Source organism: Cyanobium sp. ATX-6F1, from assembly GCF_047395825.1.
In the GTDB taxonomy this organism is placed as follows: domain Bacteria; phylum Cyanobacteriota; class Cyanobacteriia; order PCC-6307; family Cyanobiaceae; genus ATX-6F1.
The window spans coordinates 1-53,794 of record NZ_JBCEBF010000001.1 but is presented as its reverse complement, the minus strand read 5'-3'; the positions used below and the strand labels follow the sequence as shown (position 1 = coordinate 53,794).

The 53,794-nt window shown below is 65.3% G+C and carries 59 protein-coding genes, 1 tRNA gene and 8 pseudogenes (1 of these 68 cut by a window edge); 25 read left to right on the top strand and 43 right to left on the bottom strand.

All coding sequences use genetic code 11. The annotated features are described in order from the left end of the window. The 3 genes and pseudogenes from AAF143_RS00340 to AAF143_RS00330 all read right to left on the bottom strand — a co-directional run. On the bottom strand, positions 1 to 1,085 hold the 5' portion of the coding sequence (locus AAF143_RS00340) for a S41 family peptidase (RefSeq protein WP_414026341.1). It extends 250 nt beyond the left edge of the window; only the first 1,085 of its 1,335 coding nucleotides appear in the window; its start codon is at positions 1,083 to 1,085; the stop codon falls past the left edge of the window. Positions 1,086 to 1,243: 158 nt separating this feature from the next. After that, positions 1,244 to 2,490: pseudogene (gene ispG, locus AAF143_RS00335) on the bottom strand ((E)-4-hydroxy-3-methylbut-2-enyl-diphosphate synthase). Between the two features lie 30 nt (positions 2,491 to 2,520). After that, positions 2,521 to 3,135, bottom strand: coding sequence for a uracil-DNA glycosylase (locus tag AAF143_RS00330; RefSeq protein WP_255005776.1), 615 nt, complete (start codon positions 3,133 to 3,135; stop codon positions 2,521 to 2,523). Positions 3,136 to 3,263: 128 nt separating this feature from the next. On the opposite strand from AAF143_RS00330, the gene AAF143_RS00325 reads away from it, so the two are divergent. From AAF143_RS00325 to AAF143_RS00295, 7 genes and pseudogenes are all read left to right on the top strand, one after another. Beyond that, the gene (locus AAF143_RS00325; protein ID WP_255004948.1) at positions 3,264 to 4,442 is read left to right on the top strand and encodes a pyridoxal phosphate-dependent aminotransferase; all 1,179 of its coding nucleotides are present in this window, start codon (positions 3,264 to 3,266) and stop codon (positions 4,440 to 4,442) included. A gap of 18 nt (positions 4,443 to 4,460) precedes the next feature. After that, the gene (locus AAF143_RS00320) at positions 4,461 to 5,405 is read left to right on the top strand and encodes a putative selenate ABC transporter substrate-binding protein (protein WP_255004946.1); all 945 of its coding nucleotides are present in this window, start codon (positions 4,461 to 4,463) and stop codon (positions 5,403 to 5,405) included. Between the two features lie 223 nt (positions 5,406 to 5,628). Further along, positions 5,629 to 6,912 carry a hypothetical protein gene (locus AAF143_RS00315; RefSeq protein ID WP_414026340.1) on the top strand — a complete coding sequence of 428 codons (1,284 nt, stop codon included), beginning with the start codon at positions 5,629 to 5,631 and terminating at the stop codon, positions 6,910 to 6,912. An 86-nt stretch (positions 6,913 to 6,998) separates the two neighbouring features. Beyond that, complete coding sequence (locus AAF143_RS00310) at positions 6,999 to 7,769, top strand: ATP-binding cassette domain-containing protein (protein ID WP_255004940.1); 771 nt, start codon at positions 6,999 to 7,001, stop codon at positions 7,767 to 7,769. An 8-nt stretch (positions 7,770 to 7,777) separates the two neighbouring features. Then, a pseudogene (locus tag AAF143_RS00305) lies at positions 7,778 to 9,324 on the top strand (ABC transporter permease subunit). Further along, the gene (locus AAF143_RS00300) at positions 9,315 to 9,995 is read left to right on the top strand and encodes a GDSL-type esterase/lipase family protein (RefSeq protein WP_255004894.1); all 681 of its coding nucleotides are present in this window, start codon (positions 9,315 to 9,317) and stop codon (positions 9,993 to 9,995) included. The pseudogene AAF143_RS00305 and the gene AAF143_RS00300 overlap by 10 nt, the downstream one beginning before the upstream one ends. Before the next feature lie 180 nt (positions 9,996 to 10,175). Further along, positions 10,176 to 11,015 (top strand): sigma-70 family RNA polymerase sigma factor, encoded by an 840-nt coding sequence (locus tag AAF143_RS00295; protein WP_255004890.1) that lies wholly within the window; start codon positions 10,176 to 10,178, stop codon positions 11,013 to 11,015. A gap of 14 nt (positions 11,016 to 11,029) precedes the next feature. Here the strand turns inward: AAF143_RS00295 and AAF143_RS00290 are convergent, their stop codons facing one another. After that, positions 11,030 to 11,788, bottom strand: a complete 759-nt coding sequence (locus AAF143_RS00290) for a DUF92 domain-containing protein (protein ID WP_414026863.1) — start codon at positions 11,786 to 11,788, stop codon at positions 11,030 to 11,032. A 104-nt stretch (positions 11,789 to 11,892) separates the two neighbouring features. Between AAF143_RS00290 and AAF143_RS00285 the strand changes: the two genes are divergently transcribed. The 4 genes and pseudogenes from AAF143_RS00285 to AAF143_RS00270 all read left to right on the top strand — a co-directional run bounded on the left by AAF143_RS00285 (position 11,893) and on the right by AAF143_RS00270 (position 15,468). Continuing rightward, positions 11,893 to 12,342 (top strand): hypothetical protein, encoded by a 450-nt coding sequence (locus AAF143_RS00285; protein ID WP_255004886.1) that lies wholly within the window; start codon positions 11,893 to 11,895, stop codon positions 12,340 to 12,342. Between the two features lie 255 nt (positions 12,343 to 12,597). After that, positions 12,598 to 14,895 (top strand): annotated as a pseudogene (gene nrdJ, locus AAF143_RS00280) (ribonucleoside-triphosphate reductase, adenosylcobalamin-dependent). Between the two features lie 65 nt (positions 14,896 to 14,960). Further along, positions 14,961 to 15,045 (top strand) — tRNA-Ser (locus AAF143_RS00275). Positions 15,046 to 15,099: 54 nt separating this feature from the next. Further along, positions 15,100 to 15,468, top strand: a complete 369-nt coding sequence (locus AAF143_RS00270; protein ID WP_255004884.1) for a hypothetical protein — start codon at positions 15,100 to 15,102, stop codon at positions 15,466 to 15,468. Here the strand turns inward: AAF143_RS00270 and AAF143_RS00265 are convergent. Beyond that, positions 15,369 to 15,812: a hypothetical protein gene (locus AAF143_RS00265; RefSeq protein ID WP_414026339.1), complete on the bottom strand. Its 444-nt coding sequence runs from the start codon at positions 15,810 to 15,812 to the stop codon at positions 15,369 to 15,371. The genes AAF143_RS00270 and AAF143_RS00265 overlap by 100 nt on opposite strands. Before the next feature lie 155 nt (positions 15,813 to 15,967). Beyond that, positions 15,968 to 17,050, bottom strand: coding sequence for a fatty acid desaturase family protein (locus AAF143_RS00260; protein ID WP_414026338.1), 1,083 nt, complete (start codon positions 17,048 to 17,050; stop codon positions 15,968 to 15,970). Between the two features lie 214 nt (positions 17,051 to 17,264). Here AAF143_RS00260 and AAF143_RS00255 point away from each other — a divergent pair, with 214 nt between their 5' ends. Next, complete coding sequence (locus tag AAF143_RS00255; RefSeq protein ID WP_255004880.1) at positions 17,265 to 17,411, top strand: chlorophyll a/b-binding protein; 147 nt, start codon at positions 17,265 to 17,267, stop codon at positions 17,409 to 17,411. 128 nt (positions 17,412 to 17,539) lie between these two features. On the opposite strand, the gene gap is transcribed toward AAF143_RS00255, so the two are convergent. Continuing rightward, positions 17,540 to 18,541, bottom strand: coding sequence for a type I glyceraldehyde-3-phosphate dehydrogenase (gap, locus tag AAF143_RS00250; RefSeq protein WP_255004879.1), 1,002 nt, complete (start codon positions 18,539 to 18,541; stop codon positions 17,540 to 17,542). A 91-nt stretch (positions 18,542 to 18,632) separates the two neighbouring features. Here gap and AAF143_RS00245 point away from each other — a divergent pair, with 91 nt between their 5' ends. Continuing rightward, positions 18,633 to 18,764 carry a hypothetical protein gene (locus AAF143_RS00245; RefSeq protein WP_255004871.1) on the top strand — a complete coding sequence of 44 codons (132 nt, stop codon included), beginning with the start codon at positions 18,633 to 18,635 and terminating at the stop codon, positions 18,762 to 18,764. A gap of 68 nt (positions 18,765 to 18,832) precedes the next feature. Here AAF143_RS00245 and AAF143_RS00240 read toward each other — a convergent pair whose 3' ends face one another. The 4 genes from AAF143_RS00240 to AAF143_RS00225 all read right to left on the bottom strand — a co-directional run bounded on the left by AAF143_RS00240 (position 18,833) and on the right by AAF143_RS00225 (position 20,100). Next, complete coding sequence (locus AAF143_RS00240) at positions 18,833 to 19,159, bottom strand: HupE/UreJ family protein (RefSeq protein ID WP_414026337.1); 327 nt, start codon at positions 19,157 to 19,159, stop codon at positions 18,833 to 18,835. A gap of 63 nt (positions 19,160 to 19,222) precedes the next feature. Then, complete coding sequence (locus AAF143_RS00235; RefSeq protein ID WP_414026336.1) at positions 19,223 to 19,375, bottom strand: hypothetical protein; 153 nt, start codon at positions 19,373 to 19,375, stop codon at positions 19,223 to 19,225. 86 nt (positions 19,376 to 19,461) lie between these two features. Beyond that, positions 19,462 to 19,632, bottom strand: coding sequence for a hypothetical protein (locus AAF143_RS00230; RefSeq protein ID WP_255004868.1), 171 nt, complete (start codon positions 19,630 to 19,632; stop codon positions 19,462 to 19,464). 78 nt (positions 19,633 to 19,710) lie between these two features. After that, on the bottom strand, positions 19,711 to 20,100 hold the full coding sequence (locus AAF143_RS00225; protein ID WP_255004867.1) for an AbrB family transcriptional regulator: 390 nt from the start codon (positions 20,098 to 20,100) through the stop codon (positions 19,711 to 19,713). A 535-nt stretch (positions 20,101 to 20,635) separates the two neighbouring features. Between AAF143_RS00225 and AAF143_RS00220 the strand changes: the two genes are divergently transcribed. Further along, the gene (locus AAF143_RS00220) at positions 20,636 to 21,223 is read left to right on the top strand and encodes a thermonuclease family protein (RefSeq protein ID WP_255004866.1); all 588 of its coding nucleotides are present in this window, start codon (positions 20,636 to 20,638) and stop codon (positions 21,221 to 21,223) included. Positions 21,224 to 21,304: 81 nt separating this feature from the next. Beyond that, complete coding sequence (locus AAF143_RS00215) at positions 21,305 to 21,496, top strand: hypothetical protein (RefSeq protein ID WP_414026335.1); 192 nt, start codon at positions 21,305 to 21,307, stop codon at positions 21,494 to 21,496. Here AAF143_RS00215 and AAF143_RS00210 read toward each other — a convergent pair. The 3 genes from AAF143_RS00210 to AAF143_RS00200 are packed head-to-tail and all read right to left on the bottom strand — an operon-like array spanning position 21,454 to position 23,032. Beyond that, the gene (locus AAF143_RS00210; RefSeq protein ID WP_255004863.1) at positions 21,454 to 21,885 is read right to left on the bottom strand and encodes a hypothetical protein; all 432 of its coding nucleotides are present in this window, start codon (positions 21,883 to 21,885) and stop codon (positions 21,454 to 21,456) included. The two genes, AAF143_RS00215 and AAF143_RS00210, sit on opposite strands and share 43 nt — an antisense overlap. Before the next feature lie 41 nt (positions 21,886 to 21,926). Beyond that, the gene (locus AAF143_RS00205; RefSeq protein ID WP_414026334.1) at positions 21,927 to 22,757 is read right to left on the bottom strand and encodes an FAD-dependent oxidoreductase; all 831 of its coding nucleotides are present in this window, start codon (positions 22,755 to 22,757) and stop codon (positions 21,927 to 21,929) included. Beyond that, entirely contained in the window at positions 22,721 to 23,032 is a 312-nt protein-coding gene (locus AAF143_RS00200; protein ID WP_414026333.1) for an NAD(P)-binding protein, read from the bottom strand. The genes AAF143_RS00205 and AAF143_RS00200 overlap by 37 nt, the downstream gene beginning before the upstream one ends. Positions 23,033 to 23,148: 116 nt before the next feature. Between AAF143_RS00200 and AAF143_RS00195 the strand changes: the two genes are divergently transcribed. Together AAF143_RS00195 and AAF143_RS00190 are read left to right on the top strand one after the other, a co-directional pair. Further along, positions 23,149 to 23,991: an Nramp family divalent metal transporter gene (locus tag AAF143_RS00195; RefSeq protein ID WP_414026332.1), complete on the top strand. Its 843-nt coding sequence runs from the start codon at positions 23,149 to 23,151 to the stop codon at positions 23,989 to 23,991. Positions 23,992 to 24,017: 26 nt separating this feature from the next. Then, complete coding sequence (locus tag AAF143_RS00190; protein WP_414026331.1) at positions 24,018 to 24,434, top strand: divalent metal cation transporter; 417 nt, start codon at positions 24,018 to 24,020, stop codon at positions 24,432 to 24,434. Between the two features lie 156 nt (positions 24,435 to 24,590). On the opposite strand, the gene AAF143_RS00185 is transcribed toward AAF143_RS00190, so the two are convergent. The 6 genes and pseudogenes from AAF143_RS00185 to AAF143_RS00160 form a co-directional block, all read right to left on the bottom strand. After that, entirely contained in the window at positions 24,591 to 24,776 is a 186-nt protein-coding gene (locus tag AAF143_RS00185) for a hypothetical protein (protein ID WP_255004857.1), read from the bottom strand. Beyond that, positions 24,769 to 25,095: a hypothetical protein gene (locus AAF143_RS00180; protein ID WP_255004856.1), complete on the bottom strand. Its 327-nt coding sequence runs from the start codon at positions 25,093 to 25,095 to the stop codon at positions 24,769 to 24,771. Before AAF143_RS00180 ends, AAF143_RS00185 begins: the two co-directional genes overlap by 8 nt. 53 nt (positions 25,096 to 25,148) lie before the next feature. Continuing rightward, positions 25,149 to 25,972, bottom strand: a pseudogene (ppk2, locus tag AAF143_RS00175) (polyphosphate kinase 2). A 254-nt stretch (positions 25,973 to 26,226) separates the two neighbouring features. Further along, the gene (locus AAF143_RS00170; RefSeq protein ID WP_414026330.1) at positions 26,227 to 27,150 is read right to left on the bottom strand and encodes an ATP-binding protein; all 924 of its coding nucleotides are present in this window, start codon (positions 27,148 to 27,150) and stop codon (positions 26,227 to 26,229) included. After that, a complete protein-coding gene (locus tag AAF143_RS00165; protein WP_414026920.1) occupies positions 27,078 to 27,566 on the bottom strand; it encodes a hypothetical protein in 489 nt (162 codons plus the stop codon). Before AAF143_RS00165 ends, AAF143_RS00170 begins: the two co-directional genes overlap by 73 nt. A 13-nt stretch (positions 27,567 to 27,579) precedes the next feature. Beyond that, positions 27,580 to 28,291, bottom strand: a pseudogene (locus AAF143_RS00160) (response regulator); the annotation flags it as partial. A 144-nt stretch (positions 28,292 to 28,435) separates the two neighbouring features. Between AAF143_RS00160 and AAF143_RS00155 the strand changes: the two are divergent. Beyond that, complete coding sequence (locus AAF143_RS00155) at positions 28,436 to 28,972, top strand: EF-hand domain-containing protein (protein WP_255004844.1); 537 nt, start codon at positions 28,436 to 28,438, stop codon at positions 28,970 to 28,972. Here the strand turns inward: AAF143_RS00155 and AAF143_RS00150 are convergent. The 4 genes from AAF143_RS00150 to AAF143_RS00135 all read right to left on the bottom strand — a co-directional run bounded on the left by AAF143_RS00150 (position 28,957) and on the right by AAF143_RS00135 (position 30,836). After that, positions 28,957 to 29,325 (bottom strand): hypothetical protein, encoded by a 369-nt coding sequence (locus AAF143_RS00150; protein WP_255004840.1) that lies wholly within the window; start codon positions 29,323 to 29,325, stop codon positions 28,957 to 28,959. The genes AAF143_RS00155 and AAF143_RS00150 overlap by 16 nt on opposite strands. Further along, positions 29,325 to 29,567 (bottom strand): hypothetical protein, encoded by a 243-nt coding sequence (locus AAF143_RS00145; RefSeq protein WP_255004838.1) that lies wholly within the window; start codon positions 29,565 to 29,567, stop codon positions 29,325 to 29,327. The genes AAF143_RS00150 and AAF143_RS00145 overlap by 1 nt, the downstream gene beginning before the upstream one ends. Before the next feature lie 161 nt (positions 29,568 to 29,728). Further along, on the bottom strand, positions 29,729 to 30,256 hold the full coding sequence (locus tag AAF143_RS00140; protein ID WP_414026329.1) for a DUF4335 domain-containing protein: 528 nt from the start codon (positions 30,254 to 30,256) through the stop codon (positions 29,729 to 29,731). Between the two features lie 10 nt (positions 30,257 to 30,266). After that, positions 30,267 to 30,836, bottom strand: a complete 570-nt coding sequence (locus AAF143_RS00135) for a DUF3038 domain-containing protein (RefSeq protein WP_255004831.1) — start codon at positions 30,834 to 30,836, stop codon at positions 30,267 to 30,269. Positions 30,837 to 30,872: 36 nt separating this feature from the next. On the opposite strand from AAF143_RS00135, the gene AAF143_RS00130 reads away from it, so the two are divergent. Next, positions 30,873 to 31,400: an adenine phosphoribosyltransferase gene (locus AAF143_RS00130; RefSeq protein ID WP_255004830.1), complete on the top strand. Its 528-nt coding sequence runs from the start codon at positions 30,873 to 30,875 to the stop codon at positions 31,398 to 31,400. A 3-nt stretch (positions 31,401 to 31,403) separates the two neighbouring features. On the opposite strand, the gene AAF143_RS00125 is transcribed toward AAF143_RS00130, so the two are convergent. The 7 genes and pseudogenes from AAF143_RS00125 to dapB all read right to left on the bottom strand — a co-directional run bounded on the left by AAF143_RS00125 (position 31,404) and on the right by dapB (position 34,772). Then, complete coding sequence (locus AAF143_RS00125) at positions 31,404 to 31,478, bottom strand: DUF2949 domain-containing protein (protein ID WP_414026862.1); 75 nt, start codon at positions 31,476 to 31,478, stop codon at positions 31,404 to 31,406. Next, entirely contained in the window at positions 31,457 to 31,615 is a 159-nt protein-coding gene (locus tag AAF143_RS00120) for a hypothetical protein (RefSeq protein WP_414026328.1), read from the bottom strand. Before AAF143_RS00120 ends, AAF143_RS00125 begins: the two co-directional genes overlap by 22 nt. Positions 31,616 to 31,830: 215 nt before the next feature. After that, positions 31,831 to 32,370, bottom strand: coding sequence for an FAD-dependent monooxygenase (locus AAF143_RS00115; RefSeq protein ID WP_414026327.1), 540 nt, complete (start codon positions 32,368 to 32,370; stop codon positions 31,831 to 31,833). Beyond that, positions 32,289 to 32,804, bottom strand: a complete 516-nt coding sequence (locus tag AAF143_RS00110) for an FAD-dependent monooxygenase (RefSeq protein ID WP_414026326.1) — start codon at positions 32,802 to 32,804, stop codon at positions 32,289 to 32,291. The genes AAF143_RS00115 and AAF143_RS00110 overlap by 82 nt, the downstream gene beginning before the upstream one ends. A gap of 126 nt (positions 32,805 to 32,930) precedes the next feature. Next, entirely contained in the window at positions 32,931 to 33,194 is a 264-nt protein-coding gene (locus AAF143_RS00105; protein ID WP_255004821.1) for a high light inducible protein, read from the bottom strand. Positions 33,195 to 33,275: 81 nt separating this feature from the next. Further along, positions 33,276 to 33,923: a hypothetical protein gene (locus AAF143_RS00100; RefSeq protein WP_255004816.1), complete on the bottom strand. Its 648-nt coding sequence runs from the start codon at positions 33,921 to 33,923 to the stop codon at positions 33,276 to 33,278. Beyond that, positions 33,923 to 34,772 (bottom strand): annotated as a pseudogene (gene dapB / locus AAF143_RS00095) (4-hydroxy-tetrahydrodipicolinate reductase). Before dapB ends, AAF143_RS00100 begins: the two are co-directional and overlap by 1 nt. Positions 34,773 to 34,871: 99 nt before the next feature. On the opposite strand from dapB, the pseudogene AAF143_RS00090 reads away from it, so the two are divergent. Continuing rightward, positions 34,872 to 38,868 (top strand): annotated as a pseudogene (locus AAF143_RS00090) (magnesium chelatase subunit H). Positions 38,869 to 38,968: 100 nt separating this feature from the next. On the opposite strand, the gene AAF143_RS00085 reads toward AAF143_RS00090, so the two are convergent. Both AAF143_RS00085 and AAF143_RS00080 read right to left on the bottom strand, forming a co-directional pair. Further along, positions 38,969 to 39,268: a hypothetical protein gene (locus AAF143_RS00085; RefSeq protein ID WP_414026325.1), complete on the bottom strand. Its 300-nt coding sequence runs from the start codon at positions 39,266 to 39,268 to the stop codon at positions 38,969 to 38,971. A gap of 7 nt (positions 39,269 to 39,275) precedes the next feature. Beyond that, on the bottom strand, positions 39,276 to 39,650 hold the full coding sequence (locus AAF143_RS00080; protein WP_255004806.1) for a hypothetical protein: 375 nt from the start codon (positions 39,648 to 39,650) through the stop codon (positions 39,276 to 39,278). Positions 39,651 to 39,839: 189 nt separating this feature from the next. Between AAF143_RS00080 and AAF143_RS00075 the strand changes: the two genes are divergently transcribed. Beyond that, complete coding sequence (locus AAF143_RS00075) at positions 39,840 to 40,508, top strand: cation:proton antiporter (RefSeq protein ID WP_414026324.1); 669 nt, start codon at positions 39,840 to 39,842, stop codon at positions 40,506 to 40,508. Beyond that, positions 40,499 to 41,080: a cation:proton antiporter gene (locus tag AAF143_RS00070; protein ID WP_414026861.1), complete on the top strand. Its 582-nt coding sequence runs from the start codon at positions 40,499 to 40,501 to the stop codon at positions 41,078 to 41,080. Before AAF143_RS00075 ends, AAF143_RS00070 begins: the two co-directional genes overlap by 10 nt. Positions 41,081 to 41,252: 172 nt before the next feature. Here AAF143_RS00070 and AAF143_RS00065 read toward each other — a convergent pair whose 3' ends face one another. The 5 genes and pseudogenes from AAF143_RS00065 to AAF143_RS00045 form a co-directional block, all read right to left on the bottom strand. Then, positions 41,253 to 41,465, bottom strand: a complete 213-nt coding sequence (locus AAF143_RS00065) for a type II toxin-antitoxin system HicB family antitoxin (RefSeq protein WP_255004797.1) — start codon at positions 41,463 to 41,465, stop codon at positions 41,253 to 41,255. 89 nt (positions 41,466 to 41,554) lie between these two features. Further along, entirely contained in the window at positions 41,555 to 41,713 is a 159-nt protein-coding gene (locus AAF143_RS00060; protein ID WP_255004796.1) for a DUF5615 family PIN-like protein, read from the bottom strand. 119 nt (positions 41,714 to 41,832) lie between these two features. Next, complete coding sequence (locus tag AAF143_RS00055) at positions 41,833 to 42,066, bottom strand: DUF433 domain-containing protein (RefSeq protein ID WP_255004794.1); 234 nt, start codon at positions 42,064 to 42,066, stop codon at positions 41,833 to 41,835. A 224-nt stretch (positions 42,067 to 42,290) separates the two neighbouring features. Beyond that, entirely contained in the window at positions 42,291 to 42,572 is a 282-nt protein-coding gene (locus AAF143_RS00050) for an XRE family transcriptional regulator (protein WP_255004792.1), read from the bottom strand. Further along, positions 42,572 to 42,745: pseudogene (locus AAF143_RS00045) on the bottom strand (type II toxin-antitoxin system RelE/ParE family toxin); the annotation flags it as partial. The pseudogene AAF143_RS00045 and the gene AAF143_RS00050, both read right to left, overlap by 1 nt. A gap of 741 nt (positions 42,746 to 43,486) precedes the next feature. Here AAF143_RS00045 and AAF143_RS00040 point away from each other — a divergent pair. The 3 genes from AAF143_RS00040 to AAF143_RS00030 are packed head-to-tail and all read left to right on the top strand — an operon-like array spanning position 43,487 to position 44,314. Next, complete coding sequence (locus AAF143_RS00040; RefSeq protein ID WP_315859577.1) at positions 43,487 to 43,744, top strand: DUF4160 domain-containing protein; 258 nt, start codon at positions 43,487 to 43,489, stop codon at positions 43,742 to 43,744. A 20-nt stretch (positions 43,745 to 43,764) separates the two neighbouring features. Further along, positions 43,765 to 44,013, top strand: coding sequence for a DUF2442 domain-containing protein (locus AAF143_RS00035; protein WP_255004790.1), 249 nt, complete (start codon positions 43,765 to 43,767; stop codon positions 44,011 to 44,013). A 58-nt stretch (positions 44,014 to 44,071) separates the two neighbouring features. Next, positions 44,072 to 44,314, top strand: coding sequence for an AbrB/MazE/SpoVT family DNA-binding domain-containing protein (locus AAF143_RS00030; RefSeq protein ID WP_255004787.1), 243 nt, complete (start codon positions 44,072 to 44,074; stop codon positions 44,312 to 44,314). Between the two features lie 186 nt (positions 44,315 to 44,500). Here AAF143_RS00030 and AAF143_RS00025 read toward each other — a convergent pair whose 3' ends face one another. The 5 genes from AAF143_RS00025 to AAF143_RS00005 all read right to left on the bottom strand — a co-directional run. Continuing rightward, positions 44,501 to 44,782 carry a type II toxin-antitoxin system YafQ family toxin gene (locus tag AAF143_RS00025; RefSeq protein WP_255004786.1) on the bottom strand — a complete coding sequence of 94 codons (282 nt, stop codon included), beginning with the start codon at positions 44,780 to 44,782 and terminating at the stop codon, positions 44,501 to 44,503. Beyond that, positions 44,779 to 45,048, bottom strand: coding sequence for a hypothetical protein (locus tag AAF143_RS00020; protein WP_414026323.1), 270 nt, complete (start codon positions 45,046 to 45,048; stop codon positions 44,779 to 44,781). The genes AAF143_RS00025 and AAF143_RS00020 overlap by 4 nt, the downstream gene beginning before the upstream one ends. Positions 45,049 to 45,185: 137 nt before the next feature. Further along, positions 45,186 to 45,512, bottom strand: coding sequence for a HigA family addiction module antitoxin (locus tag AAF143_RS00015; RefSeq protein ID WP_414026860.1), 327 nt, complete (start codon positions 45,510 to 45,512; stop codon positions 45,186 to 45,188). 228 nt (positions 45,513 to 45,740) lie between these two features. Then, entirely contained in the window at positions 45,741 to 52,067 is a 6,327-nt protein-coding gene (locus AAF143_RS00010) for a beta strand repeat-containing protein (RefSeq protein WP_414026322.1), read from the bottom strand. A gap of 14 nt (positions 52,068 to 52,081) precedes the next feature. Next, positions 52,082 to 53,794, bottom strand: a 1,713-nt coding sequence (locus AAF143_RS00005; protein WP_414026321.1) for a VCBS domain-containing protein, incomplete at its 5' end; no start/stop codon positions are given.

Genomic DNA, 53,794 nt, shown 5'->3' with positions numbered 1-53,794 from the left:
GTGACGGTCATGCCGGAGCCATCGGAGAGCCCCCGCACCGACTGCACCAGCCCCTTGCCAAAGGTCTTCTGGCCCACCAGCACGGCGCGTTTGTTGTCCTGCAGGGCACCCGAGAGGATCTCGCTGGCGCTGGCGGAGCCCTCGTTGACCAGGATCACCAGGGGACGCTTGGTGAGGGCGCGACCGTTGGCGCGCTTGATGTCCTGGATGCCGTCACGGGTCTTGGTGGAGACGATGATTCCTTCATCGAGCCACTGACGGGCGATGGCGATGCTGGCCATCAGCAGCCCGCCGGGGTTGCTGCGCAGATCGAGCACGTAGCCCTGGACGTTCTTGGTCTCCAGATCCTTCACCGCCGCGGCCATGTCCTTGGCGGCGTTGGCGTTGAACTGCTTGAGGCGGATGTAGCCCACCTTGGAGCCATCGGGGGCGGTGTTGATCTGATGCTCCACCGCGTGCAGTTCGATGCGCTCGCGCATCAGTGGTGTGTCGAGCAACTGCCCCTTGCGACGCAGCTGGATCACCACCTTGGTGCCGGCCTGGCCACGGATCAGCTTGACCGCGTCCTCGGTGGTCATGCCCTTGGTGCTCTTGCCGTCGATCGAGACGATCACGTCCTTGGGCTGCACGCCGGCCCGCGAGGCCGGGGACCCATCGATCGGAGAGACCACCACCAGTTCCTTAGTGTCCTTGTCGAGGCTCAGCTGGATGCCCACCCCGGAGAGCTCGCCGGAGGTGTCGATCTGCATCTCCTTGAACTCCCGCGGATCCAAAAAGCGGGTGTAAGGGTCATCGAGGGTCTGAAGCATGCCCCGGATCGCCTCGTAGCTTTCCTTGGTGCTGCCGTAACTCTTGGCGAGAATCTCCTGGCGTAGTTTGCGCCATTGCTCGGGGGTGTATTTACCGGTGGTGTCGAGATAGTCGCGGAAGACGATCTGCCACGCCTGGTCCATCACCTCCTTGGGGCTGTCATTGATCAGGCTGGCCAGACTGGGTGGCACGAAGCTGCGGCCTCCCACCAGGGCGGTGGCGGCAAAGGTGCCCACTCCGGCCAGCACGATCAGGGTGGTGCGACCTTTGACCATCGTGAGCAGGCTCCGGAGCCTTGAGAGTGCCATCAAGCTAGTCCCCGCAGCGGGGGCCGCCGAGGTGGGGGAGCCGAAATTCGGTGCGGACTCCCCGACCGAATGTGACCGAGGAAACCTTCTGGTCGTGATTCGGGCTGCGATGGGCCCGGTTCAGGTCAGGGATCGACCCAGCGGCCGTCTTCCTTGATCAGGGCGATCAGGGCCTCCACCCCTTCGGCTTCCGGCACCCGGCGAATCTCCTCACGGCCGCGGTAGAGGGAGATGGTGCCGGGGGTCTTGCCGACGTAGCCGTAGTCGGCATCGGCCATCTCGCCGGGGCCGTTGACGATGCAGCCCATCACGGCGATGTCCAGGCCGGTGAGGTGGGCGGTGGCGTTGCGCACCACATGCAGCACCTCCTCCAGGTTGAACAGGGTGCGGCCGCAGCTGGGGCAGGCCACGTATTCGACCATCGTTTTGCGCAGGCCCAGGGCCTGCAGGATCGAGTAGCAGACCGGGATCTCCTTCTCGGGTGCCTCGGTGAGCGACACCCGGATCGTGTCGCCGAGGCCCTCGGCCAGCAGGGTGGCGATGCCGGCGGTGCTCTTGATGCGGCCGTAGTCGCCGTCGCCGGCTTCGGTGACGCCCAGGTGCAGCGGGTAGTGGAAGCCTTCGCTATCCATGCGGTCGGCCATCATCCGGTAGGCGGCCAGCATCACCGGCGCCCGCGAGGCCTTCATCGAAACCACGATGTTGTGGAAGTCGAGGCGATCGCAGATGTGAATGAACTCCATGGCGCTCTCCACCATCCCCAGGGGGTGTCGCCGTAGGTGAACAGCATGCGTTCGGCCAGCGATCCGTGGTTGACGCCGATGCGCAGGCCCTTGTCCTGCTCCTTGAGCAGGCTCACCAGCGGCTCGAGCGTGGACTGGATCCGTTCACCGATCGCCGCCACCTCCTCGGGTGTGAACTCGGTGCGGTTGGGGTCGGGTTTGTCGAACACATAGAGGCCAGGGTTGATGCGCACCTTGTCGACATGCTGGGCCACCTCCAGGGCGATCTTCATGCCGTTGTGGTGCACATCGGCCACCAGGGGCACGGGGCGGTAGCTGTCTTCGAGGCGCCTGCGGATCTCCCCCACGGCCCGGGCATGGCCGAGGCTCGGCACCGTGAGCCGCACGATCTCGCAGCCCGCCTCGTGCAGGCGACGAATGCCGGCGGTGGCCCCTTCGATGTCGAGGGTGTCCTCATTGATCATCGACTGCACCACCACCGGGTGCTCGCTGCCGACCCAGATGTCGCCCACCCGCACGCTGCGGGTCTTGCGGCGGGTGATCACCGTGGCGTAGCGGGGATCATTGGCCCAGTCCCGGGCTCCGCCCTCGGGGGAAGCGGTGTCGGGGCGGGCCAGGGTGCCGGTCATCGCAGGGGGGCCGGAGGTGGACCAAGCCTGTCACAAACGGGGCGGCAGCGGCTGCTCCTGGCCGCTGGTCGGTCCATCGAGGCGATCCAGCCGCCGCCTGACCTCCAGGAAATCTGCGGCGGTGTGCCAGCGGGGCGAGCCCGGTTCCATGGAGGAGAAGCGCAGCAGGTAGGAGGGATGGAACACCGGCATCAGCCAGCGCCCTTGCCAGCTCTGCCATTGCCCCCGCATCCGCGAGAGCCCACCTCGGACCCCCAGCAGTGCCTCCACGGCCGTGGCTCCGGCCAGCACCACCAGCGCCGGATTCACCTGCTCCAGCTGGCGATCCAGCCAGGGCCGGCAGGCCGCCAGCTCGGCCGCCGCGGGCTTTCGGTTGCCCGGCGGCCGGCACTTGATCGCGTTGCAGATGTAGGCCTCCCGCTCGCTGCTGATGCCGGCGCCGGCCAGCAACTGGTCCAGCAGCCGGCCGGAGCGGCCCACGAAGGGCCGCCCGCTGGCGTCCTCCTCGGCGCCGGGGGCCTCGCCGATCAGCATCAGCCGCGCGCCGCTCGGGCCCCGGCTCACCACGGCCCCATGGCGGCCCGCTGCCAAGGGACAGCGCACGCAGGCCTGGCAGGCCTCACGCAGCTGCTGCTCGGGATCCATGGGCCCGGCGGCGCTGGGGCGTTCCGCATCCTGACGCAACGAAGATGCAGGTTCGATCCCGTTTCGGCAGGAGCCATGGGGCAGGATGGCCCTCTTTCAGGCGTTCCTGCGGCGGAGCGCTGCTTGCGATGCAGCCCCCGTTGAGGCTCTCTGCAAGGGCCGAAGCTCTGCAGCCCTCCCTGACCCTGGCGATCGCCGCCCGCGCCAAGCAACTGCGGGCCGAGGGGCAGGACGTCTGCAGCCTCAGCGCCGGCGAACCCGACTTCGAGACCCCCGCCTTCATTCGTCAGGCCGCTACGGCGGCCTTGGAGAGCGGTCACACCCGCTATGGCCCGGCCGCCGGTGAGCCGGAACTGCGCGAAGCGATTGCCGTCAAGCTCAGCCGCGAGAACGGCATTCCCACCAGCTCCGCCCAGGTGCTGGTCACCAACGGTGGGAAGCAGGCCCTGTTCAACCTGTTTCAGGTGCTGCTCGGACCCGGAGATGAGCTGCTGCTGCCCTCCCCCTACTGGCTCAGCTACCCAGAGATGGCCCGCTTGGCCGGTGCCTCGGTGCGGCTGTTGCCCAGTGCCGCCGCCGAGGGGTTCCGCTTCGACGCCGAGCGTCTGGAGGCGGCGATCACCCCCGCCAGCAAGCTGCTGGTGCTCAACAGCCCCGGCAACCCCACCGGCGCCGTGCTCAGCCGCGCCGAGCTTGAGGCGATCGCTGCGGTGTTGCGCCGCCATCCCCAGGTGGCGGTGGTCTGCGATGAGATCTACGAATTCCTGCTGGCCCCTGGCCAGGAGCACCACAGCTTCGGGGCTGTGGCCCCAGACCTGCTCGATCGGGTGTTCGTGGTCAATGGCCTCGCCAAGGGCTGGGCGATGACCGGCTGGCGAATCGGTTATCTGGCCGGCCCCCTGCCGGTGATCGCCGCCGCCAGTGCGCTCCAGAGCCAGAGCACCAGCAACGTCTGCAGCTTTGCCCAGTACGGGGCCCTGGCCGCGATCAGCGGCCCGAGGGACTGCGTGCGGGCCATGGCCGAGCAGTTCAACCAACGCCGCGCCCTGCTCACAGCCGGGCTGCAGGCGATCGCCGGTCTCACGCTCACCCCACCCTCGGGGGCCTTCTACGCCTTCCCGGATGTGAGTGCCTATGGGCTCGATTCGATGAGCTTCTGCAACCGCCTGCTGGAGCAGGAGGGGCTGGCGGTGGTGCCGGGTGTGGCCTTCGGCGACGACCGCTGCATCCGCCTCTCCTGTGCCGCCTCCCCTGCCACGATCACCGACGGCCTGGAGCGACTCGAGCGTTTCCTGGCCAGCCTCTGAACTCTCCTCACTGAATCCATGCGCCTCCGACAACCCTGGGCCGCCGTCGTCAGCGGATTGGCCGTACTGACCGCAACGGCGGCCGTGCTTCCCCTCAGCAGTGGTCTTCTCAATGGGGCCCAGGCCCAAAGCCAGCCCGCCGCCACCAGGGTGCTGCGCATCGGCGCGATCCCCGACCAGAAGCCGGAGAAGCTGAACCGGCTCTACGGGCAGCTGGCCGATGAACTCAGCCGCCAGCTTGGTTTCAAGGTCAAATACGTGCCCGTCATCGACTACGCCGCCGCCGTCACGGCGTTCCGCACGGGCGATCTGGACCTGGTCTGGTTCGGCGGCCTCACCGGCGTGCAGGCCCGCCTCCAGAAGCCCGGCGCCCGGGTGCTGGCCCAGCGGGACATCGACGTGCAGTTCCACAGCGTCTTCATCGCCAACGCCCGCAGCGGCCTCAAGCCGGTGCTCAATGGGAAGGGGCTGAATCAACTGAAGGGCAAGCGCTTCACCTTCGGATCCGAGAGCTCCACCTCCGGCCGGCTGATGCCCCAGGTCTTCCTGGCCAAGGCGGGCGTGAAGCTCACGGATTTCAGCGGCGGTGCCCCGGGCTTCAGCGGCAGCCATGACGCCACCATCGCCCTGGTTCAGAGCGGCGCCTATGACGCCGGCGCCGTCAATGAACAGGTCTGGAAAACCAGCCTGCATGAGCGCAAGGTCGATCGCAGCAAGGTGATTGCGATCTGGCGCACCCCCGGCTATCCCGATTACCACTGGATCGCCCAAGGCGATCTGGACAAGCGCCTGGGCAAGGGCACGACCGATCGGATCACGGCGGCCCTGGTGTCCCTGCGGCGCACCAACCCCAGCCAGGCCTCGATCCTGGAGCTGTTCGGCGCCCAGCAGTTTGTGCCCGCCAAGGCCGATCAGTATGCGGCGATCGAGAAGATGGGCCGGGAAATCGGCAAGATCCGCTGAGATCAGCCCAGGGGCCAGGCCTTCCTCCCGTCCCGCCAACCCATCGTTGGGGGTGGTGGGGGAGTGCCTGGGGTGGACAACTTTTTCATTCTGGGCAGAGAGAAGTCATTCGTTGAAATCGTTCATCCTGGGCCCATGGAGATCACTCCAGAGTTGTGATCTTTTTGGGCGGATTGACCCTGCTGATTTGTACCTTACGATCCCTAAAATCTCCCATTGGCGTGTGTTCCAGCTCAACCGAACCAGACCTGTTGGCCTTGGGCTGGCCCTGTCCACCGTTCTGGTGGCCTCCTCATCGCTGGCCCTCGCCGCCGCCGGCCCGGTGAGCCGGCTTCAGTTCACCCAGTTCATTGAGGACCGACCCACCCCCGTGGTGGATGCAGCCGTCCACGTGGTTCCCTGTGCGCCGATCAATGCCACCTGCCGGGACCTGCTGAACGCCCTGGCGGCTCCGTTCCGGGTGAAGCAGGTCTGGACGGGGGCGTCGATCTCCCAGGCACTGACCAGGGCGGAAGGCCAGCTGGTGGTTCAAAAGGGTCATCGGCTCCTCCGCACCGATGCCGCGGGCAGCGCGCGCCTCTCTTGCCCCACCGCCAACTGCCTGGTGTTCGCGGCCTCCACGTCGGCGGGCCGCATAGCGGCGGGCCGCACGGTGGTCTGGAGCTTCCTGCAACCGCTCGGCCGCTCCCGTGAGCTGCTTCCCTCCGCCGGCCTCAGTGTGGTGACCGCCCCTCCGGCGGCTGACCCTGGAGCGCGCGAGCTGCGTTGGATCGCTGCTGCCGCCCTGGCCACGACGCTCTTGCTGGCGGTCTTGCTGCTGGTGGTTCTGCATGAACGCCGGCAGATGCGCCGCCGCTCCGAGGAACTGCTCAGCACGCTCAGGGCGGAAGCCAAGTTCGAAATCGCGACCCTCAACGTGGCCGTCGAGGCGATCCACAGCATCCTGGGGGTGATCAAGCAGGGCGGCGTTCACGGACCAGCCGTGCCGCCCATGCTCCATGGGACTGAAGGTGAGGCTTCCGATCAACTCCCATCCAATCAGCAGCAAACAGAGACAGATGCGGTCGTTACGCCGCTGGGCCCCGGTGAATCCCCCACGGTTGCCGCTGGAGAGATCACCACCCTGCTGGAGCTGGAGCAGGCCGCGATGGAGGCTCGCCGCCTGCGCTTGGCCCTGGATCAAAGCGCCGAGCTGTTTCAGCAGGCTCTCGCCATCCAACCCCAGGCCGAGCAGGTCGCCGATCGCCTCGAGATCGCCGTGGACGAAGCGACCTCGCTCCTGCCGATCTTCGAGAACCGGCTCATGGAGCTGCGCGCCGCACGGCGGAGCGAACCCTCGCCCCAGGTCGCGATGGAGCCGCTCCCCCCAGCGGTGACGGAGGGCCTGATGGGCAGCGAGCCACCCCGATCGGATCAGGCGGAGGCTCCGAAGGGCACCCGGCTGGGCCAGGTGCTGCCCATCGCTCAGCCCGAGCGGAACAGCTCCAGCGATCCGCCCCCGTCCTGAAGCTGGCCATCGGCCGCTGGGGGAGTGGGAGCATGAACCAATCCGTTTGACGAGCGCCCCTGAGCGGGCGTTGAGATGCACCAGCGATGAACCTGCCCCCCGTTCTCGAACTCCAGGGGATTCAGGTGCCCGGCCGCGGGCAGCCTCGGCTGCAGGACATTTCGCTGCAGATCCAAGTGGGTGAGCGCGTGGCGCTGCTCGGCTCCAGCGGCGCCGGCAAGAGCACCCTGCTGGCGGTGGCCAACGGCATGCTCCAGCCCAGCGCCGGTGTGGTGCGCTGGCAAGGGCAACCCCTGGCCCGCTCCCGCCGCCACAGGCGCCGCCAGCAGGCCCGCATCGGCACCCTCTGGCAGGACCTGCGCCTGATCGAGGAGCTGACGGTGCAGCAGAACCTCAACGCCGCCCGGCTGGCGGTCTGGGGCTGGCCCCGGGCCCTGCTCAATCTGTTGCTGCCCCTGGAGACGGCCGCCTGCGCCGCCGCCCTCGGGCGCGTTGAGCTGGAGCCGGCCCTGCTGGGCCAGCCGGTGACGGCCCTCTCCGGCGGCCAGCGCCAGCGCGTGGCCCTGGCGCGGCTGCTGCGCCAGGAACCGTTGCTGCTGCTGGCCGACGAACCCCTGGCCAGCCTTGATCCGCGGCTGGCCGCTGAACTGCTGGATCTGTTGCTGCGCCAGGCCAGGGCGCCCCGCGCCCTGCTGCTCAGCCTGCACCGCCCCGACCTGCTGGAGGGGTTCGACCGGGTGATCGGCCTGCGCCAGGGCCGCCTGCTGTTCGATCGCCCGGTGGTCGAGCTGAGGGCCGGGCTGGGGGCTGAACTGGCTGTGGAGACCCTGACCCAGCTCTACGCCGAGGGGCCGTGAGCGTTCGGCTGCGGCCCGCCCCGCCGCTGCTGCTGCTGCTGCCGGCCCTGGCCCTGGTGCCGGTGCTGCTGGCGCTGCCGTCCATGGCCCATGGGGGTGGCTGGGAGTTGATCGGCCAGTTCCTGGCGGCGGCCCTGCGGCCGTCGTTGGATCCGCAGGTGCTGGGCTCGGCCCTCTCGGGCCTGGTGGTCACCGTGGCGATCGCCCTGCTGGGCTGGTCTCTGAGCCTGGCCCTGGGGCTGCTGGGGGGCTGCTCAGCTCCCGCACCCTCTGGCAGAGCAGCTCGGGCCAGCGCTGGCCGGCGGAGCTGATTCGCCGGCTGCTGGCCGTGCCCCGCTCGATCCATGAGCTGCTTTGGGGTCTGCTGCTGCTGCAGGTGCTGGGGCTGGATCCAGCCGTGGCGGTGCTGGCGATTGCCCTGCCCTTCGGCGCCCTGGTGGCGCGGGTGGTGGGCGACCAGCTCGATGCCTTGCCCACCACGCAACTGGAGGCCCTGCGGGCGGCGGGGGCCCCGGCCGGGCCGGCGCTGCTCACGGCCCTGGGGCCGGCCCTGCTGCCGGGGGTGATCAGCTACGGGGGCTACCGGCTGGAGTGCGCCCTGCGCAGCGCCACCCTGCTGGGGGTGTTCGGCCTCGGTGGCCTGGGCACCGACCTGCGCCTCACCCTGCAGTCCCTGCAGTTCAATGAGCTCTGGAGCGGCCTGTGGCTGCTGCTGGCGGTGATGCTGTTGCTGGAGGCGCTGGTGCGGCTGCTGCGACGCCGCTGGTGCCTGCCCACCCGCTTTGGGGCTGGGACCGTGGTGGTCGGCCGGCGGGGCCGGGAGATCGCCCTGATGATTCTGCTGCTGCTGCCGCTCCTGCTGGTGCTGGCCCGAGCCCTGGAGGTCGATCCCCTCTCGCTCTTTCCTGGGAGCGCACTGCCCAACTGGGGCGCCAGCCTGCGGCCGGATGAGCTGCTGGCCCTGCCCTGGGCGGCCCTGGTGGCTCAGACCCTGGGACTGACCCTGCTGGCCGCCGCCCTGGCGGTGGGCCTGGCACCACTGCTGCTTTTGCTCGTGGCCCCCTGGCCCTGGGGACGGGCGCTGTTGCAGCTGGTCTGGGCCTTGGGGCGCCTGTGGCCGCCGCCGCTCACGGCCCTGCTGCTGTTGTTCGTGCTCAAGCCCGGCCTGGTGACGGCCGCCCTGGCCCTGGGTTTCCACAACCTGGGCATCCTCGGCCGCCTGCTGCTGGAGGCGGCCGAGGCCGCCCCATTGGGGGCCGAGCAGGCCCTGGCGGCGGCAGGCACCGGGCCGCGGCTGGCGTTGCTCTATGGCCGTTACAGCGCCCTGGCCCGCTCCTACCTGGCCTATGGCGCCTACCGCAGCGATGTGATCCTGCGCGAAACGGTGGTGGTGGGGCTGGTGGGAGCCGCCGGGCTGGGCACCGCTCTGCTGGAGGCGCTCAGCTCCTTCGCCTGGGACCAGGTGCTGGCCCTGATGGCGGCCTATGCCCTGCTCACCCTGGTGGGGGAAGATCTCTCCGACCGTGCCCGAAGGCGACTGCTCGCATGTCCTTGATCGCCGTGCCGCGCAAGCTGGTGGTGCTGGGGGACAGCGGCGTCTTCGGCTGGGGGGACCCGGAGGAGGGCGGCTGGTGCGAGCGCTTGCGGTGCCACTGGATGGCGCTGCCGGAGGCGCCCGTGCTCTACAACCTGGGGGTGCGCGGCGATGGCCTCGAGCGGCTGGCGGCGCGGCTGGGCCCGGAGGTGGGTCGGCGCGGTGAACTGCGGCGCCAGAGCCCCCAGGGGGTGTTGCTGTCGATCGGTCTCAACGACACCGCCCGGGTGGGCCGCCCGGATGGCCGCCACCAGCTGGCCCCCGAAGCCTTCCTGTTCGGCCTGCAGCAACTGCTGCGGGAGGCCAAAGCCCTGGCGCCGGTGCTGGTGCTGGGGCTCACCCCGGTGGATGGGGCGGTGATGCCCTTCGCCGACTGCCTCTGGTACGACCTGGAGACCGTGGCGCACTACGAGTGCCTGCTGGAGGAGGCCTGCCTGGAGGCGGACGTGCCCTTTCTGCCTCTGCTGGAGAGCTTCACCGGCGAGCGCCAGTGGCTGCAATGGCTGTGTGGCGATGGGGTGCACCTCAATGGCGAGGGCCACCGCCGCGTCTACGAGCGTGTCAAGACCTGGCCCGCCCTGTTGCGCTGGGCCGACCTCGAGCCGCTGCGGCTGCGCACCCCAGCCTTCTGAGCGCAGGGATCGCACTCCAGGAGAACAACGACCGGGCGCGCCAGCGGTTCAGTTGTGACCAGATCCTCCTCGATCTCCCCCATTTGGGGGAGGCGAATTCCATCGGCCGGGTGAGAACCGCAGGTGCGGGCCAGGGCGACCGTGAAAACACGGACGTTCCGACCCCTCACCGCCCCCGCCATGGCCAGTTCACAACCCCTGCATGCGCTCAACGCCAACCTGCTGCGGGCCTACGGCCGCCAGGGCGACATCAAGGCCCGCAACCGGCTCGTGGAGCTGAACCTGCCGCTGGTGCGCAAGGTGGCCCATCAGGAGAGCCAGCGCACCGATCTGCCCTACGACGATCTGCTCCAGCTGGGTTGCCTGGGGCTGATCCAGTCGATCGAGGCCTTCGATGCCTCCCGTCAGAGCGCCCTGAGCAGCTTTGCGGTCCCCTACATCCGTGGCTCGATCCGCCATTTTCTGCGTGATCGCCACCCGGCCCTGCGCTGCCCGCGGCGCCTGCGGGAACTGCACCAGCGTGGCCAGGCCCTGCAACAGCAGCGCCAACACCGTGGCGAACAGCCCCTGGGGGAGGCGGCCCTGGCGGAAGCGCTGGGATGCAGCGCTGCGCTGTGGCACGAGGCGGTGGCGGTGCACCGGGCCCTGCAGGTGCGCAGCCTCGATGCGCCCTCTGGCGGCGATGGCGGCAGCGGAAGTGGTAGAGGCCGTGGGCTTGGAAGCGGCGACGCGGGGCCGCTCACCGGCCTTGATCAGCTCGCCTCCCTGGGCGATCCAGGGCTTGCCGCCCTCGACGAACGCGCCGAGGAGCGGCCCTTGACTGATTCCCAGCGGGCCCTGCGCCAAAAGCTCGGGCAGATGGACCCCCTGCTGCGCCAGCTGCTGGAGGGGCGCTTGCTCTACGGGGCCAGCTGGCAGGAACTGGGGGAGACCCTGGGCCTGCATGCCCGCATGGCCCGCCGTCGCTTCGAGACTCTGATCGAGGAGCTGCGTCAGGAGCTCCAGCCCGTTCGCGTCTGAGCGCTGGCGAACGCTCAGGCGATCGCCCACGCCTGGGCCATGGTCATGGCCAGCACCGCAGCGATCAGGGTCTGAAGCGCATTCACCAGCTCGTTGCTGAGCCAGCGCAGGCGCGGCTGCAGCGTGGCGCCGATCAGGCTCTCGATCAAGGTGGCCGCCAGGGCCACGGCGCTCACCAGGGCGAAGGCCGCCGCGCCGCTGAGCAGACCCAGGCGCTCCATCACCAGCGCCATCAGCAGCGCTCCCACCAGGCTGGCGGCGGTGCCCTCCAGGCTGATCGCCCCTTCGGTGCCAGGGGGCACCGGGCGCAGGGTGGTGATCGCCACGGTGTGGCGGCCCCAGCGTTTGCCGATCTCACTGCCGAAGGTGTCGGCGAGCTTGGCGGCGAAGCTGGCGGAAAAACCAAGCAGCAGCAGGGGCACCGGCGCCGACGGCAGCACCGTGAGCAGGGCCAGGCTGGCCCCCGTGGCGGCCGACCCCCAGACGTTCTCTGGGCCGCGGCGGCCGCCCCGGGCTTCCGCCAGCCCGGCCGCCTGCTTCTGTTTCAGCCCCAGCCGGGTCACCAGCGAACCCAGGGCCAGGTAGAGCACCACCGCCCACCAGCCCGTCCAGCCCAGGGACCCCAGCAGCAGGGTGCCCAGCACCCCGGCATGGACCCAGCCCGATGGGGTGAGCAGCGGCAGGCGCTGGGCGACGGCGATCAGGGCACCGTTGAGGGCCAGGGCCCAGATCCAGCCCCAGAGGCTGCCGGGCAGGTCCTGGGGGAGTTCGATCAAGGCGCCGCTGCGACCCTCACATGTTGCATGGCCTTAAGGGCCCCGCCCCGGGGCCCTGGCGCGGCGGATAATCGAACCATTCGGCTTGTACGGCTGGCGCCATGGTGTTCGACGTGTTCAAGCGCAAGGGTTTCTTCCTCACCTTTGATGACACCGCGGCCAAGCAGCCAGCCACCGTGGCTCCGGTGGCAGCGGAGCCGGTGAAGCAGGCCCCGGACGCCAAGTCCCCGGCAGCCGTCGTTACCGTCATAACCAAGCCCGCAAAGCTGACCAAGCAGGACGCCCAACAAGGCGGCCCAGCGTCCACGGCTCCCGCCACAGCTGTGGCGGCCGCTGTACCCGCCGAACTCGCCGATGGCACGGTGCTCACCACCGCCGAGGCGATCGCCGCCCAACTGGCCGCCGAGCAGGCCAGCCGCCCGGCCCCCAGCCAGGCCACCTTCGCCCCCGCCAACCTTGCCCCTGGCGGTGCCCTGCCCCGGCGCCGCAAGCGCGGTGGCGCCAACCTGGCCCCCTTCCGCGCCGTCGCCGCCAGCCTGTTCCGTCAGTAGGCCCCTACGGGGAATTTTGACCTTGGGCTTGGGGCGAGGCCGGCCTGGCCCGCGGCAGCTTCTGGCGACCAGCGCCAAGGGAGGCATCCGGTATGGGCTCGGCGCATCCGGCGCTCCCGTCGCCGTTGACACCAACCACGCTGCCTCTGGTGCTTGCGTTCGCTTGCAGCCCCCACCGGTGGCGTTAAGGTGCCGCCACCCACCACGCCGCAGCCCTCCGTGACCCTGTCCGCCACGCCCCCCACCACGGCTGATCTGACCCGCCTGGCGGGCCTGGTGGACCCGGATTTCCCGGTCACCGCCCCGGCGGCGAACCCGGTGTTTTATCGCACCTACAGCCGCAAGACCCCCAGCGGCCGCGAGAGCTGGCACCAGGTGAGCGAGCGCAACCTTGAGGGCCTGCGCAGGCTTGGGGATCTCAACGCCGATGAGGTGGCGTTGCTGCGGCGCATGCAGCAGCGTCAGAAGGCCCTGCCCTCGGGCCGCTGGCTGTGGATCGGCGGCACCGAGTGGATCGAGCAGACCCAGAACTTCTCCGGCGCCTACAACTGCACCTCCACCAACCTGATCGACTGGGAAGCCTTCGCCCTGATGATGGATCTGGCGATGATGGGCTGCGGCACCGGCGCCATCATTGAGCCGCGCCTGATCGAGCGCCTGCCGGCGGTGCGCAACCAGCTGGTGATCTCCGGCGTCACCGACATCGGCGCCACCCCGGCCCAGCTGCGCCAGGAGGCCACCACCCACCGGATCGACGGCCAGCGCGTCGCCATCAAGGTGGGCGACACCCGCGGTGGCTGGGTGGAGAGCTACCGGCTGCTGCTGGAGCTGTGCAGCGACGAGCGCTTTGACGCCGGCGCGCCGATCGAGGTGAGTGTGGATCTCTCCGATGTGCGCCCGGTGGGGGAAACCCTCAAGGGCTTCGGCGGAATGGCCAACCCGGTGAAACTCAAAGACCTCTACGGCCGCGTCGCCAGCCTGCTCAACAAGGCGATCGGCCGTCAGCTCACCTCCGTGGAGTGCTGCCTGCTGATCGATGAGGCCGCGGTCACGATCGTGGCGGGCAACATCCGCCGCAGCGCCGGCATGCGCCAGTTCGCCGCCGATGACACCGCCGCCTCCACCGCCAAGGACAACCTCTGGCAGCAGGACAGCGAGGGCAACTGGCGCATCGACCCGGAGCGCGATGCGTTGCGCATGGCCAACCACACCCGCGTCTTCCACACCCGGCCGGACCGCGAGACGGTGCTGCAGGCGGTGATCAAGCAGTTCCAGTCGGGGGAAGGGGCGATCCAGTTCGCCCCCGAGGCGATCGCCCGCTCCAATGCCGATCTGCTCTCCACCGCCGAGCTGCGCAGTGAATTCATCGACCTCTACGTGGATCAGGGCCGGGAGGAGGCCGGCCGCTGGCTGCAGCTGAACCACCCGGAGATCGGCGCGGCCGAGCTGGAGCACCGGCTCAACCGCTACGGCCTCAACCCCTGCGGCGAGATCCTCGGCGCTGACTTCCACTGCAACCTGGCCGAAATCCACCTCAACCAGATCGACCCGGCCGATCTGCAGGCCCAGGAGGATGCCTTCCGCGCCGCCGGTCTGGCGGTGGCCTGCCTGCTCAACCACCGCTTCGAGGTGGAGCGCTACCGCCAGAGCCGCGCCTGGGATCCGATTGTGGGGGTGAGCTTCACCGGCCTGTTCGACTTCTTCGTGCATGCCTTCGGCACCCCTGGCTGAAGTGGTGGGAGGAGGGCCGCCCGGAAACCGCCGAAGGCCAGTCGTTCAAGGCCCAAGAAGCCGTCTTCCTCTCCCGTTGGAAGACCTTCGTGAACGAGGCGGTGTGGGACTACTGCGACCGCCACGGCCTGCGCCGTCCCAACCGCTGCACCACCGTGCAGCCCGCCGGCACCAAGAGCCTGCTCACCGGGGCCTCCCCGGCTGGCACCCCCCAAGGCCCAGCGCTTCATTCGCCGCATCACCTTCCGCAAGAACGATCCGGTGGCCCTGGCCTGCCTCGACTACGGCTATTCGATCGTGCCGTCGCAATCCGACAAAGACGAGAACGGCCGCCTGCTGGATGATCCCTTTGATCCCCGCTGCACCGAGTGGTTGGTGGAGATCCCGACGGAGGTGAGCTGGGCCAACATCCCCGGTGCCGATGCGGTGGAGATCAACAACTTCTCAGCCCTCGCCCAGTTCGATTTCTACATGCAGGTGCAGAAGCACTACACCGCCCACAACACCTCCGCCACCGTGGAGTTCCGCGAGAGCGAGATCGAGCCCCTGGCCGACGCCATCCACAGGGCGATCGATGACGGCGAGGGCTACATCTCCGCCGCCCTGCTGGCACGCTTCGATGCCAACGCCACCTTCCCCCGCCTGCCATTTGAGCCGATCGATCACACCACCTACCTGCGCCTGCTGGAGGAGGTCAAGGCCCGCCGTCAGGGTGACGACTTCTTTGAAGCCCTGCAGCGCTACGACGGCGCTGAACTGATGGAGGCCGGTCCCGCTGGCTGTGACTCCGATAAGTGCCTGTTGCCCCTGGCCAAGCCCTGACGGGCCAGGGGTCTCGCCAGAGGGGGTTCCGTGGGACCATGGTGAAGGCGCCCCATGGGCACCAGGGAGAGGTGGTCGAGTGGTTGATGGCTCTGGTCTTGAAAACCAGCGAAGTGAAAGCTTCCGTGGGTTCGAATCCCACCCTCTCCGTTCTCTCCATCACCGCAGAATCCATTTGATCCGAAGGCCTCGCAGGCTCTCGCCATGGTGAACACCCGCCGCCGACCCCGCTGGATCATTGCCTCGATCGCCCTTGGGGCTGTGCTGGTGGCGGCGCTGGTGCTGACGATCCAGCATCAGCAACAGGAACGCCGGCGCGCCCAGTGCTTAGAGCAGCGCAAGGCCCTGGGCAGCTTCAAGACCGGCGTGCTCGATGCCCGCATCGCCGAGATGCGCCAGATCCGCCTCAACCCCAGCCAGGCCCAGGCCCTGCGCGAGACGGACGTGAAGGCCTTCATCAACTATTCCGCTCTCTACGGCCAGAAGGTGGAGGCGGCGGCCGCCGCCAGCGAACGCTTGGCGGAACTGGCCAGCGCCTTCGGCGCCTCGGGCTGCCTGGAACTCAAGCGGTGAGATCGGCCCCAGGGCGGCCGGATCAGCGCGTCAAAGGCCTGGCGCCGTTGGTGCCGGTGGCAGCGGTTGGAGGGGGCGTCCATCACCGGATGCTCGATGGCCTCGCGCAGCAACTCCCGTTCCAGGGAGGTGACCCGCATGGCCTTGAGGCAGTACTTGCAGCCGCCGGTGGTCTGCAGATGCTTCTCCGGTGTGATCGAGATTTCTTTGACCGGATGGTTGCGGCAGCGGATCTTGATTGGTGATTTGTAACTGCGGTAGTTGATCGACGCGTAGTCGTAGGCGTCGCCGAAACGAATCCGTGCCCGATCGAGGAACAGCTCATGGCTGATTGGATTCCCCATGCCTGCGCTGCGTCGGGCGTGCCGTTCGAAGGCCAATCCTAGGGAGAGGGCGCCGGTCGAGGTCCCCTCGCGATCCATCCTTCAGAACTCTTTGCCCCATCTCAGGCTTGGCCCAGGTAGCCCTTCAACCCCAGGCCAGCTGTTCTGATGCGCCCTCAGGCCGGATCGCCAGAAGAGGCTGGTGACCGCCCTGAGCTGATGTGAAGGTCGGGGAGGGTCACCGCCCCACGGCCATCACTGCCCACCAGCGTTGTGGCATCGCGATAGAGACGGGGGGTTGCCATCAACAACGACCAGGCCCTCCTTCCGCCAACGAGTTGGTAGCTCTCGCCGTAGTTTTCGATCAGCAATTGACGCACCAAGGGGTAGTGGCTGGAGTCGAGATCTGGGAACAGATGGTGTTCGGTGTGGTGGGAGAAGTTCAGGTGCAGCAGGTCGAGCCATTGGGGCATCTGCAGCGAGAGGCTGTTGTCCAGCGGGTCGTTCACCTCCGAGAGCGGACAGAGCATGTGGTTGGTGAAGATGTAGGCGATCGCCACCCCATAGCCGATCCAGATCGGCAGGAAGTAGCCCAGCAGCAGCTTGAGGGGATTGAGATCCAGCCACAGCAGCACCCCCAGATGCAGCAGGGCGATCAGCGCCAATTCCAGACCGATGGCACGGCGCTCCCGGTGGCTGACTCGAAAACCTGCTGGGCCCTGACTGCTGCCGTCGTTGCGCAGCAGAACGGAAAGCAGCAGGCGCAGGTTGTGCACGCCCCAGGAGCTGGAGAGTCCCACCACCAACCAGGGCCAGCTCACCTGCTGGGAGGGCACGAAGAGATCCTGGATGCCCTTACCCCAGCTCTGAGGTTGGCTTTCCAGATAGCCACGGTCTGGATCCGCCAGGGCGTTGGTGTGGCCGTGGTGTTCCCGGTTGTGCACCGCCTGCCAGAGGCTGGGCGGCATCCAGAGCATGGCCAACCCCGCCAGGCCCACCAACCTCCTCCAGGCGCGACCCTTGAGGCTGCGGCCATGGAGCAGGTCGTGGGTGGAAAACAACAGCACCACCACGCTGTTGCCCATCACCAGGGCAAAGGGCAGGAACGCCAACCGGGCGAGGGCGGGCCACTGATCGAGCCGATCGGCCATCACCCAACCCAGGGCCAGGATCGCCAGGTTGATCGCCACCAGTCCCAGACGGTCGGGGTTGGTGCTAAAGGCGCTGGCGGGCAGTCGTGGACGCAGCGCCCTGGCCACGGCGGCCTGGGGGAAAGCGCTTCGGCTGGAGCGGTTTTGGGCGGAGAAACGTTGGGAGAGAGGGGTTGTGGGGCCAGGGACGGAGTGGTGATCGGGGGCGCTGCCATGCCTGACCACTGCAGCACAGCGGCGCCTGGAACCGCTTTGGGCGAGTTATGCGCCGATCGCTTCAAGATGCGTTACATTTAGTTGAGTTCCTTCACACTTGCCACCCATGACCACCTCCACCGAATCCCGCTTCGGCTTCGTCGCTTTCGCTGAAACCTGGAACGGCCGTCTGGCCATGCTCGGATTCGTGATTGGCCTAGGCACCGAGCTGCTCACCGGCCAGGGCATCCTGTCCCAGATCGGCCTCGGCTGATCCCTCGGCATAAGCCATTGGTCCCTGGCCTGGCCAGGGACTGTCAAGCTTGATCCACCAAGACCCGGCCGGTTCACCCAGCCGGTTTTTTGGTGGAAGCGCCTCGGGCCCCAAAGCTGCAGCTGGCCCTAGCTGTGGCTGGCCATGTGCTGGATCAGGTCGAGGCACTTGCTGGAGTAGCCCCACTCGTTGTCGTACCAGGACACCACCTTCACGAAGGTGTCGGTGAGGGCGATGCCGGCCTTGGCATCGAACACCGAGGTGCGCGGATCACCGAGGAAATCGGTGGAGACCACTTCGTCCTCGGTGTAGCCCAGCACTCCTTTCATCGGGCCTTCGGAAGCGGCCTTCATCGCCGCCTTGATCTGCTCGTAGCTGGCGGGTCGCTCCAGGTTCACGGTGAGATCCACCACCGAGACGGTGGGGGTGGGCACGCGGAAGGCCATGCCGGTGAGCTTACCGTTGAGCTCTGGGATCACCTTGCCCACCGCCTTGGCCGCGCCGGTGGAGGAGGGAATGATGTTCTGGGCGGCGCCGCGCCCGCCGCGCCAGTCCTTCACCGAAGGACCATCGACGGTCTTCTGGGTGGCGGTGGTGGCATGCACGGTCGTCATCAGCCCATCACGGATGCCGAAGCTGTCGTTGAGCACCTTGGCGATCGGCGCCAGGCAGTTGGTGGTGCAGGAGGCGTTCGAGACGATGTCCTGGCCGGCGTAGCTGCTGTGGTTGACCCCGACCACGAACATCGGCGTGTCGTCCTTGGAGGGGGCTGAGATCACCACGCGACGGGCACCGGCGTCGATGTGGGCCCGGGCCTTCTCATCGGTGAGGAAGAGGCCGGTGGCTTCGAGCACGTACTCGGCGCCGATCGCCCCCCAGTTGAGACTGCGGGGGTCGCGTTCGGAGCTCAGCCGGATCGTGCGGCCGTTCACCACCAGGTGTCCGTTCTCAACGGTCACCTCGCCCTGGAAGCGCCCATGGGTGGAGTCGTGGAGCAACAGGTAGGCGATGTAGTCGGGCTCAATCAGATCGTTGATGCCCACCACCTCGAAGCCCTCGAGCTGGCTGGCCCGGCGGAACACCAGACGGCCGATCCGTCCAAAGCCGTTGATGCCGATCTTGATGGTCAAGGCCGCTGCTCCCGTTCATTCAGGCATCGGGCGAACTTAGGACGCAGGCTCAGGTGAGGGCCTAATCTGCGCACCATTCAGCCCAGCGGCCATGCGCAACCTGCTCAGCCTTTCCCTGGCGTTGCTGGCCATGCTCCAGGCCGGTGCCGCTTTCTCCTGCGAGAAGCACCTGCACGGTCACCAGAACAACTCAGACACCAACAGCGAAGCCAGCCAGCGCTGAAGCGCTGGCTCAGGTCCCGGCGCCCCCGGCCAGCAGGCCCAGGGGTCCGAAGGCCAGCACGGCACCGATCAACAGGAAGGCCACGGCGGCCCAGCGGGTCCAGACCAGGGAAGCTTGCGCAGGATCAGATAGCTGGCACCACTCACCAGCACCGAGCTCACCAGGGCACCCGTCCACCAGAGCAGTGTGCTGCCGTCTTTCGGTGATTCACCGCCATGGAGCAGGCCGTGGATGCCCACCGCCGCGGCCACCACCACCCCCACCCAGGGGCTGGTGGGATCGATCAGACGGCCGGTGGCCAGGATCAGCAGCCCCACCGAGGAGATCGCCAGGGCCGCCAGCAGCTCGCCGGCGGGCAGCACCATGCCGGCCGCACCGAGGATCGCCCCCAGCACCGCCCCCCAGGGCCCAGATCAGCAGTCGCGCGGAGATGAACGAAGCGGCGGCTCCCACCGAGATCAACAGGAACAGATGGTCGAGGCCAAACAGGGGTGGCCCAGGCCGGCCAGCACACCGCCGTGGACACCACCGTGGGCCTGGGCCGGCAGGGTGCCCAGAAGAACCGCTGAAGCCGTCGCCACCGAGGCGAGGACCGCTGCACTGCGTTTCATCGGCGAAAACCCGTCAATTTCTGGCGTCATCCTGGCATCGACGGCCCTGGCTGGCACTGTTCAAGCTGAACTCCGGACCGGTCCGCCTACGTCTTCAGCGGGCCGTTCACGGCCAGCTCAAACGGCACCACTGCCTTTGGCAGCATCAACAGCGTGCTCACCAGGGCGGCGAGGTCGTCGCTCTGGGTCATCGCCTCGGGGGCGACCACCCGACCGATGCCACGGCTGGCCCCGCTGGTCAGCAGGGTGCGGCTCACTGGGATGGCTTGATGGGCATCAGCTTGCCCGTTCCGGGCTTAACGCCGCTGGACGGGCGACGCTTTGGACGCCTTCACTCAGCCCTCGTTTTCAGCCTCATGGACGCCATCACCCTCGACGACACCGAGGGGCACCAGAAGGATCTGATGCTTGCCGAGCTTGATCTCGAAATCATCCCCGGGCAGCAGACCCAGCAGGTTGGTGTAGGCCTTGCCCACCATCAGATTGCCGTTGAATTGCACTTTGGTCTGGTAGGTGAGCCGGCGCCTGCCGCCCTTGCGGGACCCGTTTCGGGCGCTCAGATCAAGGCCCTTGGCCTCCAGCAGGGCCTCGTAGAAGGCCGTGAAATGGAGCCGTTCACTGCCGTCCTTCAAGGTTGTGACGTAGCCGGAAGCACGTACAAGTTCGGACTTGCTGGCCTCTGAGAGGTCCTTGACAACACCTAAGAGTTCGTCACCAAAAAGCATCGCTCCATTCCAACTTATGTCCTCAATCTATGGGTCTGACGGCGGATGAAGCCCTTTGATTGCCGCAGATGCGCTGCAGGTAGAAGGGTTACATTTCTCCCTGATTTCGCTTCATTCGCTGCGATTGTTGACCTGATTTCACCCAACGCACGCTGCGATCCCGAGCACGATCGGCCCAGGCAGACACCACCGGCCGCCGCAGGAATCGAGCAGCCGTCCAGAGGGTGTCCTCTCCATCAAAGGCTCCTGGTCACGGCGTGAGCGCCTCAGGGTCGGTTGCTCCTGAGCCCCTGCAAGGGCGGGGGCCTGGCCTGCGCCCGGAGGCGTGCGGCGGGCGTGGGTTGAGCGCAGATTCAGATCGCTCGATGGTCCCAAGGGCCACCCCTACGCTCGGAGCGCTGCCCCGGGCTCCCTTGCGTCTGCTCCAACTGCATCGGCTCCACCCCCGTTGGGGCCACGGCGGTTGGCCCTAAAGCTTTTGCATGGTGATCTGTGGGCAGGCTGGCGGCGCTCCGGTCGGCGGATCACAGCACCGATGCTGCTCGCGCTGAGCCTGATCCAGCCCCTGGCGGTCGCCGCCCAACCGGCCTCGGCACCGACTGGCCCAGCGCCCACGGCTGCCCCAGCACCCACCGCTGGCCCGGTTCCCATAGGCGTTCCCCCGCTCAGCTCGCGGCCGGTGACCTACGGCGCCACGGTGCTGAAGGTGGAGAACGGCCAGGTGCTGCTGGTGCGGATCGGCGCCCAGGAGCGGCGGGTGCGCCTGGCTTGCGTGCAGGCCCCGCGCCCGGCGCAGGAGCCCTGGGCCACCCAGGCCGGGGAGGCTCTGCAACGCCGTGTGCCCCTGGGCAGCCCGGTGCAGATCAGCCTGCGCGCCCGTGACGTGTTCGGCCGCCTGGTGGCCGTGGTGCGGCTGAATGGCCGCGATGTTGCCCCGTCACTGCTGCGCCAGGGGGCGCTGTTCGCCTTCGACGGCTACCTGGGCCAGTGCGCCGACCTCGGCTATCCCCGCCTCGAGCGGGAGGCGCGCCAGTCGCGGCAGGGGGTTTGGAGCGTTGCCGGCGGCATCGAGCGCCCCTGGAACCTGTTGGCCCGCCAGGGCGACTCCGTCGAGGAGCCCTGAACCAGCGGGGCACAAACAGCAGCCGATCGGACAGACTCAGCACTCCGTAGACGGTTGGATGCCGTCACTTCCCACCACGCCATGGGCTACGAACCGGGTACGAACGAATGTCGGCTGCTGATCGACACCAAGGAGCAGATCGAAGGGGCCCTGATGAACCTGGCTCGGCTCGATGACACCGACGAACTGCGCCTGCAACTGGTGGCGATCTACAACCAGCTCGAAGCGCTTCACGACGAGCGCCGCGCCAAGGCCCAGGAGCTCACCGCCTGAGCCGCTTCGCCGCGGCGCATGGGCTGGAAGCGTGCGATGAACCGCTCCAGCTCCATCGGCCCGCAGCACCGCCGCCAGGCCGGTGGCTCGCCGCTGCAACGCCAGGCCGTGATCCTCAGGGGCCAGCGGCCACCGTGGCGGTGGACCACCAGGTAGCGGTAGTCCGCCTGGCGGCAGGCCTCTGGACTGCTGAGTGGATCGGCCCGCTGCTCCTGGCGCAGCAACTGGCTGAGCAGGGCTGTCGGGGGCGATCCAGCCTCCAGGGCGCTGCGCCGGGCCCGCTCCAGCCGGGCCGCCGTGCCCGACGGACTCCCCTGGTGGGGCACCACCAGATGCACCGGGCCCCAACCGGGAAAGCCAAGGAATGAATAGACGGCGGAGCTGAACACGGGCGGGTCAACGGGGGCCCCTTACCAGTGCCCCGGCCGTATCAGCGGCTGCGAATAGCTCGGCTGCGACCCGTGCGGTTGCTCACCTCGCGGCTGGCGGCCTGGTAGCGGTGCACCACCGGCAGGCGCTCGGCATCGAAGGCCGCCAGGGCGGCGCGCCAGGCCCCCGGGGCGGCGTTCAGCTGCCGGGCCAAGGCTTCGGAGTCCTCGAAACCGGCGGTCATGCCCCGGGCCTGGGAGGAGCTCATGGCGTGGGCCGCATCTCCGATCAGCGCCACCCGATCGATCACCAGCGACGGCAGGGGGTCGATGTCGTGGGTGTAGCCCGCCACCACGGCCTCCGGGGCGGTGGCGGCGATCACGGCCGCCGCATCGGCCGGAAGCTTGGCGAGGGCCTCGGCGGGGATCGGCTCCGCCAGCCGGCTGCGGCGTTCGCCGCGCTCGCTCGGGAGGGGTTCTTCGTTGAAGAAGCCCCAGTGGGTGCGGCCGCGGCCATCGGCGCCCGGACCGAGATCAAAGAAATTGGCGTAGATGCCCCGGCCCCGGGCGTAGACGAAGAATTCCCCGTCGGCGCAGAACCTGTCGTCGCTGACGACCCCCCGCCAGACCCGATCGCCGAGGTAATTGAGCCGCCGCTGCGGCTGCACCAGCGGGGCCAGGGCGGAGTAGAGGCCGTCGCCGCCCACCAGCAGATCGCCGCTCCAGCGGCTTCCGTCCGCGAAGAGCGCAGTCACACCTTCGCAGTCCTGCTCGACCCCCACCAGCTCGGCCAGGGGCTGGAAATCCGCCGGATCGAAGGCGTCCCAGAGCGCTTCGAGGATGGCGCTGCGATGGATCAGCAGCGCCGGCAGCGCTCCGGGTTCGCGTTCCACCGGACTGCGCTCGATCTCGCCCCCTTGAGGTTGCGGAACACGTAGCGGTTGACCGGCTGGCCCGCCGCCAGCAGGGCGTTCAGCAGGCCGGGAACGCCCCCGGCCGCGATCGCCTCCACCCCCGCCTTCACCAGCAGAATCCCGCAACCAGCGGTGCGGGCGCTGGCCGCCTTCTCGAACAGGCTCACCCGGTGGCCGGCCCGCTGCAGCAGCACCGCCAGGTAGAGCCCGGCGGTGCCGGCGCCGACGATGCCGATCCGAAGCGCCGCTGCCATCTCGCTCTGCCCAAGGCCCCCGGAACTCTGAACCAGATGGTGTCAGGCCGAGGTGAGAACCGACACGAGCGGGCAGGCCCACCTCTAGGTTTGCCCCAGCGTCAACGCCATGGTCGTTGGGGGAGTCGACCGTGCAGCGGGTGACCATTCCTGCCGGTGCGCCGCGCTTTCAGGTGTTCCTGCGGGTGCTGGGGCCCGCCTACCTGGTGGCCGTGGGCTACATGGACCCGGGGAACTGGGCCACCGATCTGGCGGCCGGCTCCAGCTACGGCTACGCCCTGCTCTGGGTGGTGGCGCTTTCAAGCCTGATGGCGATGGTGCTCCAGTCGCTCTGCTGCCGGCTGGGCCTCGCCACGGGCCTGGATCTGGCCCAGGCCTGCCGCCGCTACCTGCCGGAACGCACGCGCCTGCCGCTCTGGCTGCTGGCGGAGGTGGCGATCGTCGCCTGCGATCTGGCCGAACTGGTGGGCACGGCCATCGCCCTGAAGTTGCTGTTCGGATTGCCCCTGCCCTGGGGGGTCGCTCTGACGGTGGTCGACACCCTGCTGCTGCTGGCCCTGCAGGGGTTCGGGGTCCGGCGTTTGGAGGCCCTGGTGATCTCCCTGGTGCTGCTGGTGGGGGGCTGTTTCGCCGTGGAACTGCTGCTGCTTCAACCCCACTGGCCCGCCGTGGCCCAGGGGTTCCTGCCCCGGGCCGGGAGCCTGCGGGACGGGGCCCAGCTTTACCTGGCAGCCGGGATCCTCGGGGCCACCGTCATGCCCCACAACCTCTATCTGCATTCGTCTCTGGTGCAGTCACGCCAGTGGCCGGAGCAGCCCCGCGCCCGCCACCGGGCCCTGCGCTACGCCAACCTCGATTCCCTGATCGCCCTGAGCTTCGCGTTCCTGGTTAACGCTTCGATCCTGATCCTGGCGGCGGGCACGTTCCATGGCCGTGGCCTGCCCCCGTCACCGACCTGAGCGAGGCCTACCGGCTGCTCACCCCGTTGCTCGGCACCTCCCTGGCCAGTGTGCTGTTCGGGGTAGCCCTGCTGGCGGCGGGTCAGAGCTCCACGCTCACCGGCACCCTGGCGGGTCAGGTGGTGATGGAGGGGTTCCTGGATCTGCGCCTGCCCGATTGGCAGCGGCGCCTGATCACCCGTGGCCTGGCCCTGGTGCCGGCGCTGGCCACGGTGCTCTGGCTGGGGGATGAGGCCACCGTGGCTCTGCTGGTGCTCAGCCAGGTGGTGCTCAGCCTGCAGTTGCCCTTCGCGGTGATCCCGCTGGTGTGGCTGTGCGGCAAGGGCCAGGCCATGGGCGATCTGCGCACGCCCCGCTGGCTGCAGGGGGTGGGCTGGGGCTGCGCCGCGCTGATCGTGGTGATCAACCTCTCGCTGCTGCTGCAGCTGGCGGGCTGGATTTAGGCTCCCCGCAGCACGGGTGCGCGGCGATGGCTTTCGACAACGACCGGCGCCCGCCCTGGCTGAACTGGGTCATCCTCGGGATCTTTCTCTGGTCGTCCTGGCAGCTGGCGGGCTTCTGGTTCCACCAGTTGAACTGAGCGGAATGCGTTCACCGGCTCAGGGCTGGCGAGGGGCGGACAGGTTGAACGGGGGCACCGGCGCCGGGGCGACCATGCGGTTGCGGCTGGAGAGCTTCCAGGTCATGGCGATGAACGGCGACCAGACGAAGGCCGCCACCAGCACCCCGAAGATCAGCTTCAGCGCCAGGCGGCGATCGGGCCGCTGGCGCGTCTGTTCAGCCAAGGGGTTCTTCGCCCCCGCCCTGGGCCGCGTGCCCGCTGAGGCGCTCCAGCAGCAGGGCCAGGGCCAGCTCCCGGTTGACGCCGTAGCGCTCGGCCACGGCGATCCAGCGCTCGGCCGCCTGGCCCACCGCTTCAAGCTCTGGCGCCCCGGCCCGCAGGGCCTGAAAGGCCTCGATCAGCTCCGGCCGCCCGGCCAGGGAGGGGTCGTCGCAGACGATCACCTGGCGGCCATCGCTGGTGGTGTAGATCAGGGCGCCATCCGGTCCCAGGAGCGGTGCCGTGGCCGGCAGTGGCAGGTCATCGTCGCTGGAGAAGACCATGGCGCTCAGGGGTAGGGCCGATCACGGGTAGGCCAGGTCATGGATAGGCCAGGTCACGGGTAGGCATTGGGCACGAAGAACTGCTCGTTCATCGGGGGCGCTGGTACCCCTTGGCACTCTTGCGCGGCGGCAGCTCGATCGCCGGAGGCGTCATGTCCTGGTACGGAATCTTGCTGAGCAGGTGGCGGATGCAGTTGAGCCGCGCCCGGCGCTTGTCATCGGCCTCCACCGTGAACCAGGGGGCCTCGGGGATGTTGGTGTGGGCGAACATGGCGTCCTTGGCCTTGGAGAACTCCACCCAGCGGTCCCTGGATTCCAGGTCCATCGGGCTCAGCTTCCAGCGGCGGGTCGGGTCCTCGATGCGGGAGCGGAAGCGCGCCTCCTGCTCCTCGTCGCTGACCGAGAACCAGTACTTGAGCAGCACGATGCCGGAGCGCACCAGCATGCGCTCGAACTCCGGGCAGGAGAACAGGAACTCATCCACCTGCTGCTCGGTGCAGAAGCCCATCACCCGCTCCACGCCGGCGCGGTTATACCAGCTGCGATCGAAGATCACGATCTCGCCGGCGGTGGGGAAGTTCTCCACGTAGCGCTGGAAGTACCACTGACCGCGTTCCTGATCGGAAGGGGTGCCCAGGGCCACCACCTGACAGCCGCGGGGGTTCAGCGGTTCGGTGATGCGCTTGATCGTGCCCCCCTTGCCGGCCGCGTCGCGGCCTTCGAAGAGCACCATCAGGCGGAAGCCGGTGGCCTTCACCCAGTACTGCATCTTGACCAGCTCCTCCTGGAGGCTGGATAGCTCCTTCTCGTAGTACTTGCGATCAAGCTTTCCATTGCCCGACTCCGGCCGACTGCCATTGGCCAGATCCTCCAACAGGGCGGAGGGGTAATAGCGATCCGTGAATTTCCCCAGACGGGGGATCGGTGGCGGCGGTGAGCCGCTTTTCTTCTTGTTTTTAGTCTTTTCTTTGCCTTGTGCCTTCTTTACCTTCTTGTCCTTGCCGGATCGCTCCCCAGGAGTGGCTGAAGGATGTTCGTTTGATGTCTCGGCCATGGCGTTACGGGTGGGTCTTACCTGACGACAGCCTGCCGACTCTGACCGTTTTTGGCCCGGCGTCTGCGTCGGTGGCGTCAGTTGGCGCTGATCGGGGGCTCCGGCGGCTGCCAGCGGCCGCTGAGGCTGACGCAGAAGCCACCGCCCTCGCGCACGTCGCCCTGGCGGAACCCCAGCTGGCCGCCATGGGCCTGGGCCACCCGCGCCGCGATCGCCAGCCCGAGGCCGCAGTGGCCCTGGCCGCCCCGGGCCTGATCCAGCCGCTGAAAGGGCATCAGGGCCTGCTCCCGGAGCGCCTCGGGGATGCCCGCCCCCTGGTCCCACACCTGCAGCTCGAAGCCGTCTTCCGCTGCCTCGATCAGCTTCAGCCGCACCGGTGGCTGGCCGTAGCTGAAGGCGTTGTCGATCAGGTTGGCGACGGCGCGGCTGAGGGCGGTGGGCTGAACCGTGGCCCGCAGCGGCGTGAGCGCCAGGATCAGGGGTGGATCGTCGTACTGGGCCGCCAGTTCCGCCAGCAGCTCATCGAGGGGCAACTCCACCAAGGCCTCACCGCTGCCGCCGCCGGCGAACAGCAGGAACTGGCGGGTGATGCGCTCGAGCGAATCGAGGTCGGCCTCCGCCTTCTGCCGCCCGGGGCCATGGAGCGCTTCCCCGCCCACGGACAGCCGCAGCCGCAGCCGCGTCAGCGGTGATTTGAGGTCGTGGGCGATGCCGGCGAGCATCGTGGCCCGTTCGCGGTCGCTGCAATCCAGGCGCTCGAGCATCGCGTTGAAGTGCTGGGCCAGCCGGCGCACCTCCTTGGCCCCGCTCTGGGGCAGCGGCGGCGGCTGCCGGTCCACCCCCACCCGGGCCAGGGCGCGCTCCAGTTGCTGCAGGGGTTGCTGCACATCCAGCAGCAGGAACAGGCCCCCCGCCAGCAGGCTGCCGCTCACCAGCGAGAGGCTGAGCAGCAGGGGATCGGGGGGAAGCTCAGGGGCGGGCGGATCGCGGCGAACAGCCACACGGGTTCCAACGGGGAGACCAGCTCGATCCAGGCCCCGGGCACCCGGCCGCCGCCGGCCACCACCCGCGGGCAGTGGGGCAGGTGGAGGCAGAGTTCCCGGCGCAGGCGCAGGGCGCGATCGATCTGCAGGCCATCGCCGCTGAGCACGACGCCATCGGGCACGGGGGCCGCCAGGGAGCCCTCAGCCAGTTCGAGGCCGCTGAGCTGGGCGACGACCACCGGCGGAAAGCGCTCCAGGGCCAGCTCGCTCAGGCGGATGTTCTGGGCCACATCAGGCCCCATCTCGACGATCTGGGCCCGTTCCAGCTGACTGCCCAGCAGCCCCTGGAGCACCATCAATGTGGCGCCCCAGCCGCCCACGAAGTAGGCCGCGAGCCGCAGCGGCAGGGCTCCCGTCAGCCGCGATCCCGCCATGGTCAGTGGCTGCGGGGGTGCCGTCGGGAACGAACACGTAGCCGTAGCCCCAGACCGTCTGCAGGTAGCGGGGGCGGCTGGGATCCGGCTCGATCAGCTTGCGCACACGCGAGACCTGCACATCCATGCTGCGGCTGTCGGTGTCACTGGAGGGGCCCCGGGCCAGCTCGATCAGCCGCTCCCGGGACAGGGGCCGCTGGGGGTGCTGCACGAAGGCGGCCAGCAGGCTGAATTCACCGCTGGTGATCGTCACCGGCACGCCGGCACATTCCAGCGAGCGGGCCGCCAGATCGAGGCGATTGTCTCCGAAGCTCACAATTTCCCCACCGGCGACGGGGCCCCCGCCGGCACGGCCCCGCGGCGGCGCATCACGGCTTCGATGCGGGCGGTGAGCTCCCGGGGCAGGAACGGTTTGGCCAGGTAGTCGTCGGCGCCCTGCTCCAGGCCGATGATCCGGTCCACGGCCTCCCCCGGGCGGTGAGCATCACCACCGGCAGGTCGTCGGCGTTGTCGCGCAGGCGGCGCAGCACGGTGAGGCCGTCTTCGCCGGGCATCATCAGATCGAGCACCACCAGGTCGGGGCGCTGGAAATCGAGACGGGCCAGCAGTTGGGCCCCGTCACTGAGGCAGCGCACCTCGTAGCCCTGCTCCCCCAGGTAGGTGCCGAGCAGCTGGCGCAGCTCGGGATCGTCATCCACCACCCAGATCGTGTGGGGTCGGCTCATGGGGATGGGGGCAGTGGCAGCTGCCCTGAACTGTATGGAGCCCAGGGGCTCAGGCCAGTCCCAGTCGGATCCGGTCACAGATGCGGGGGCCCCGAAAGGCCCTGGGCCAGGGACAATTTGATCATTGGTCCATAGTCTGAATCGATGCCGCAGCGGGACCAGGGGGTGAAGGGTGCGCCGGGGAGCAGAGGCGCGATCGCCGCCGCCGCGGTGCTGCTCGTGGCGTTGTCTCTGGCCGGGCCACAGGCGTTGTCGCTGGTTCCGGCGGTGCGGGCCCAGGAACTTGGGGATCTGCAGCGTTACCAAAAGCGGCTCGAAAAGCTGTTCCGCAAGCTCGACAGCAACGGCGATGGCCGGCTCAGCCCCGAGGAGGCCCGCGGCCGCCCGTTCCTGGAATCCAATTTCCAGCGCTTTGATCAGGGCAGCAAGGGCTACCTGCTGCGGCCGGATCTGACCCCGCCCCCGGGCCAGGGCCATTTCCTCGGTGAACGCCTGCGCCAGGCCTTCCAGCGGGCCGACCGCAACCTCGACGGGCGCCTTTGCGGCGCTGAGGTGTCGGCGCTCCCCTGGTTGCAGCTGAATTTCGCCCAGGCCGAACGCAACGGTGACGGCTGCGTGAGCCTGGAGGAACTCTGGATCCTGCGGCGCTCGCTTTCGCCCCGTCCTCAGCGGGACGATTGAGCCTTGCGGGCCGGCCAGAAGGCGCGCACGATCCGCACCAGACCGATCACCACCAGGGCCAGGGCCGTCAGGGCGAGGGCCACCAGCAGCAGCACCCCAAGCAGTTGCAGCAGGCCGCTGCCCAGCAGGGTGAGGCCGGTGAGCAGGTTGCCGATCGCCTTGCTCACCAGCAGCAGGGTGTCGAGGCGCTCCGGCAGCTTCAGGAGCGCCAGCAGCAGACCGGTGCCGGCGGCGGCCAGCAGCAGGCCCACGGCGAACTGTTTGGGGCGACTGGTGCGCTTGCGCCTGCGGTAGACGTCCCTGGAGGGCTGAGCGGTGCGGGCGAGGCGCAGGTGTCGCTTGGGTTCGTTCATCACTCCAGGGCGAAACCGGCGCCGCGCATCCAGCGCTCGAACTCGATCAACACCAGTTCGTTGGGGCAGTCCACCAGGCTCAGGCAGCCGACGGTGCAGTCCCCCTGGCCGCCGTGGTGCAGCGAGAGCTGGAAGTTCTTGCCGCTGAGGCCACAGACCTCAGGATCACTGCGCACGACCACATCGAGGCTGGCCCCCAACCGGGTGACCCGGCGCCGCAGTTCCGACCAGCTCATGGTCATGGGAGCCTGTCTTGAACGGTGTGCGCATCAATCATCAGTGTGACGGGGCACTGGCTGACGTCAACGGGCCTGGCGTCAACAGGCCTGGCGTCAACGGGTTTTCTCAACCGGAAGCGGCGGGGCGGGCGCGGGGGCAGCGCCGGGGCGCGGCGGCGGCACCATCAGTGCCAGGGAGGCGGTGAGCGCCACCGCGGCGGCTCCGCAGAGGGGGCCGCCAGCCGCTGGGCCAGGGGCGTCCGCACCAGCAGTTCCCGGCGTTTGAGCGGCTGGGCGGCCGGCAGGCCGAGGGGCAGTTGCACACGCCAGTCGAGGCGTGCCTGATCGAGGCAGCTGACCAGATCAGCCAGCTCGGCGTCATCGAGCTGCAGATCGAGGGGCTCGGTGTTGGGTTGGCTGCTGCGCAGCAGCAGCCGGTGGCCCGTGCCCCGCGGTTCGATCGTGACCGGGCTCGTGGCGGGCCCGAAGGCCTTGGGGACATCGCTGACCAGGTGCCGCGCGTAGGGCAACACCACCTCGATCAGGGCCACCAGGTGGTCGCGCTTGCCCTCCAGCTCCGGCCGCCCCGCCAGGGTGAGCGTCCAGCCGGTGAGGATGCCCAGCACCTGCTCGCCCTGGCCGATCGAGACGTCCGGCAGGCCCTCCAGCTGCAGCCGGGCGCTGATCTGTTCGTAGCGGTAGGTGAGCTTCATGCCGGCGCGATCAGGCGGGGGCGTCCAGGAGGCTGGCCCGGAGCCGCTCGAACCCTCCCACACCGGCGGTCAGCGAGAGGGCGCGCACCAGCTGGCGGGAGAGCTGGGGGCCATCGTCGGGATGGAGCAGCCGCTGCACGGCGCCGCGGCGCAGGTTGAGCCGCTCGGCTACCAGATCGCTCAGCCGCGCCTGGAACAGGGCCCAGCGCTCGGCGGTGACGGGTTCGGGTTCGGCACTGGAGAGCAACTGACGCAGCATCGGGTAGAGGCGCTCGGCCATGGCGCAGAGGATGCGGATCAGGGCGTCGCTTTCCAGCGGAGCCAGCTGACCGCGGCGGGTGGCCCGGCGCAGGGGGTTGGTGCAGCGCCGCTTCCAGAGCTCGACGCGGTTCGGGAACAGCTCAGCGAATCCGAGTTGCTGGCTCATCCAGACCATCGCCTCGCCGCCGTTGAGGTCGAGGGCTTCGACGCAGAGCAGCAGCAGATCCAGGCGCTCCAGCCCCCGGCGGGGCAGGGGGCTGGCGGCTTCGCTGGCCGGCCCGCTGGAGGAGGTGGCGGGGAGGGAGGTGATATCGGGCATGGCTGCGATGATGCCAGCGCTCCAGGCGATCCGTCAGTGCCTCCTGTTGATCTGCGTCAGCTGGTCCGTGACATTCCCGATTTTCCCAAGCCCGGGATCCTGTTCCGCGATCTCACCCCCTTGATGCGCGATCCGGAGGGTTGGCAGGAGGTGGTGCGCCAGCTGGGGGCGATCTGTGAGCGGTTGCAGCCGGATCTGATCGTGGGGATCGAATCCCGCGGCTTCATCGTGGGCACCGCCCTGGCCACGGCCGTGCGCCTGGGGTTCGTGCCCGTGCGCAAGCCCGGCAAGCTTCCTGGGCTGGTGCTTGGCCTCGACTACGCATTGGAGTACGGCAGCGACCGCCTGGAGATCCAGCACGACGCCCTCGCTGATGGGGCCAAGGTTCTGATCGTGGACGATTTGCTAGCCACCGGCGGCACCGCCCGTGCCTGCGCCCAGCTGGTGGAGCAGGCGGGTGGGGCCCTGGTGGGCTTCGGCTTCGTGGCCGAGCTGGCGGCGCTCCAGGGGCGCTCGCGCCTGCCGGAGCAGCAGCCCGTGGAGTCGTTGATCGTCTACGACTGAGCTTTAGGTCTGGATGTCCTGCCAGGCGAGCACCTGGTCGAGTTGCTCCAGGTTGATCAGCCCGAAGCGCCAGAGCACCACCGGCAGGGGGCCTGCTCCAGCTGGGCCTGCTTGACCCCGAGGCCCAGGGCGTTGTCGCTCAGCCCCAGTTCCCGGCCCAGGTAACGCACCAGGTCTGATGAGGGGATCGGTTGGGGGGCGGTGCTGATCACCATGGCCGCTTCCGCAGGGTGGGTTGGGGCACTCTTCGTGGTCTCACTCTGACCAGGGGAGCAGGCGACGGCAAGGGCCGAAGGTCATCAGGCCCAACAAGGCGGCCCGCAGGAACCCCCAGCGCCCCAGGGCGGCCAGCGCCAGCTGCCGCAGGGCCCGGGCCGGGGGAAGCGATTGGAGAACAGGCGCACGAGCAGATCGGTGGCCAGCAGGGTGATCAGCAGATCGCCCCAGCGGCGGAAGGCGTAGGCGGCCCCGAGGCGCCGGGGGAAAGACGCCCGCGGCTCACCCGCAGCGCCTGGCGCCGCAGCTCGGCCACATCGCGCCAACAGAGGTTGAGCCCCTGGCCGCCCACGGGATGGCAGCGGTGGGCCGTCTCCCCCACCAGCAGGGCGCTGCCGCGATGCAGGCGCCGGGCCAGCTCCAGGGCCACCGGGTAGGCGCGGGGCCGATCGAGCAGCGTGTCCACTTGGATCGTGTTGGGCAGCACCCCGGCGAGGGCCTCAAGGAAGGCCACCGGATCGAGGCTTTCCAGCCGGCGCAGGCGCTCGGCCGGGGCACTCCAGACCAGCTGGAAGGTGTCGCCCCCCAGGGGCAGCACGGCGAAGGGCCCCTCGGGGCGGAACAGCTCCCAGGCCTGGTCGGGGGCGCAGCCCCGCAGGCGCACCTTCACGGTCAGGCAGCCCTGGCGGTAGGGGAGGCTCCAGTGGCCGATGCCCAGGGCGCTGCGGGTGCTGGAGCCGCCGCCGTCGGCCACGACCGTGAGGTCGGGGGCTCGGGGGCGCCTGTGGAGATCGCCGTGATGTTGCTCCCCAGCTGCAGGTCCACGGCCGGATGGGCGGCCAGGCGCTCAAGCAGCAGGGTCATCAGGGGGCCGTGATCCAGCACCCAGCCCACCGCCTCATCGGGCCGCTGGGAGCGTTGGCGGCCCAGGTCGGCGGTGGAGAAAGGTACCCGCTGCCCCGAGGAAAGGTCGCAGAGTTCCAGCTGGCGGAACGGCACCAGATCGGGGCCGAGGGCCTCCCAGAGCTGGCACTGCTGCAGAAGGTCCTGGCTGGAGTGGTTGAGGGCGTAGGCGCGGCTACGGGCCTTGAGCGGCCCAGTGCCCAGGGGATCGAGCAGCTGAACCCGCCAGCCCGCCTGGGCCAGCACCAGGGCGGCGAGGGCGCCGGTGGGCCCAGCGCCGACCACCCGGGCCAGGGGGAGTGGGCATGGAGATCGGTGCTGGCCACTGGAAAAGGGATGGCCAGAAAAATGATGGCCACAAAAAAGCCGCAGCAGGAGTCTGCTGCGGCGTGGAAACCGTCCAGGAAGGGATCAGCCGAGGCCGAGCAGACCGCGGGTGAAGGACTCACCGCCGAGGGCGAATTCAGTGGCCAGCAGGGCGATGAAGCCGAGCATGGCCATGCGGCCGTTGAGCTTCTCAGCACGCTCATGGAAGCCCCAGCCGCTTTCCACCGAGACGACTTCCATCCTGGGCTCGGTGGCGAAGGCGTTGAGGCGGCCGCCGTCTTCGGTGGTGACGGTGGCGCCGCGGATGGTGGCGCGTTGCTCAGCGGTGGGGGCGGCGGAAGCAGTCATGGGCCGATCGGTGTTGGTATGCGCAAATTGTAACGCAATGTTGCGTCAGGTCACAGAGTGTGAAATCCGGCCCGGCTGGCCTCAGCGCAGGCGCCGCAGGCAGATCTCCTCAAACGCCGGCCGCAGCAGGAACGGATACTCCCCCACCCAGAGCTTCAGCTGGGGGATCCAGGCGTCACTGAGGGCGCCGACGCGGGAAAAATCCTTGCGCTCACTCAGCACCAGGCAGCGGATCACCATCCCCCGCCGCAGCACCTTGTGCTTCTTGTCCATCGGGAAGCGCAGCTGGCCCAGGTAGCCGTCCTCGTCTTCCAGCTCCAGGCACAGCCAGGTGCGCCGGTTCTCCACCAGCTCCAGGCGGCCGCGGGCATCGGCTTGCTCGCTGCGCTCCTCCACCCGCTCCTTGGTGAACAGCTCGGCGATCTCGCCTTCGAAGATCGCCGCCGCCGGGTAGCGCCTGAGGGTGGCGTTGCGCTGGCCGGCCTCGAGGATCGGCCCCCAGAAGATGTAGAGGGCGAACACCACGCCGATCACCAGCCAGACGGGGCCGAACTGGCTGCTGAAGGCCAGGGTCTGGCTGATCAGCAGCGAGAGCACACCACCGATCACGGCGATCAGCACCCGTTGCAGCAGCTTGCGCGGGTTGCCGGAGCAGGCATTGAACTGGGGGCCGGTGGCGATCGCGGGGATCAGCCGTTGCAGTTCACCGGGCTTGAGCGGCAGCAGCATCAGAGCAGGCGCTCAAGGCCATAGACGAGGCCGCTCAAGCTGCGCACCCTGCGCACACTGAGCAGCACGCCGGGCATGAAAGCGGACCGCTCGATCGTGTCGTGGCGCAGGGTGTAGGTCTCCCCGGGGCGCCGAACATCACTTCCTGGTGGGCCACCAGCCCCGGCAGGCGCACGGAGTGCAGCCGCAGTCCGCTGTCGCGCTGGCCGCCGCGGCAGCCGGCGAGGGTTTCGTGCTCCTCCACCTGGGGGCGTTGAAGGACTTGCCCAGCTCTTCGATCAATTCAGCTGTCTTGAGGCAGGTGCCGCTGGGGGCGTCGGCCTTGCGGTTGTGGTGCAGTTCGGTGAGCTCAGCGAAGTCGTAGAAGCGGGCGGCGGCGGCGGCGGCCTGCTGCAGCAGCACCATGCCGACGGAAAAATTGGGGATCACGGCGGCCCCCACCGAGGCCTTTTCGGCGAAGACGGCCAGCTCGGCCAGCTGCTCAGGGGAGAGGCCCGTGGTGCCGATCACCGGGTGCACCCCGTAGGCGATCGCGGCCCGGGTGTGCTCGTAGACCACCTTCGGGTGGGTGAAATCCACCAGCACGGCGCCGCCACCGGGGCCGGCCTGGCGCACCGCCTGGCTGGCGGCGCAGAGGCTGCCCTCGAGATCGGCCGTGATCGCCACCTCCAGTTCCCCGAGCCCCAGCTCCAGCCCGATGTCGGCCCCCTCCTTGCCGGCGGTGGTGTCGATCGCCCCCACCAGCTCGGTATCGGGTGCGGCGCAGACGGCCTTGATCACTTCGGCGCCCATGCGGCCCAGGGCACCGGCCACCACCACAGGGATCGGGCCGGGGATCGGTGAGGTCATGCCCCAAGGCTGAACTGCGCTGAGCCTATGGCCCCTGGCGGGGCGCCCGCTGGCCAGGCGAGCTCCGTAAGCTGCTTCACATTGCTCAATCGATCGCCGATGTTCACGCAGGTCCGCTCCGCCTCCCGCCGGGTCAGCCCTGTCGACCTGGGGAACCGTGCCCTGATGCGGGTGGTCTATGTGGTGCTCGAACCCCAGTACCAGAACGCCCTGACCGTGGCGGCCACCAGCCTCAACGAACAGAACAACGCCCTGGCGGTGGATTTGTGCGGCTACCTGATCGAGGAACTTCGTGATCCCCAGAACTACGCCGCCTTCTGCGCCGATCTGGCGGCCGCCGATGTGTTCATCGCCTCGCTGATCTTCATCGAAGACCTGGCCCAGAAGGTGGTGGAGGCGGTGGCGCCCCACCGCGATCGCCTCAAGGCGCTGGTGGTGTTCCCGTCGATGCCGGAGGTGATGCGCCTCAACAAGCTGGGTACGTTCTCGATGGCCCAGCTGGGCCAGAGCAAGAGCGCCATCGCCAGCTTCATGAAAAAGCGGAAGGAGGCCGGCGGCGCCGGTTTCCAGGACGCGATGCTCAAGCTGCTGAACACGCTTCCCACCGTTCTGAAATACCTGCCGGTGGAGAAGGCGCAGGACGCCCGTTCGTTCATGCTCAGTTTTCAGTACTGGCTGGGGGGAACGCCGGACAACCTGCGCAACTTCCTGTTGATGCTGGCCGATAAGTACGTCTTCCCCAAGGGAGAGGAGGGCCGCCCCGAGCTGGCGGTGGTCGATCCGGTGGTGTTCCCCGATCTGGGCATCTGGCACCCCCTGGCGCCGGGGATGTTCGAAGACCTCAAGGACTACCTCAACTGGACCGCCAGCCGCCGCGATCTCAGTGAGAGCGCCCGCTCGGGCCCGGTGATCGGTCTGGTGCTGCAGCGCAGCCACATCGTCACGGGCGATGACGCCCACTACGTGGCCGTGATCCAGGAGCTCGAATACCGCGGCGCCACCGTGATCCCGGTGTTCTGCGGCGGCCTCGATTTCAGCAAACCGGTGGCTGCCTTCTTCTACGACCCGCTGGATGCGGAGCGGGCGATCGTCGATGGGGCCGTCAGCCTCACCGGCTTTGCCCTGGTGGGCGGCCCGGCCCGCCAGGACCACCCCAAGGCGGTCGAAGCGCTCAAGCGGCTCAACCGGCCCTACATGGTGGCGCTGCCGCTGGTGTTCCAGACCACCCAGGAATGGGAGGAGAGCGATCTGGGTCTGCACCCGGTGCAGGTGGCGCTGCAGATCGCCATACCCGAACTCGATGGTGCGATCGAGCCGATCGTGCTGTCCGGGCGCGATGACGCCACCGGCATGGCCCACACCCTCCAGGACCGCGTCGACGCCATCGCCGAGCGCTCGATCCGCTGGGCCCAGCTGCGGCGCAAACCCCGCCACGAGAAGAAGCTGGCGATCACCGTGTTCAGCTTCCCCCGACAAGGGGAACGTGGGTACGGCGGCCTACCTCGATGTGTTCGGCTCGATCCACCGGGTGCTCGAGGAGATGAAGGCCAAGGGCTACGACGTGCAGGATCTGCCCCGCGACAGCAAGGCGCTGATGGAGTTGGTGATCAACGACCCCGAGGCCCTTGTGGGGGCGCCGGAGCTGGCGATCGCCCACCGCATGAGCGTGGCCGAGTACGAACGGCTCACCCCCTACTCCGAGCGCCTGGAGGAGAACTGGGGCAAGCCCCCCGGCAACCTGAACAGCGATGGCACCAACCTTTTGATCTACGGCCGCCACTTCGGCAACGTCTTCATCGGCGTCCAGCCCACCTTCGGCTACGAGGGCGATCCGATGCGCCTGCTCTACTCGCGCAGTGCCAGCCCCCACCACGGTTTCGCCGCCTACTACACCTATCTCGAGAAGATCTGGAAGGCCGATGCGGTGCTGCATTTCGGCACCCACGGCTCGCTGGAGTTCATGCCAGGCAAGCAGATGGGCATGAGCGACACCTGCTATCCCGATTCCTTGATCGGCGCCCTGCCGAACCTCTACTACTACGCCGCCAACAACCCGTCGGAGGCCACGATCGCCAAGCGCCGGGGTTATGCGGCAACCATCAGCTACCTCACCCCGCCGGCTGAAAACGCCGGCCTCTACAAGGGGCTCAAGGAGCTGGGCGAACTGGTGGGCTCCTACCAGCAGCTGCGCGAGAGCAGCCGGGGTGTGCAGATCGTCAACGCGATGGTGGAGACGGCGCGCCAGTGCAACCTCGATAAGGATGTGAAGCTGCCCGAGCAGGACGCCGCCGAGCTGAGCCGCGAGCAGCGCGATGACGTGGTCGGGGCGCTCTACCGCCAGCTGATGGAGATCGAGAGCCGGCTGCTGCCCTGCGGCCTGCACACGATCGGCAAGCCCCCCACCGCCGAGGAGGCGATCGCCACCCTGGTGAGCATCGCCGCCCTCGAGCGCGAGGAGGAGGGCTACCGCAGCCTGCCGGCTCTGCTGGCCGAGAGCATCGGCCGCACGATCGACGAGGTGTACCGCGGCAACGATGCCGGGGTGCTGGTTGATGTGGAGCTGAACCAACGGATCACCGAGGCCTGCCGCAAGGCGGTGGCCTCGATGGTGCGCGCGGTCACCGGCAGCGACGGCCGGGTGGATCTCAAGGGCCGCTTCGGCTGGTTCTTCGCCCTGCTGGAGCGATTTGGCTATGAGCGACCCAGCCCGTGGCTGAGCTCCTGCCGTGGCTCAGGCTTTGCGGCCGTCGAGCCCGCCGAACTCGACAAGCTGTTTGGCTATCTGCGCTTCTGCCTCGAGCAGATCTGCGCCGACAAGGAGATGGAGAGCCTGCTGCGGGCCCTCGATGGCGAATACGTGATCCCCGGCCCCGGTGGTGATCCGATCCGCAACCCGGGTGTGCTGCCCAGCGGCAAGAACATCCACGCCCTCGATCCCCAGTCGATTCCCACCCGCGCGGCGATCGCTGCGGCGAAGGTGGTGGTGGACCGGCTGATCGAGCGCCAGAAAGCGGAGCAGGGCGCCTGGCCGGAAACGATCGCCTGCGTGCTCTGGGGCACCGACAACATCAAGACCTACGGCGAATCGCTCGCCCAGATCCTCTGGTTCATCGGCGTCAAGCCGGTGGCCGATTCGCTCGGGCGGGTGAACAAGCTGGAGCTGCTCTCCTTGGAGGAACTCGGCCGCCCGCGCATCGATGTGGTGGTGAACTGCTCGGGGGTGTTCCGCGATCTGTTCATCAACCAGATGGGCCTGATTGATCAGGGCGTGAAGATGGCGGCGGAGGCCGATGAGCCGCTGGATATGAACTTTGTGCGCAAGCACAGCCAGGAGCAGGCGGCGGCCCAGGGAATCTCGATTCGGGAGGCGGCCACGCGGGTGTTCTCCAATGCCAGCGGCAGCTACAGCTCGAATGTGAACCTGGCGGTGGAGAACAGCACCTGGGAAGAAGAGGGCGAGTTGCAGGAGATGTATCTGAGCCGCAAAACCTTCGCCTTCAATGCCGACAACCCCGGTGAGATGAACCAGAACCGTGAGGTGTTCGAGGCGGCGATGAAGACCGCCGATGTGACCTTCCAGAACCTGGATTCAGCCGAGATCTCACTCACCGATGTGAGCCATTACTTCGATTCCGATCCCACCAAGCTGATTGCGGGCCTGCGTGATGACGGCAAGGCGCCGGCGAGTTACATCGCCGACACCACCACCGCCAATGCCCAGGTACGTTCCTTGAGCGAAACGATCCGCCTGGATTCGCGCACCAAGCTGCTCAACCCCAAGTGGTACGAGGGCATGCTCAATTCCGGCTACGAAGGCGTGCGTGAGGTGGCCAAGCGGCTCAACTTCACCCTGGGCTGGAGCGCCACCAGCGGCGCTGTGGATAACTTCGTGTATGAGGAGGCCAACGAGACCTTCATCAACGATTCGGAGATGCGAAAGCGGCTGATGGAACTCAACCCCCACAGCTTCCGCCGCATCGTTGGCACCCTTTTGGAGGTGAACGGCCGCGGCTACTGGGAAACCAGCGATGAGAATATCGCGCAGTTGCAGGAGATCTACCAGGAGATTGAAGACCGCATCGAAGGGGTGAGCTGATGGGGTGGCCTAAGGCCCTGATGATTGGGGGATGTTCGGAGACGTGTCGCTAGTTGGGAGCGTTGACTCCTCTCAGTCCCGGAGTAGGGACGCTGGCCACTCATTTCTTGCCGTAGGTGGCATCGTGATCGGGCGCGATGGTGAGCATGCGGATGAAGGCACCGTCACGATGGGCTGTGGCGCGACGAGACCGGCTGATGCGGAGTGAATACACGGCATCGATACCCTTGGGCGGCTTAATGCTTGTGATTTTCTCCCACTTGAGCCCAGGGTCGCGGTAGAGCTGATTCCAGGTCAGTTGGCGAATCTTGTTGAGCGTGTCGAGTGCTGCGTTGCGTTCGATTTTTTGCAGTGTCAGCAGGTGCTCCTGGAAGACGGGATTGTTGAGGTCCAGCTTCACCGTTGCGTCATCGCTTGGCATGGCCGAGGCGGTTCAGCGTGTGATCCAGATCAGAGTCGTTGGGCGCATGGTTGATCGACCACGCCATCGCGGCGTCCAGATCGGCAGCGGCCTTCGATTCGTGCAGCCAGAGCTCGTTGTCGGGAATCACGGTGGCGGAGCGCACGATCCACACCCCAGGCTCACGCTCTTCCACCAGGACCGGCCGGCCGGCGTATTGCTTGCCGAGGGAAATCTGACCATTGGCGCCCACCAGCTTGACCGCAGGGGCACGGGTTGCACGGGTCATGACGACGCGCCTTGATGGGTCTGCACGAAATTTTAGCTTTAGTGCGGCACGCAATCCAAGGTCTTCGACGGGAAGCAGCTTCGGCGGGCTCAACGCCCAAAGCCAGTTGGTGGGGCGGGGCCTCACAGCCGCCGCAGGATCAACCGCCTGGGCCCGGCCTGCCCCAGGCACTCCAGCTGCCCTGCTATCACGACTGGTGCAGCAGTCCCATTTCCGTTGGTCTTACTGGGTTTTTCAGCGAACTCTTAGGGTCCCTCCACTGGATCAACAGCCCGCCCGCCCATGACCCTGGAGCTCAGCACCCTGACCACCGTGCTGGTGGATGTGGCCCTGATCATGGTGGTCTCGAAGCTGCTGGGGGCTTTGTTGGCTCGGTTTCAGCAGCCGGCGGTGATCGGTGAAATCCTCGGAGGGATCGCGCTGGGCCCCTCGCTGCTGGGGGCGCTAGCGCCGCAGCTGCAGGCGAACCTGTTCGCTCCGGCGGCGCTGGCGCAGTTGCAGGTGCTCTCGCAGCTGGGGCTGATCCTGTTCATGTTCTTGATCGGATTGGAGGTGAGCCCGGAGCAGCTCAAGGGCCGGGTGCCCTTGGCCACGCGCATCTCCCTGGCGGGCGTGGCCTTGCCGCTGGCGATGGGCATCGGCCTGGGGCTGGGCCTGGAGACCTGGGCCCCGCAGTTGCTGCCGGGGGATTTCCGGCTGAGCGGGTTGCTGTTCCTGGGCACGGCGATGGCGATCACGGCCTTCCCGGTGCTCTCGCGCATCCTCAAGGAACGTGGCCTGCTGGCGCAGCCCCTGGGGCAGCTGGTGATCACCTGCGCCGCCATCGATGACGTGCTCGGTTGGACCCTGCTGGCGGCGGTGGTCTCCTTCAGCCGCTCGGGATCGCTGGCCGGGGCGTTGCCGGCCCTGGGGGCACGGCCCTCTGGGCCCTGGTGTTGCTGGTGGGCCTGAGGCCGCTGATGGGCCGGCTGGCCCGGCAGTACCGGCGCGCCCATGAACTCACTCCGCTGCTGCTGGCGCTGGTGTTCGCCGGGGCGATTCTCTCGGGCGTGGTGACCGAACTCACGGGCGTGCACGTGATCTTCGGGGCGTTTCTGTTTGGTCTGGCGTTACCCCGTTATGGGCCGCTGCGGCATTGGCTGGAGCTGCGCACCGAGCAGCTGGTGCTGACGCTCCTGCTGCCGATCTTCTTTGCGGTGAGCGGCCTGAGCACGCGCATCGGCAGCCTCAACAGCGCCGGGGCCTGGCTGACGCTGGCGGCGGTGCTGGCGGTGGCGATCGGAGGGAAGTATCTGGGCTGCTGGGGTGTGGCCCGAGCCGGCGGGCTGCCCGCGAAGGAGGCCCAGGCGGTGGGCTGGCTGATGAACACCCGCGGCCTCACCGAACTGGTGATCCTCAACGTGGGCCTGAGCCTGGGGGTGATCAGCACCGAGCTGTTCACGATGATGGTGCTGATGGCCCTGATCACCACGGCGATGGCGGCGCCGCTGCTGCAACGGTTGGGTTATGGGGTGGGGGGCTGATCGGAGTTGATCACATAGCGCCCAGCGGCGAGATCGGCGCGGGTTTCTTCCAGCGCCTGCAGGAGGTCGTCGCTCAATTGATCGTCTGAGTCTGCTGAATTGTAGAAAAAGGGTTTCATATCAGGATTCGCACCACTTCTGATGGCTTGAGAACAGGAAGTCGGCCCAAGATTCAGCTCGCGATGTGTATCTGTTGAAGCCCGACGAAATCACCTTCTAGCTGTGGTTGTCCGTCTTCCAGAAGCATTCCAATCACCTCCTCAAGATTGGTTTGCAATTCATCAAGGCTTGCCGCCTGGCTATGGGCTCCCGGAAAGCCGGGCACGTAGCCGACCAGCAGCCCGGTCGTGGGGCAGCGTTCGACGACAGCGGAGTAGGTGGTCATGGGCTTGGTGGTGTTGTCACCATTCTGCTACGGGTTCTGGGTCACCTGAACGGGCCAGCGATCGGCTTGCCCCGATGGGCCGACAGTCGTCAGGGCTTGCGAAGCGTGAGCAGGGCGGTGTTGGGTTCGCTGATGAAGGCCTCGATGGCGTTGATGTGGGTCAACAGGATCCGCAGGATCACCGCGGAGCTGGAGTTGCCGACCACCAGCCAGATCACCTGCGGTGGCGCCCCGCGCAGCAGGCTCAAGCTGCGAACATCATTTTATCTATGCACATGCTTGCTGCCCGGGGACTGCGTTGCGAGTGGTCTGACAAGCCGAGGGCTGAGATTTTCATCCAACAGCAAACGGCCGGCCATGGCACTGCTCAGGCCACGGTGAGTTCGCTGAGCCGCTTCTCGCGTTCGGCGGCGTAGCGCAACACGGCCTGGATGTGTTCAGGCTGCAGATCGGGGAAATCAGCCAGGATTTCCTCTTGGCTCATGCCTCTGGCGAGGTACGCGAGCACATCCGATACGGTGATGCGCGTTCCGGCCATGCACGGCTTACCGCTGCGTACGCCTGGTGTGCAGGTGATCAGGGGTGGAGAAGGTGACGTCATGAGGTGTGAGCGGGGGTGCAGGAAATTTTCCCATTCTGACGTGGGCCATCAAGGGGTCGTCGTCGGATACCTGGCGGCCAAGGGGTGTGCTCTGAGCGGTTGGAGGGCTGCCAACAAAGCAGTCGTAGGCGATGGGCTCTCTGATGAACACCCGCGGCCTCACCTAACGGGTAAATCTGAATCTGGTTCAGGCCCATCCTTCAAAGTAGGTATTGGGCAAGCTATTACGTAAGTTCGATTTTGAGAGTTTTACCTACAGCTGTTGCTGCCCTCCCGAGCGTCGAGAGAGTGACCGAGCGATTCGAGGGATCAAGGAGACGATCCACTACCGGTCTGCTCGTCTTCATACGCTGCGCCAACTGAGTTTTCGTTAGCTGTGCGCGCCTCATCTCCTGAGCGATCTGAAAGGCGACGACACGCTTTGCGGCAACGGCCTCTGCATCATCCAGGAGACGCTCGTCGCGGAGGAAATCATTAAAGTCGCTGCCAAGATGTTGCTCGTCCATCATTTTGATCCAAGTAGTGTGGCAAGACGTGCTTTCGCGGTTTTGAGTTCCGCCGTCGGCATCTTGGCCGACTTTTTTACAAAGCCGTGAAGGAGGATCATGGCGTCATCTTCAACAGTGAAAATTACACGCGCGATACCTTTGTCGATATCCGACCTTACCTCCAAAAGACCGGGCTCTAGCTTGCATCAACGGCATACCCAAGGGCCTTGCGATCCTCACGCTTTTGGTCCAGTAACCACTCTCTCACCGGTTCTCTCCCTGACTGAGAATGAAAGAAGAGGACCCGCAGGATGGGGGGTTTGCCCACGACGGTAGGAGCCTGTATGGCGAAATTGTACCAAAAATGATGCAGTTAGCAACGAGGCCGCTGAGCCAAACAAAAGGCCCGAGCGGCTCGGGCGGTTGTGGTGTAGCCGAACACCCTCCGCCTCAGCGAACTGGTGATCCTGAATTTGCTTCAGGCGCAGGCAAGCGGGAAGGGTTTGATTGCTGAGAGTTGGTCGGCGAGCAGCCGGGACTGAACTTTCAAGTCAAAGGAGACTTGGAGCCGAAGCCAGTAGCCCTCACTCAGCCCAAAGAACCGAGAGAGGCGCAGATTCTGTTACGAGGCACGCCAATCGCTTTGGCGAGGGCATTGGCGCTGAGCCCCATGGGCACAAGGAACTCCTCTTGTAGGATTTGACTGGGGGGATGGGGGTGCAGAAGCTGTGCCATAGGACCTCGAGTGTTAGGTGTTCAGTGATAATCAACGATTTCAACATCGCTAGCCTCGTCAGCTGACCAGACAAAGCAAAGGCGGAATTGGTCATTGATGCGGATCTTATACGGAGCCTAATGAGGCAATGGCTTGTCCATTAGATTGGCCTTGACCTGAGTTTTGCGACTGTCCAATTTTACGCTATTGTTTATAGATGCCAGTTATCAGCCGCTTCCTTGGGATCGCAATAGCTATCCTTTATCGAGATCACGATCCACCACATTTCCATGCAATCTATGGCGAGTATGAGATCACGGTCAACATTGCTGATGGCGTTGTCACCGGTCAATTTCCAAGGAGAGCTCTTTCTCACGTGTTGGAGTGGTACCAGCAGCATCGCGATGAGTTGATGCTTGACTGGGATCGAGCGCGTCGCCACGAGGCGCTATCGCCGATTTCACCTCTTGAGTAGTTCCTTATTTTGTATCCATCATGCTTCACGTCACATCTGCTCAAGTCATTGCTGGGCATCGCCTATTGCTTCATTTCGACGACGGGACCCATGGAGAGGTTGACATGGCTGAGCAGCTGACAGGTCCAATCTTTGAAGAGCTTCTTGATCCCGATCAATTCAAAGAAGCCTATCTCGATCCTGAGCTGCGAACAGTCTGCTGGCCCAATGGTGCCGACTTCGCACCAGAGTTTCTCAAGGGCTTGGTCTTGCAAAAGCAGCCCGCCTAACAACAAGATCCAGCAACAGCATGATGGCGGATACTCTTCGTATAGCCGCCATCGGGCCATGGGAACACGGGTGCAGAAGTGGGCAAACAGCCTTGGTGTGCGGATCCCACGCGCCCTTGCCGAAGAGGTCGGAGTCGTTCCTGGCTCAGAAGTCAGTCTGAATGTTGTTGAGGGTGAGCTGATCATGAAGCCGACATTTCCTGTTCGGTTCAAGCTGGAAGATCTGCTCTCAGGCATCACTCCTGACAACCTTCATTCAGCCGTGGACAATGAAGAGGCCGTTGGCGTGGAGTTCTTCTGATGCCGGCCGCCTATGTCTTCGATCGTGGACCCGCACATCAGCAGGCCAAGCAAAAGCTCCCATCTTCGCACCATCTTCTGTCTGAATGGTGCCGATTTCGCGCCGGAGTTTCGGAAGCGCTTGATCGTGTAAAAGCAGCCATCGACGCTGCCGCAATGGTTGGGCTATGGGGCGACGGCGCGTAAGTCAGCCTCTGTAGATCGCATCATGATCGCCGATGTCGATGAGAATCAATTGATTCCCTTCGATTAAGAATTCAAGGGTGATCCGGTAGCTCATGTTCATCGAAACGGAATGAAGGCCCTTGTGCTTGCCTTGGAGTGGATGCAGGCGCAGGGAGGGGTGATAAGGGTTGGCCTCAAGTAGGAGCAGGATTTTCAGGTAAAGCTTTGATTGTTCCGGATGCTGTTTGAGGAACTTTTTTGCCTTTTTTGAAAAGTGGCCGGTAACGACGAGCGTCCAATTCACAGATCATCGGATTCCATTTGCTCCAATCGCTTGAGATGGTCTTCAGCGGACTCCACCACGAAGCGACCGGCGGCGAGATCGGCGCGGGTTTCGATCAGCGCCACTTCGAGTTCACATTCCCGCAGGTGTTGGTAGTGCTCGGCGTCCATCAAGACGTAGCGAAGCTGCCCGCGGACGCTCACTCCCACCTCAGGGCCCTGCTGAAGGGCCTCAGCGATGGCTCCAACCCCACGCATTTTGAGCTCATTGGCTGAAATCGACTGCATCACCACACCTTTAATCGTACGATTCATAATACCAAGAAAAGCCCTGAGCGGGTTGGATGCCAGCCAATGAGACCCCAGGCGATGGGCTCTCTGATGAACATCCGCGGCCTCAGCGAACTGGTGATCCTGAATTTGCTTCAGGAACAGGCCAGCTGGAAGGGTTTGATCGCTTTGAGTTGGTCGGCGAGCAGCCGGGACTGAACCTTCAAGTCAAAGGAAACCTGGAGCCTAAGCCAGTAGCCCTCACTCAGCCCAAAGAACCGAGAGAGGCGCAGATCCGTGTCTGCGGTGATGGCTCGATCACCCTTGAGGATCAGCGAGATTCTGTTACGAGGTACGCCAATCGCCTTGGCGAGGGCATTGGCGCTGAGCCCCATGGGCACAAGGAACTCCTCTTGCAGGATTTCACCGGGGGGATGGGGGACAAAAGCTGGGCCATGGGGCCTCGAGTGTTCGGTGTTCAGTGGTTGTCGTTACGTAGATCCTGAACTGGCTTTTGCGGTCTCCAGAGAGGCGCTCGAGGCGGTTGCGCGGAAGGACTTGATCCCATTTCAGATGTTACTCGGCTCGTAGCACTTGAGTCGTAGGTTCGCTGTCGATTGAGGCCCGCATCAGCAAGCCAAACAAAAGCCCCGAGCGGCGAACCGTTCGGGGAAAGGGGCAACATCGGGCCGCCAATGCGGCAGTTGCGATCACACGTGGGCGGAGTAGTCGTCCATGTGGACGTCGTGGATGGTGTGGGTGTCGTAGAGGTCGTGGAAGTGGTTGTCGAGGGCGGCGATGACGTCGCTGCCGTCGGCATGGCCGGCCGCATCGTGTTCGATGGCGGTGGGATCCACCAGGCCATGGTCCTGGAGATCCTGGGCGATGTGGTCGATCACCTGCTGGTGAATGTCGTGGTACTGGTCGGCGGTGATGCCGTGATCGGTGATGAAGGAGCTGACCGCCACATCGAGCTCATAGACCACATCGTTGTGGGTGAGGATCGTGCCATCGGTGTCGTTGGCGTGGAGGTTGGTGAGGAAGGTGTCGACCAGATCTTGAACATGGGTGGCGGGCAAGGCGGCGATCGCCGCATCGAGCGCATGCTCGGTGGTGGTGGTGGTGCTTTCGGTCGTGCTGGCCGTCACGGTGGTGGCGTCGGGCACGGCTGTTGCATCGGACACAACTGTTGCGTCTGGAATCAATGCGCTGTGATCGGCGCTGGTGTCGGCCGTTGCCAGCGATGCCGTGAAGGTCACATCCTGGGCGAGGCCCGTGGTGCCATCGGCATAGGAGTAGGTGGTGCTGCCGTGAACCAGCACATCGCCACCGGCGGCCGAAGCCACATGAGCATCACTGGTGAGGTCGATGCTGGTGATGCCGGCCTCGGGGAGGGTGTGGAATTCACCCGCATCGGTGACACCATCAGCGTTCTTGTCGACCCAGATGCCGAAGTCGGCGAACTTGGCATCGTTGGCATCAAAGACACCGTCGTGGTTGGTGTCGAAGGCCAGCCTCAGCCCCTCGAGGTCGGTCGTGGCACCAGCGGCGTACTGGACGAAGGCGATCTCGGAACCATCGTTGGCGATCTGGTCGTGGTTGTGGTCATAGACCAGCAACGCATCGCCAGCGGCAATCCAGGCCGTCTGCTCGGCATAGCCGTCGCCGGCGTAGTCGAAGTGGGCGGTGGAAGTGGCGAGGGCTTGATAGGTAATCGCGCCATCGTTGTTGGCATCGAGGGCGATGGGGGCGATTGCGACCAAAATATCTGTCTGAGCAATCGTGTTGACAGAGTTGAACGCAACGGTTGAAGTCGTGGCGTCTGCCCAGGTCACCTGAATTTGAACAATGCCGCCTGACTGAGTCAAAATTGAAGCAGAAGACGCACCTTTAAATATTATTTTATCTACGCCGGTTGTGAAGTCAGTGATTGTATCCGCTTCGCTTGCCGCAACATCTGCTTTCGCGTAGATAAACGAATCTTTGCCTCCACCTCCAGTGAGAACATCCGAGCCAAGTCCGCCATTAATTTCATCAGCCAAGTTTCCACCATAGATCCAGTCTTTGCCGGCCTCGCCATTCAGAACGTTGTTACCAGTGAGCGATCCATAGATTACGTCTGAGCCAACGTTATTGGTGGACGGAGCTGTATCGGCATTCACTACGATTCCGTCATTGCCAGGATTGATATAGTTGAAATTTAGCGTGAGTGATCGAGCCTGATCGTTCCCAGATGTGTTGTCATCATAGAGGATTTCAATATTCTCTCCGGTAGATAAGGGGTTCGCGGCAAGGTACTGAGCAAGGGTTTGAGTGCCAGTGGTAACAGGTGTGGCGCCGCTACCATTGGTAACGGTCCCGGCTGTAACTTCGAGCACACTTGCGAGTTGTATATTCTCGAAAAGGCGACCGTATGTGACATCTCCCACCCCATTGTTGACGTTGTCATATTGCCATGATTGATTGATTCCCGATCCGTTGGCATGGGAGGTATCATTCAGAACGACAGCAAATAACTTACCATCAACTCGTACAAAGACAGATACCTCATTCGTCGCATTGGTGATTGAAGAATTGATTTCATTGTCTTTGTAGGGAACCGTAAAAGGAGCGTTTTGAAAATCGGTGATAATGGTAAAACTTGTTGCGGAATAGTCGGGTAAATTTGCCAAGCCCGCTGATACGGTTAGGATTCCATTTTGCACATTACCAGAGGTGAGTGGATTAGTGCCGTCGCCAACTTGGCCGGAATCAAATTTACTTTCTCTTTCGGCAAGTGTGTGAATGTAGAGAGTATTGCTCGATGAGTCACCATCATTGTCAATAAACTTAAACGCAAAGTTAATATTTTCAATAGCTAAATCAGCATCTACTTTATAGTAGAGGTCGGGAATCGTGCTAAATGATTGGTTGACGGTTACGGCTGTGTAGGAACCTGAGTTTAGATAATATAGGGACCCCTCTGCTGGAAGGCTTGTGATCACAAAGCTCTGTAACCCATCGGCTCCAATGGCCAATTGAGAAGCAGCTTGAAAGATTGATGGTGTAACCGAATAACCATTGGCATAGGTGCCCGTGAGGTTGGCAGGGTCACTGGGTACCCAGAGTTCAAATGAGTTCGAACTAGGCACGTCATCAATAACCTTGATATCAAGAATGGCGGTATCGGTATCACTATCGGTATCGGTGACGGTGACAGTGAGTGATTCGGTGAGGCTGTTGATGCCCTGACCGCTGGCATGGGTCAGGGTGTTGTCATCGAGGAGATATTCGTAGGTGAATGTGCCGCCAATGATGGCGCCAGTGCCATCGGTGACGGGTGTAAAGCCCGTGATGGTCAGGGTTCCATAGGCCGCGGTGGTGACGACGGTGTCATCACCGGCATAGACGCCATTGGTAATCAGAGCGGTGGAGCCGATGGAGACATCATCGGTGCCATCAAGCGCCGAGAAGGAGAAGGAGCCTGTTTTGGTGAGAGCGGCAGCATCGGGGCTGGAGCCATCAGCAAGATTGGCCTCGTTGACGGTGACTTCCGGTCCTTGATTGTCGAGGCCGGTGATGGTGACACCGTCATTGGTGCCGTTGATGGTGATCGTCAGCTGTGATGGTGAGGTGTCCTTGTCAGCATCGGTGATGACGTAGCTGAAGACTTCAGTGAGGCTCTGGTTGGCATTGAGGCCCTGCACCACGGAGTTGGCGTTATTCAGCTCATAGGAGTAGGAGCCATCTGCCTTGAGGGTGAGAGTGCCGTACAGGCCGGCCAACTCAGAACCCACTGTTCCTGTGGACTGACCAAAGGTGACGGCGGTGACGGTTGCGGTATCAGCGCCCTGGGTATCGGCGACGCCATCGGTGCTGTTGCTATCTGGGTTGAGGCTGACATCGACGCCAGTCAGGACATTGCCTGTGGCAACGACGGAAGGCCCGTCTTCTTGGACGGAATCGGTATCAGCGGCGGCCGTGGGGATATCATCAATAACCTTGATATCAAGAATGGCGGTATCGGTATCACTATCGGTATCGGTGACGGTGACAGTGAGTGATTCGGTGAGGCTGTTGATGCCCTGACCGCTGGCATGGGTCAGGGTGTTGTCATCGAGGAGATATTCGTAGGTGAATGTGCCGCCAATGATGGCGCCAGTGCCATCGGTGACGGGTGTAAAGCCCGTGATGGTCAGGGTTCCATAGGCCGCGGTGGTGACGACGGTGTCATCACCGGCATAGACGCCATTGGTAATCAGAGCGGTGGAGCCGATGGAGACATCATCGGTGCCATCAAGCGCCGAGAAGGAGAAGGAGCCTGTTTTGGTGAGAGCGGCAGCATCGGGGCTGGAGCCATCAGCAAGATTGGCCTCGTTGACGGTGACTTCCGGTCCTTGATTGTCGAGGCCGGTGATGGTGACACCGTCATTGGTGCCGTTGATGGTGATCGTCAGCTGTGATGGTGAGGTGTCCTTGTCAGCATCGGTGATGACGTAGCTGAAGACTTCAGTGAGGCTCTGGTTGGCATTGAGGCCCTGCACCACGGAGTTGGCGTTATTCAGCTCATAGGAGTAGGAGCCATCTGCCTTGAGGGTGAGAGTGCCGTACAGGCCGGCCAACTCAGAACCCACTGTTCCTGTGGACTGACCAAAGGTGACGGCGGTGACGGTTGCGGTATCAGCGCCCTGGGTATCGGCGACGCCATCGGTGCTGTTGCTATCTGGGTTGAGGCTGACATCGACGCCAGTCAGGACATTGCCTGTGGCAACGACGGAAGGCCCGTCTTCTTGGACGGAATCGGTATCAGCGGCGGCCGTGGGGATATCATCAATAACCTTGATATCAAGAATGGCGGTATCGGTATCACTATCGGTATCGGTGACGGTGACAGTGAGTGATTCGGTGAGGCTGTTGATGCCCTGACCGCTGGCATGGGTCAGGGTGTTGTCATCGAGGAGATATTCGTAGGTGAATGTGCCGCCAATGATGGCGCCAGTGCCATCGGTGACGGGTGTAAAGCCCGTGATGGTCAGGGTTCCATAGGCCGCGGTGGTGACGACGGTGTCATCACCGGCATAGACGCCATTGGTAATCAGAGCGGTGGAGCCGATGGAGACATCATCGGTGCCATCAAGCGCCGAGAAGGAGAAGGAGCCTGTTTTGGTGAGAGCGGCAGCATCGGGGCTGGAGCCATCAGCAAGATTGGCCTCGTTGACGGTGACTTCCGGTCCTTGATTGTCGAGGCCGGTGATGGTGACACCGTCATTGGTGCCGTTGATGGTGATCGTCAGCTGTGATGGTGAGGTGTCCTTGTCAGCATCGGTGATGACGTAGCTGAAGACTTCAGTGAGGCTCTGGTTGGCATTGAGGCCCTGCACCACGGAGTTGGCGTTATTCAGCTCATAGGAGTAGGAGCCATCTGCCTTGAGGGTGAGAGTGCCGTACAGGCCGGCCAACTCAGAACCCACTGTTCCTGTGGACTGACCAAAGGTGACGGCGGTGACGGTTGCGGTATCAGCGCCCTGGGTATCGGCGACGCCATCGGTGCTGTTGCTATCTGGGTTGAGGCTGACATCGACGCCAGTCAGGACATTGCCTGTGGCAACGACGGAAGGCCCGTCTTCTTGGACGGAATCGGTATCAGCGGCGGCCGTGGGGATATCATCAATAACCTTGATATCAAGAATGGCGGTATCGGTATCACTATCGGTATCGGTGACGGTGACAGTGAGTGATTCGGTGAGGCTGTTGATGCCCTGACCGCTGGCATGGGTCAGGGTGTTGTCATCGAGGAGATATTCGTAGGTGAATGTGCCGCCAATGATGGCGCCAGTGCCATCGGTGACGGGTGTAAAGCCCGTGATGGTCAGGGTTCCATAGGCCGCGGTGGTGACGACGGTGTCATCACCGGCATAGACGCCATTGGTAATCAGAGCGGTGGAGCCGATGGAGACATCATCGGTGCCATCAAGCGCCGAGAAGGAGAAGGAGCCTGTTTTGGTGAGAGCGGCAGCATCGGGGCTGGAGCCATCAGCAAGATTGGCCTCGTTGACGGTGACTTCCGGTCCTTGATTGTCGAGGCCGGTGATGGTGACACCGTCATTGGTGCCGTTGATGGTGATCGTCAGCTGTGATGGTGAGGTGTCCTTGTCAGCATCGGTGATGACGTAGCTGAAGACTTCAGTGAGGCTCTGGTTGGCATTGAGGCCCTGCACCACGGAGTTGGCGTTATTCAGCTCATAGGAGTAGGAGCCATCTGCCTTGAGGGTGAGAGTGCCGTACAGGCCGGCCAACTCAGAACCCACTGTTCCTGTGGACTGACCAAAGGTGACGGCGGTGACGGTTGCGGTATCAGCGCCCTGGGTATCGGCGACGCCATCGGTGCTGTTGCTATCTGGGTTGAGGCTGACATCGACGCCAGTCAGGACATTGCCTGTGGCAACGACGGAAGGCCCGTCTTCTTGGACGGAATCGGTATCAGCGGCGGCCGTGGGGATATCATCAATAACCTTGATATCAAGAATGGCGGTATCGGTATCACTATCGGTATCGGTGACGGTGACAGTGAGTGATTCGGTGAGGCTGTTGATGCCCTGACCGCTGGCATGGGTCAGGGTGTTGTCATCGAGGAGATATTCGTAGGTGAATGTGCCGCCAATGATGGCGCCAGTGCCATCGGTGACGGGTGTAAAGCCCGTGATGGTCAGGGTTCCATAGGCCGCGGTGGTGACGACGGTGTCATCACCGGCATAGACGCCATTGGTAATCAGAGCGGTGGAGCCGATGGAGACATCATCGGTGCCATCAAGCGCCGAGAAGGAGAAGGAGCCTGTTTTGGTGAGAGCGGCAGCATCGGGGCTGGAGCCATCAGCAAGATTGGCCTCGTTGACGGTGACTTCCGGTCCTTGATTGTCGAGGCCGGTGATGGTGACACCGTCATTGGTGCCGTTGATGGTGATCGTCAGCTGTGATGGTGAGGTGTCCTTGTCAGCATCGGTGATGACGTAGCTGAAGACTTCAGTGAGGCTCTGGTTGGCATTGAGGCCCTGCACCACGGAGTTGGCGTTATTCAGCTCATAGGAGTAGGAGCCATCTGCCTTGAGGGTGAAGTGCCGTACAGGCCGGCCAACTCAGAACCCACTGTTCCTGTGGACTGACCAAAGGTGACGGCGGTGACGGTTGCGGTATCAGCGCCCTGGGTATCGGCGACGCCATCGGTGCTGTTGCTATCTGGGTTGAGGCTGACATCGACGCCAGTCAGGACATTGCCTGTGGCAACGACGGAAGGCCCGTCTTCTTGGACGGAATCGGTATCAGCGGCGGCCGTGGGGATATCATCAATAACCTTGATATCAAGAATGGCGGTATCGGTATCACTATCGGTATCGGTGACGGTGACAGTGAGTGATTCGGTGAGGCTGTTGATGCCCTGACCGCTGGCATGGGTCAGGGTGTTGTCATCGAGGAGATATTCGTAGGTGAATGTGCCGCCAATGATGGCGCCAGTGCCATCGGTGACGGGTGTAAAGCCCGTGATGGTCAGGGTTCCATAGGCCGCGGTGGTGACGACGGTGTCATCACCGGCATAGACGCCATTGGTAATCAGAGCGGTGGAGCCGATGGAGACATCATCGGTGCCATCAAGCGCCGAGAAGGAGAAGGAGCCTGTTTTGGTGAGAGCGGCAGCATCGGGGCTGGAGCCATCAGCAAGATTGGCCTCGTTGACGGTGACTTCCGGTCCTTGATTGTCGAGGCCGGTGATGGTGACACCGTCATTGGTGCCGTTGATGGTGATCGTCAGCTGTGATGGTGAGGTGTCCTTGTCAGCATCGGTGATGACGTAGCTGAAGACTTCAGTGAGGCTCTGGTTGGCATTGAGGCCCTGCACCACGGAGTTGGCGTTATTCAGCTCATAGGAGTAGGAGCCATCTGCCTTGAGGGTGAGAGTGCCGTACAGGCCGGCCAACTCAGAACCCACTGTTCCTGTGGACTGACCAAAGGTGACGGCGGTGACGGTTGCGGTATCAGCGCCCTGGGTATCGGCGACGCCATCGGTGCTGTTGCTATCTGGGTTGAGGCTGACATCGACGCCAGTCAGGACATTGCCTGTGGCAACGACGGAAGGCCCGTCTTCTTGGACGGAATCGGTATCAGCGGCGGCCGTGGGGATATCATCAATAACCTTGATATCAAGAATGGCGGTATCGGTATCACTATCGGTATCGGTGACGGTGACAGTGAGTGATTCGGTGAGGCTGTTGATGCCCTGACCGCTGGCATGGGTCAGGGTGTTGTCATCGAGGAGATATTCGTAGGTGAATGTGCCGCCAATGATGGCGCCAGTGCCATCGGTGACGGGTGTAAAGCCCGTGATGGTCAGGGTTCCATAGGCCGCGGTGGTGACGACGGTGTCATCACCGGCATAGACGCCATTGGTAATCAGAGCGGTGGAGCCGATGGAGACATCATCGGTGCCATCAAGCGCCGAGAAGGAGAAGGAGCCTGTTTTGGTGAGAGCGGCAGCATCGGGGCTGGAGCCATCAGCAAGATTGGCCTCGTTGACGGTGACTTCCGGTCCTTGATTGTCGAGGCCGGTGATGGTGACACCGTCATTGGTGCCGTTGATGGTGATCGTCAGCTGTGATGGTGAGGTGTCCTTGTCAGCATCGGTGATGACGTAGCTGAAGACTTCAGTGAGGCTCTGGTTGGCATTGAGGCCCTGCACCACGGAGTTGGCGTTATTCAGCTCATAGGAGTAGGAGCCATCTGCCTTGAGGGTGAG

What these genes read in the sequence shown, in the direction of transcription:
- AAF143_RS00330 (WP_255005776.1), bottom strand. Translation starts at nt 3,135, where the DNA reads ATGGATCCCGAGCAGCAGCTGCGTGAGGCCTGCCAGGCCTGCGTGCGC.
- AAF143_RS00325 (WP_255004948.1), top strand. Translation starts at nt 3,264, where the DNA reads ATGCAGCCCCCGTTGAGGCTCTCTGCAAGGGCCGAAGCTCTGCAGCCC.
- AAF143_RS00320 (WP_255004946.1), top strand. Translation starts at nt 4,461, where the DNA reads ATGCGCCTCCGACAACCCTGGGCCGCCGTCGTCAGCGGATTGGCCGTA.
- AAF143_RS00310 (WP_255004940.1), top strand. Translation starts at nt 6,999, where the DNA reads ATGAACCTGCCCCCCGTTCTCGAACTCCAGGGGATTCAGGTGCCCGGC.
- AAF143_RS00300 (WP_255004894.1), top strand. Translation starts at nt 9,315, where the DNA reads ATGTCCTTGATCGCCGTGCCGCGCAAGCTGGTGGTGCTGGGGGACAGC.
- AAF143_RS00295 (WP_255004890.1), top strand. Translation starts at nt 10,176, where the DNA reads ATGGCCAGTTCACAACCCCTGCATGCGCTCAACGCCAACCTGCTGCGG.
- AAF143_RS00285 (WP_255004886.1), top strand. Translation starts at nt 11,893, where the DNA reads ATGGTGTTCGACGTGTTCAAGCGCAAGGGTTTCTTCCTCACCTTTGAT.
- AAF143_RS00270 (WP_255004884.1), top strand. Translation starts at nt 15,100, where the DNA reads ATGGTGAACACCCGCCGCCGACCCCGCTGGATCATTGCCTCGATCGCC.
- AAF143_RS00265 (WP_414026339.1), bottom strand. Translation starts at nt 15,812, where the DNA reads ATGGGGAATCCAATCAGCCATGAGCTGTTCCTCGATCGGGCACGGATT.
- AAF143_RS00255 (WP_255004880.1), top strand. Translation starts at nt 17,265, where the DNA reads ATGACCACCTCCACCGAATCCCGCTTCGGCTTCGTCGCTTTCGCTGAA.
- AAF143_RS00245 (WP_255004871.1), top strand. Translation starts at nt 18,633, where the DNA reads ATGCGCAACCTGCTCAGCCTTTCCCTGGCGTTGCTGGCCATGCTCCAG.
- AAF143_RS00235 (WP_414026336.1), bottom strand. Translation starts at nt 19,375, where the DNA reads ATGAAACGCAGTGCAGCGGTCCTCGCCTCGGTGGCGACGGCTTCAGCG.
- AAF143_RS00225 (WP_255004867.1), bottom strand. Translation starts at nt 20,100, where the DNA reads ATGCTTTTTGGTGACGAACTCTTAGGTGTTGTCAAGGACCTCTCAGAG.
- AAF143_RS00220 (WP_255004866.1), top strand. Translation starts at nt 20,636, where the DNA reads ATGCTGCTCGCGCTGAGCCTGATCCAGCCCCTGGCGGTCGCCGCCCAA.
- AAF143_RS00215 (WP_414026335.1), top strand. Translation starts at nt 21,305, where the DNA reads ATGGGCTACGAACCGGGTACGAACGAATGTCGGCTGCTGATCGACACC.
- AAF143_RS00200 (WP_414026333.1), bottom strand. Translation starts at nt 23,032, where the DNA reads ATGGCAGCGGCGCTTCGGATCGGCATCGTCGGCGCCGGCACCGCCGGG.
- AAF143_RS00180 (WP_255004856.1), bottom strand. Translation starts at nt 25,095, where the DNA reads ATGGTCTTCTCCAGCGACGATGACCTGCCACTGCCGGCCACGGCACCG.
- AAF143_RS00165 (WP_414026920.1), bottom strand. Translation starts at nt 27,566, where the DNA reads ATGGCGGGATCGCGGCTGACGGGAGCCCTGCCGCTGCGGCTCGCGGCC.
- AAF143_RS00155 (WP_255004844.1), top strand. Translation starts at nt 28,436, where the DNA reads ATGCCGCAGCGGGACCAGGGGGTGAAGGGTGCGCCGGGGAGCAGAGGC.
- AAF143_RS00150 (WP_255004840.1), bottom strand. Translation starts at nt 29,325, where the DNA reads ATGAACGAACCCAAGCGACACCTGCGCCTCGCCCGCACCGCTCAGCCC.
- AAF143_RS00145 (WP_255004838.1), bottom strand. Translation starts at nt 29,567, where the DNA reads ATGACCATGAGCTGGTCGGAACTGCGGCGCCGGGTCACCCGGTTGGGG.
- AAF143_RS00140 (WP_414026329.1), bottom strand. Translation starts at nt 30,256, where the DNA reads ATGAAGCTCACCTACCGCTACGAACAGATCAGCGCCCGGCTGCAGCTG.
- AAF143_RS00135 (WP_255004831.1), bottom strand. Translation starts at nt 30,836, where the DNA reads ATGCCCGATATCACCTCCCTCCCCGCCACCTCCTCCAGCGGGCCGGCC.
- AAF143_RS00120 (WP_414026328.1), bottom strand. Translation starts at nt 31,615, where the DNA reads ATGGTGATCAGCACCGCCCCCCAACCGATCCCCTCATCAGACCTGGTG.
- AAF143_RS00105 (WP_255004821.1), bottom strand. Translation starts at nt 33,194, where the DNA reads ATGACTGCTTCCGCCGCCCCCACCGCTGAGCAACGCGCCACCATCCGC.
- AAF143_RS00100 (WP_255004816.1), bottom strand. Translation starts at nt 33,923, where the DNA reads ATGCTGCTGCCGCTCAAGCCCGGTGAACTGCAACGGCTGATCCCCGCG.
- AAF143_RS00075 (WP_414026324.1), top strand. Translation starts at nt 39,840, where the DNA reads ATGACCCTGGAGCTCAGCACCCTGACCACCGTGCTGGTGGATGTGGCC.
- AAF143_RS00065 (WP_255004797.1), bottom strand. Translation starts at nt 41,465, where the DNA reads ATGACCACCTACTCCGCTGTCGTCGAACGCTGCCCCACGACCGGGCTG.
- AAF143_RS00055 (WP_255004794.1), bottom strand. Translation starts at nt 42,066, where the DNA reads ATGACGTCACCTTCTCCACCCCTGATCACCTGCACACCAGGCGTACGC.
- AAF143_RS00050 (WP_255004792.1), bottom strand. Translation starts at nt 42,572, where the DNA reads ATGGACGAGCAACATCTTGGCAGCGACTTTAATGATTTCCTCCGCGAC.
- AAF143_RS00040 (WP_315859577.1), top strand. Translation starts at nt 43,487, where the DNA reads ATGCCAGTTATCAGCCGCTTCCTTGGGATCGCAATAGCTATCCTTTAT.
- AAF143_RS00035 (WP_255004790.1), top strand. Translation starts at nt 43,765, where the DNA reads ATGCTTCACGTCACATCTGCTCAAGTCATTGCTGGGCATCGCCTATTG.
- AAF143_RS00030 (WP_255004787.1), top strand. Translation starts at nt 44,072, where the DNA reads ATGGGAACACGGGTGCAGAAGTGGGCAAACAGCCTTGGTGTGCGGATC.
- AAF143_RS00020 (WP_414026323.1), bottom strand. Translation starts at nt 45,048, where the DNA reads ATGCAGTCGATTTCAGCCAATGAGCTCAAAATGCGTGGGGTTGGAGCC.